This window comes from Domibacillus sp. F004, from assembly GCF_057814295.1.
In genome coordinates, this window is sequence record NZ_JBVATB010000013.1 from 1 (window position 1) to 41413 (window position 41413).

The following is a 41413-nucleotide window of genomic DNA, read 5'->3' on the forward strand; positions in this document are numbered from 1 at the left end:
ATTATATTTATTATTATAACTATAAACGTTTCCAAAAACGACTTAGCCACCGAGCTCCGATAGAATATCGAATCACAATGGCTGCATAGTCTTTTTAGAGCTGTCTACTTGACAGGGGTAAGTCCAAAATCGGTCTTTTTTGGATGTCTTCTTGAACTAACGCACCCGTTAGTTTAAGTATACTTCTTCACAACCTTTGTAGTTTCTAATATAGCTACCTATCTGAACTAAAGTTATATCACTTCTAACCCCGTGGGATTAGATAACATGTCTATAAATTGAATCAAAGAAGTAGACTTATATTTATCTTTACGGTAAATGAAGATTGTTTTAACTTTTCCAAAACGTTTTGGGATAGAATGCATTCTAAGTTGTCCTGATTGTATATGTTTCGTTATCACGCTGCGAGGAAGCAAACTTATACCTAGCCCTGCAGATACACAGCCGATGATTCCGTCAAGTGTTCCAAATTCCATTGTTTTTTCTGGAATCACTCCCTCATGATGTAACCAATCCTCTAATCTTGCTCGATACGAACAGCCTCTACGGAATACTAACACCGTTCGATTTTGTATTTCTTTTATAGAAGAAATAGGAGGATGGATTGAATTGGTTACAAGCACTAACTCCTCTTCTATTACTGTCTCATAAGCAAGGTCAGGATGTTCGATAGGACCAGCCACAAAGGCCCCATCAAGATTAAACTGCAAAACATCATGGACATTTTGTTCAGTGGGACCTGCTTTTATAGTGAGATCAACAGCAGGATTTTCTTGATGGTATTTTGAAAGCAGCGCTGGCAAACGAACAGCAATAGTTGTTTCCATAGATCCTATCGTTAAAGGACCTTTTGGTATTTGATCATCACACATCACTTTTCTTACCTCTTCTAACAATTGAAATATTTCGTCAGCATATGATAATAACACTTGTCCTTTGTCAGTTAGAGTCGTACCTCGATTATGGCGGTAGAATAACGTAGTTTGAAGATCAGTTTCCAATTGCTGAATTTTTGTCGTGATATTTGATTGTGCATAGTTTAGCTCTCTTGCTGCTTGAGAAATACTCCCTAATTCAGCTACTAATTGAAAAATTCTTAATGCTTGCAAATCCATGGTAGTCTCCTCTTTCTCCCTCTTGCCATCTGAATAACAGATGGTCCACATCTGTTTTGTGTATTATACCATATAGCAAAAAACTGCTAAGATAAATATATTAATAATTTTAGTCGAAGGAGGTGAAGGATTGAACAAATATCCTTATCTATTTTTGATAGGTGGAATCTTTTCATTAATGATAGCAATGGGGATCGGAAGATTTGCCTATACTCCAATTCTGCCACTTATGCAAAATGCTCTTTCTTTTTCAGATGTGGTTGCGGGATACCTAGCTTCAAGCAATTACGCAGGCTATTTCCTTGGAGCCATTTTAGCAGGAGTTCTTCCCTTGAAAAAACACAAAACCTTTTATTTGAGGATAAGTCTCATGGTTAGCGTTTTAACTACGTTGGGTATGGGTCTATCTCACTCTTACTTACTTATGCTTGTAATCCGTTTTATTTCAGGTATTTCAAGTGCCTTTATCTTTGTTTTAGCTTCGAGTATTGTCTTAGATAAACTTGCAGCCAATGGTAAAACACATTGGTCAGGTTTATTCTATGCAGGGGTGGGATTTGGAATCTTTTTGTCTAGTCTAATTATTCCGAGTTTGAACCATTTATTTTATTGGGAAGGAGCATGGCTAGGTCTAGCCATTGTTAGCGCAATCCTTGCTATCTTCGTATGGATGTGGCTCAAAGATTCCCAAAACAATATGACAAAAAAGGATACACAGGAAGTTCTTACATATTTACCTCCCGTCAAATGGCTTCCTTGGTTAATTGCAGCATATGGACTGGAAGGGTTAGGTTATATTGTCACAGGTACATTTATCGTATCGATTGCTGAAAAGACCTCAACCTTTAGTACAGATCCTGCCTTAGTTTGGATGGTGGCGGGGGTGGCTGCGATTCCATCTTGTATCATCTGGTCATCACTTGCTAAAAAATGGGGATTCGTTAAGTCACTAATGTTTGCAATGGCTTTGCAATCCCTCGGTATAGCGATGCCTGTCTTCTGGATGTCTCAAACAAGTTTATTTATAAGTGCAGGATTATTTGGAGCTACCTTTATGGGGATCACTACACTTGCTACAACACTGGCTCGCCAAATGAGTCCATCTAACAGCAGTCGAATAATTGGCTATCTTACGGCTACTTATGCTATTGGCCAAATGATTGGACCAACAATTGCTGGAGTCTTGTCTTCATTCACCCACGATTATAATGCTGCTTTGATAGGAGCAGCAAGCGTAGTAATAGTCGGCACATGCTTACTCGTAAATGGAATTAAATTTGAGAAGAAACTAAACCCAGATCATTTGCCAATTAATTATAAAAAACTATAAAAATGGAAAGAGGTTCATTATTATGCCATATGTAAATATAAAAATCACAAATGAAAATGTTACTCCAGAAAAAAAGGCGTTACTTATTAAAGGTGCAACACAGTTACTTGTGGATGTACTAGGTAAAAACCCTAATACAACCGTTGTGGTAATCGATGAGGTTAATACCGATAATTGGGGTATTGGGGGAGAAACAATAACAGTTCGTAGAAAAAATGGCCAGTAAAAATAATAACAAGTCTTTTTTGAATTGCAAAATAGAAACAAAAAAGCAGGAGAATTCATCAATGAATTCTCCTGCTTTAATTATCCTCTTCTTGTACTAACCTGCTCCGTTAGTTCAATAAAAAAATTAACACTATTCTCTACAGATCCTTAATCTAAAGTTTCAAATCTCCGCCAAAAATATTTACTTCCATTATAAAAAACCGTACCAGTATACTAACTGATACGGCTTTTATTCATTTGTTACGCTTGAGCAGCTGTTCTTTTATTGTTCTAGCTCTCTTTAATACTCTCCATTTCTTCTTTCACACCCTCTGAAAAGGATTCGATTCTGCTCAAGTTTTTCAACTAACATTAACTCCTGAATCAATTCGTTCTCACGTCAGAATAGCTTTGCTGGAGGAAATGCGGCAGATTTGGGAAGTATTGAAGCAGCACGGCTTAAAATAAAATAAACACGCAAATGCGTATATTATTTTTTACATATTAAACGGTATTATTTTCATGAGTTTTATGAACTAGGCACTAGTGAGAGGAGCATCTAAATGGTTAAGTATACAAAACTAAACAATCGATTTGCTGTAGTTGAGTTTCCTGCCACCTTAGAAAAAACGAAAGAAATATCATTTAGTTCTTTACACATTAGTTTCTTATCGATTGACGTTAATAACTTCGTAGTTATATTTATATTTCGAGACACTATCAATCAAGATACTCTGACTGGAGATTTGCCTTGGACTTCCTTCAGATTCCATTTCACGGTGTACACCTTTGTCTTATGGTTACTACTGCCTTTACCATTAGGGACCTTAAACTATAAAGATAGCTCCCATGCCGAACACCCTCAAAAAAGAACAGCGATTTTAAATTACTCGCTGTTCTTGATTAACTTTGAATTAACTTCTCACTATGCATTATTTTACGTAAGGTCACCACTTAAATGTACCGTCTTTATCATCGGCAAAGTTAGGAACGTGAATTTTCACTTCACGAATTTTTAAAAGTCCAGGATGAAAAGCCTGTCCGTCTTCATCGATAAAGCTTGTATATGGAATACTCTCACTCCCCCTGGGAATCAGTTCTGCATGATATGTATAACGATCATCAATAGTGATCGTCGCATTTTTCCATACGATAGGATCTCCATTTTGAATAATAAGATGCTGATTCGTTGTCGTAATCGAAGCAATTAATGGCAATTGGTTCGGTTCATTGGCATAGCTGCAGCCACTAAGCAGCAATATCATCGTCCATCTTGACAGACCGATTTTCCGCATGACTCGTTCACCTCATTTCTTCTCATCCTCATTATTTTTCATACGATAGGCTTAAATCAAATAGCAAATTAGGCGATTTGGGATGGCTGCGATGAACTTCAACAGCAATGACGTTTGTACCTTTAATAAGCTTGGGAATATGGTTCTTTAAATCTTTGCTTTGATAAATAGCAGGTTCGTTATGAAATGCTAACGATGAATGCATCAATAATCCCGTTCGAATCCCATCACGGGAAACCTCTTCTCCGTTGAGGTATACAACGTATCCATCCTCATATGTCATATGAAGAAGCAGTTTTGTAAATTGGTGCGGATCCTCGTTAATAACAAACGATTTACGAAAATAATATGTTGGCGACTCCGCAATAACCGGCAACGTTTTATGGATTACTCGTTTCATTTCATTGTCTTTCGTATGCCCTAACGGCGCTTGGCCTAAACTCCAACTGGAATCGTTATACTGAGAACTCCGCCAATCTTCCGGTGGTACAGTCAGCCTTTTGGTGATCGGATTCTCCCCTGTTATGTCATATCCTTCAGGAAGCGTGTTGTGTATATCATTCCCGCCGGGATGATAACGCCAAACGGATTTCATACCTACTAGTGTCGGCATATTTTCGTTTGCATTAAGTTCAAACGAAGTAACATCCTCCTCTAGCTGATCAAGTGGATGTCCCTGACGATCAACGGCTTTCACGCTCAATCGTTCCCCTTCTCCTTCCATCACAAGCATTTGTGTATCCGTAAATTGCACCGCCGGCTTCCATACCCTCCAATCCGGATGTTTTCCTAAACCCAATTCCGACGGCTCTTGAGCAATTAGGTGTACAGGGGCAAATACTTCATCCTCGGTTATGACGAGATTCACATTCAAATTACGCATCGTTTCCCAGAAAGACAGAAACGTCGGGGCTTTATTGATGAAGACGACAGAGTGCTGTTGTTTATTTGTTATGACCGTTTGTTGTACCCAGTTTAAGCCTGCATGGTTAGAATCTAAGATAGCTTTATCATGTAAAAACAAAAAACGGGTATTCGCATAATCTATCGTGTAAACAGACCTCCCGAAATTTTCAATGGCATCTGACGGAAGGTAAGGATAAACGGCATTAAATTGCTCCAGCGAAGAAGAACCGTCGAAAACAGGATAAAAGTTTGACAAGGGCACGGTTAAATTTTTGTCAAATAAACGATCCGCTCCTGCGATAAAAGGAACGCTCTTGTTTTTATCCAACCATTCCTTAATGTTTACCTGATCTGGCGAATCGAGCATATATCCGAATCGAAACGCCGTTTGTTCAGGGGTATTTTTACTTAATGAACCTTCCTTGGGAAGGTTAGTCAAAAATAAAGGGCTGGCAATAATGACTAACATCAATAGCATCATAGAAGACAGTTTATATTTTTTAAAAAAGGACACCGGCAAGACTCCTAACCTCTTTAATGTATCCCATCGTTTAAAATGGCAGCGTCGGAAGCCAACCCCAAATAGCATGATATACAGGCGGCCATGTAAAGATGATAATTATTGAAAACATAATAATAAAACCATATGTCCATCCTTTTAAAGATACGTTAGTACGTTTGAATATAAAATGAAGAACGAACCAGCTTGCAATCCAAAGCACGAGACCAACCGTTTCTTTCCCTGCGTAGGGCCCGATGCCCCACCATCCCGGCATCCAGGATCCGATTTTCAGCAGTATCAAATGAGAGTTGATTTGGTCAACCACACTCCATATATGACTTGCTATCATACTTATTAAACCAATGCATATAGCAAGAAGTGCGGCCGCAATTTCCCCTGTGTTTCTTTGTTTTTTATCCATGACCATTGTTCTCCTTTAATTAAACCATCCGTAATTTCGCTAAACCGATGCCAAGTACAAATCCGATCATTAAACAGATCCACATGAGCGTCACGAGTATGGCTATAACGGAGGCGAAGCCCCTATCTTCACTTAGCTGATCACGAAAACGGCGCAGTATCCAAGCAGAAGCAACGCCTAACGGAAGCGGGAATAAAGAGACGAATTCTTTAAACTCCATCATCACCGTATGCCCTAGCGGATTATGGTGTAAAAGCCACTGCTGCCCACTGTCCGGCGCGCGATAACCGATATAGAGCCAGTTCGCCGTAATAATTGTCGCAAGGACAAGAACATTAGTTAACCATAGCGTTAATTCTAGCTTAGCCGCCGACCCTTTTTTTCCCCGAAGGAGCGGATATACTTGATGGAGGCTGTAACAGCTGATTATAACCGTCATGGTTGCACCTAATCCGTGAAGAACGCTGGCTAGTGTGTAGGAACTGATTCCCATTAGATTAAATAAAGGAATCAAAAGAAAAAAAAAGGCGGCAACGCACGCCTGCGTTATCGCCAAATCACGCGAATTAAAAATAGGCTTCATAGGTTTTGTCATCGCCTTTATAAATTTTTGGATTTAATAATTTACTGTGAGCTTTGGTCGCTGACTTGTTGTCGACGCTTCGCTTGAAGAAAAGTCAAGTCCGTTAGAATTGGCACCATCCATCAAAATCATTCCGTTGTTAGCTGACGGATTATTGATCCAGGATTGAACAAGGGCAATACCTGCCGTGTTCAAATTGATCGTATAGGCTCCGTTTGCACTTGCTGTAATTGTACCGCGCACTGTCGTCCCTCTGTCAGTGGACCCATTCGCTCCTGCAGTAGCCCAATTGGATCCAGATGCATATTGATTCCATGTCGCAGAGCTTTCCGACCAGTTGCGTTTCATTTCATACAACTCGTATGTTTGGGTACTCGGGTCAACCACATTTAGCGTAATGTTGGCCGAAGTCACCGTGCTTCCTGCAGGAATGGCTGAAACATCCCATTTCAGAATGGACGATACATCCTTCGAGCTGGCGCTAGGCTCGTCTCCATCCACAAGAAGGGTTGTTGCATTTCCATAATTTGTAGTCGGCGCGTTTTGGGAAATATAAGTATCCAAGCTGCCTGCATAAGATGTTGTAGGCAACACTCCATTTTGGAACGATTTTGAATTCGATGCCGGAGGAGGTGTCGAACCGTTGCTATTTACCGTGAAAGAATCAATTTGGACATTATTAACATCATAAACTTTAAAGGTTGCTATCTCATCCGCGATATCCACAACCATATAACTATACTTTGCTACTGGTCCAACAACTACGTTTGTTGAATTGCTGTTCGTAGAAGAAAGCGGTGCGCCGCCTCCGCCGATAGTCACCTGATTAATTGAATTTTCAAATGTATAACCGTTGCCATTAAAAGTGCTGTCGATTGCACGGCGGTTATAGTTGTGTTCGTGCCCTACTAATACAGCTGTCACATTATATTTGTCGAAAATATCCCAAAGTGCATCGCGTTGAGCTGGATTTGCATCAAGGGAAGCTCCGTAGTGCGCTCCGATCGGATAAGCCGGAACGTGGAACTGTACAAAGGTATGAGTTTTACCGTTATTTTGCAGCACGCTCTCAAGCCAAGCGCGTTGGTTGGCATCAACGACGTACTTGCCGTTAGCATCTTTGCGGTTGGAGTTCAGTGTAATAAAACGAGCATTCCCATAGTCAAAATAATACGATGTTCTTTGATAGCCAGACAATTGTCCTGTCGGCAAATGAGTAAACGCATTACTAAAAATCGTTTCGTCATTTTCATGATTTCCTAAAGAAGGGTAGTACTGGTTGATTGGATAGTAATCGTCTACAATCGCTTTCCAATCCGTTAATTCTGTGCCGACATCGGAACCGCCCTGTACTTGGTCACCCGTAAACATAATGAAAGAAGGTTGTGTAGACAGTCCTTTTACCTTTTGCAGCAACGAATGCAATGTACTGCTGTTGATGCCGTCCGTTGATCCTCGGCTGTCACCCATAACTACAAAGCGGAACGATGTGGTTGCAGCTTTGGCGTTGTTGTTTTTCATGCTTGTGAATACCCAAAGCATGGATAACAACAAAGCGCAGATGATCAGGATGATCATCCATTTCTTTTTAAGTACCAGATTCATTATCTTTCCTCCTAAATAATATATTGGCTACACAGTAGTTACATTGACGCCAACGTTGACAGGAGATAACTAGTACCAATGTGTTTCCTTATTCATTATAAAATCTAAATGTAAACGGAATGTAATATAATTGTTTAAAAATTATAAATTTTCACACAATAACCATTCTACTTTAATAGCGAGTAACATTAGAATTCAAAAACAAGGACCACCAATTGTTGGCAGTCCTTGTTCATTGTCGTTTATGGAACAAACAGTCATCGCTAAAGTCCTATTTTTTCAAATACAGTAACCGAGCTCAATAATGAAATGCATTCAAATACAGGCAAATCAATGAAGGAATTTAGCGTATCGACAGTGTTAATAGATTAAATCAAAATACAGAAATAGATGAAAAAAGTCAGGATTGTCAGTATTTTTTGTCGGGATCCAAAAGAAAAAATCAGATCACAAGTTCTAAGTATTCAAAATAAGGCTGTCTCTAAACATCAAATAATTACAACCTTTAGGAACAGCCCATTTTTCTCTATCTAATACAAAAACCTCATTTACTTATGATACGGTTCACCGCACCAATCACTATATATAAGTGTAAATTTAAAAATAATTTGCACTCTTGATTTAAGTCAATGACCACCCATAATCTTATTATTAAAATGAAAACCAACAATGTATTGTAGGAGGTTTTCTTATGTCTACTACCTTAGTAAAAGAACAATCGTATCAACGGAAGTTTGCTCTGATTGCTGGCACATCACTTATCATCATGACACTTGCTGCATCTTTTTCCTATGGCTTTGTCCATGGAAGCCTCGTGGTGCAAGGGGATGCCAGCGCTACCTATAATAACATTCAATCATCACAGATACTTTTTAAAGCTGAAATCTTTGGTTGGATCATCATCCTGATCACTGATATAGTGGTCGCTTGGGCTTTCTATATCTTCCTGAAGCCAATTAATAAAAGCCTTTCATTGCTCGGTGCATGGCTCCGCCTTATCTATTCCACTATATTTGGAATTGCTATATTGAATTTGATCTTTGTATTGCTTCTCTCGAAAAGTACAGACTTTTTATCATCATTTCAAATCGATCAACTTCAGGTATATATGATGCTGTTTCTTGAAGCATTTGAATCTATTTGGTCTATAGGTTTGATCATTTTTGGCGGGCATCTCTTCATTGTGGGCTATTTGATTTTCAAATCAGATAGCATACCTAAAGTCTTTAGTATCTTATTATTGCTCGCTTCAGTAGGCTATATTTTCATTCACTTATTTAACACGCTTCTTTCACAATATGATACGATAATTTCAATTCTTAACAGTGTATTTAATGTGCCAATGATTGTAGGAGAATTAGGCTTTGGGATATGGCTACTGTTCAGAGGAGGAAAAGTCCCTAAAGATGTATAACAACTTCCTAAAATTTATCTTTATTGATTCGCTTCTTAATTCTACTTAATGACTCTGGGGTAATACCAAGATAACTCGCCAATTGATGTTGGGGTACACGATCGACTAAATGAGGTCGTTTCTGTAATAGTGCTTTATAGCGTTCTTCTGGTGTAGATGCAATAAATGAAGCCAATTCATCTTGTACTTCACCAAAGTTGTACTCAATCATCTTACGTGTCATTGTTTCTAATTGTGAGTATTTGTTATACATGTCCCTTTCGGTGCCAAGGTCACCAACGACCAAGGTACAGTCTTCTAAACAAGTTAAATAGTACACGGAAGACTTATCCTGTTTATGATGAGTGAAATTCGAAATCGCTTGTTCCTCTGTGTAAAAATTGGATGTGTTCTCTTTTCCCATTTCATCTATAGAGTACTGCCTAACACATCCCTTCAAAACGAAATAACATTTAGTTGGAACATCTCCTTGTCTAAGGAGTGTTGTTCCTTTTGTATATTCTTCAATTTGTATCTCTTCAACGATTGCTTGTTGTTCTTCCGCGCTTAGTGTTGTAAACCTAGTCATATACTTCATTAATATTTTTTCCATTTTGCTCTCCATTCAACTCCTTTGATTAGGTCATTATGATTAACATCATCTTTGTATTACAAAACTGGTTAGAACTTTCTATTTTCATTATAAACCTGCTTTAAGATATGGGTTGGAAAAATAATGGTTCTACGCTACGACTTATTATGAGTTATTTATAGCAAATGAGGATTGCAATTTGCATAGGTTGGGCAAAATTTTTTGCATTATTTGATTAGCAGAGTTTTATTATCTCTTTTACCAAACAGATAAAAAGCCGTACCAGTATAATAACTATAACTGATACGGCTTTTCCTTATTGGTTATGCTAGAGCGACTGCTCCCTTATTATTCTGACTCTCGCTTTAATATACTCCGTTGCTTCTTTTAAAAGATCAACTTCCACATCGTCTCTTACCCCTTTTCACAGTTCCATAATACCTTAATTAATTCCTCCTTAATTCCTTGTTAAACTAAACTGCTCCGTTAGTAAAAAAAGCGTCTCTACTTATTGTAGAAACGCACCCCGTTAGTGGAACATAAACGCATATCATAAACTAAGTATTGAACAAGACTACCCTGAATACATCTATCTCACGAATGTAATAAAGTCCATATTAACTGGTTCAATACCATCTGCTCGAAGTCGTGAGTTAATCTGTCCTCGATGATATTGACCATGCAATGCTACATGAGTTAAAACATCCCGTACAGAATTCTTAAACTCTGTTCCTTTATTATTTGTGTAGAATATTAATTTATCTAGGTCAGCATTTACTAAATTAGTAAGAAACGCTGTGAAGCTCTCTTCATTTTGCCTAACAAGTTCTGCACAGACTTCAATATCGACATTTGACCAGATGGGCAGTCGTGAGCTGTCCATTCCTTGTAATCTAGTTATCCATATTCTTTCTCCGAATAGTATATGGGAAAATAAACGATTCACCTCTTGATTTTCATCTTCAATACTTTGCAATGTTTCAAGAATACGTCGATTAGCCCAATTTAAATGGTCATACATCTTTTGGATAGTTTTCAATAGGATTTCCCCTTTTAAAAATCAATTTTTCCCCATCTTAAACTTACCATATAATCTCACTTATTCAAGAGAATTAAGGTGGGGTTATTGCATTGGGGCTGGGAAGCGGCAAAACGCCGCAACAGATTATGCACAATATGTATTTCTCTGCTCGTTCCATCGCCACGGATATACAAGACCCTTCAGCATTTAACAGACCGATGCATTTTAATAGAAACTTAAAGAAGAGACTTTGGGAACTATCCCCTGAAAATCCGCGTTTAAAATACTTGAAAAGGCGAGTTCTCATACCGTCCTTTGAGGTCATCGGATCAGAAGGTGGACGTTGGGGACCTGTTTTTTATCACAACTTTCCGGGTTCTCCAACGGGCAATACGAGAGTCATTGATGTCGCCCTTTATACCAGCGCAGCACCGATTTATTTCCCCTCCGTCCATCGACACATTGATGGCGGGGTATTCGCCAATAACCCCAGTATTACGGGTATCTCATTTGCGATAGACGAAAAACACGGAGGGAAAAAACTCGAAGATATTGCATTGCTGTCGTTTGGAACTGGACTACAGCCATACAAAATTAGCGGTGATACTCGCGAGTTCGGTATTAGGCAGTGGGGCAGTGTTAGACCCGATAGCGGAAATAAGTATGCCGCTAATCACAGTCTTTATGGATGGAGAAGTTTAGTCAAACACACACTTTAGCCGACAACTGCTCGGTTCGCGATTCCATCGTTTGAACCCACCGTTAGGACAGATTATCAATCACAATGAATACGATAAAATTCCTTTTTTAAGGCACCTGGCAACCCAGACACCGCTCGAACCGACTTTAGCTTTTATTCGACACAACTGGCAAGAAATCAGTTCATACTGGTCAAATTATTAAATTTTTAAAGAGTAGCGGGGGTTCCAAGAATTCCATTTTGCATTAGCCAACACATAAGGTGCTATCGCAGAAGTGGTGCCACCTTATTTTTTTATCAGTTTGGCGCTTGTAAGACTTAAAAGTCGAATAATATCCAAGTTTTGTACTTCAACTAAACTGCCCCGTTAGTTTAAGAATTTCAACAAAAATAGCGATAAACCCTCGTTGGATCAATGCTCTGGATAATTGAAGATCGTTTCGCGATGCGAGGAAAATTTAACATCTTACATACTTGCGTTTAAAACCAAGCTTTCCTTTATCAACTACTTTTTGAATACTTTCGTAAGCATTTAGGAAACTGCTTTTTTTCTTGTCCCGTTTGACTTCTACTGTACCTATTGCCTTTGCGGTCTCGACTGCCTTTTCATGGAGCGGCAAATATGAAATCCCCACGGTGTATAGAAAATTATTCATAGAGGATTTCGTTCGTTCTGGCGAGTCGTGAATCGTATTTTTCACAATATCAAGCAAATTGGAAATCTTGCTTTCTGAAAATTCAACGTCTAGTCGATTCCCTAAAAGCCAACAGTAGCAACTCCAGCCCGCTGACATTCTCAGCTCTTCACCGCTTGCGATCCATTTATCAGCAACTTCTTGTGCGATATCTGACTCTGATAAAGTTACGGCCACTACAAAATCGGACAGCATATAAAAATACGCCGCATCCATCCACCGATCATAATCCGACTCAGTCATGGCTTTTGGGTCTGCAATAATGCCTGCAAAGTACATTGCATCGTAGTTCCCTGTGGCATAAAGCTCTTCAGCTAAACGTTGACTTATTTTTATTTTCTTTGCGATTGGTTTCATAGCGCCTGTAGTCACGCCAAAAAGCGGCTCATGTGCACCATTGGATATGTATATTTTTTTAGTTCGTTCCTTGCCAAGGGCTTCAAGCTCCTGCATAACCATTTCTAAATTCATCGTTTAGCACTTCCTTCTTTTTGGAGTTTTTCCCCTAATATTTTGCCCATCAAATACATCACCATTATCCTATAACAAACTACCATTTGTCAGCAAAAATACCGTCTAAACACGTGAGTGTTATGCAGGAATCCACTTAATGCATGTTGGCACTATGTTCTCGAACTGGTGGTAAGAAAGAAATGTTTTACAATGCCTTCTGTTTTAGTTGCTTACAACGCTTAGAATCAAGGTATTACTCCATTAAATGGCCCTATTGTTAGTCACAAATAAAACACGACTCTTAAACTAATCTGCCCCGTTAGTACAATAAGAAAATCAATAAAATTTTTTATGTACATATGATCGTCCCTACTTTATAAACAGAGTGATCATCTGACGGCAGCTTTTGTCCTCTATAGGCGTTTTCCCATTTTTCATTTCTACACTACCTTCTTCATAAAATAGGCTACACGTGCTTCTGAAGGCTTGCCCGTCATGGTCTATCTGTTTCATTATCTTTATCGTAAAAATCAATCTATTTAAACTCTGGTTAAAATACGTTTAATTGTTTTTCAGTCCCATCATGAAATTTCACTAGAAATTCGCTTTTACTTAAATCTGCTCCTCTCTAGGCTTTAAGGATACCTGCTTTTGCATGCATTTATATGTAAATAAGCGTAGCAGCCATTTACATTAATATTTTTGCCTTGCTTGGCGACATTCGAAATTTCAATAAACATATAAAACGGTAATACCAATCATTCTTTCAATAAAAAGGGCATCAATCTCTAAAGCAGGTATAAACCTTCCCTATAGTTTGATGTCCCTCGGTTTTTCCGGTATGAATAAACCGTACAAATTCGGGTATAGACATATAAAAAGGAGAGATTCATATGAATCAGGCAACCCAATATCCTTATTCACATAGGGAATACCTATTCGGACTGAGCGAACAAACTAGACCCATTGAACTAGATCAATTCGAAACGACTCATCTCGACTTTTATGAATGGTCGCAAAAAGAACACGGCCCCTCACCAGAACAGGGACAACCTGAAATTGACGAATTCAATACAATTAGAAGAAGATGATTAAGCCTATATAGGCTTTTTTTTACTTCTCATAAATATATGTTCTATATGAGACAGTAAGAAAGGTGGGGTATTAGCCCCGCTTGTGACTGGAATTTATTTAAAGCTGAGAATTTGTATAAACTTATCTGAATTGGTTAAACTGTTAGTGCGTCAGACTTTTTCAAAGTAAACTCCTTCAGTACGTATAGCCCGGGCTTCTCTGGCTATTTTTTTGTTTTATTTGGTCGAACTGTTTAATAATCATCTTCCATTTCAAAAGTCGAAATTACCTCGCAAAAATCCGGTTCAATAAATCCAACTGTTACGGCATCATCTACATCATTGTAAGTGCTAAAGATGCCGTTGCTGTTCTTTCGACAAACAATCAACTCCCCACCTTTTCTTCTGTACCAACGGCGGAGCAAAGCGTCTTCTGTGTTGACTATTTTCACGACATATAATTTTTCATTCACTGACTTCACCCTCCTTATATTCGAACTGTGCATTAACTCATTATAATCATGAGAACTCTTCTTATCTTTCATCTAAAATTCGGAAAGTTTTTTTCTAGATTTACTAGATTTAATTGTTATATAATTATTAATAATTTTTTTCATACACCACAGCAGGAGGTCTATGTCCATGATATGTTCACTCGAAAAAATTAATATTTCTGGAAATAGAATAGCAGAAGTATTTTTACACAAAACGGAAGATGAAAGATTTATTGTTGCCATTCCGTTTATTCACTGGTCCGCAGAATTTAACGAAATTGATGAATTAAAGACCCAATTTGAACACCTGCAAAGTTCACTAAATTTCAGCCTATTTCAAGGTCACACTGATGATTTGGTAGCTTCGATAATTAAAATGGTATCGCGCTATGTTTAAAAGATAAAGGGGAATACTAATGGCAACTCTTTTTGAAAATTTAACAAACTCATTAATCGAGACGCGGCAGCGGTATGCAATGCTTAAGGATAATGGTATTGAATCAATGAGTACCATTTATCCTCATATCCCTTGGAATGCCGAACTATATTATCAACTTTTAGCGACATTACCCAAAGAGATTGACCGTCTGGAACAAAGGATTATGAAAATAGAAAGGAATTCCTAAAGTCTTCCAATGATGGCGGGCTTTTTTCTTTAGCTCTGTTAAACGATAATGTTGATATCTCGTAAAAAAGAACCTATTTATAGGTTCTTTTGGTTGGTGTGTTATTCAACATAACTGCCCCGTTAGCTCAATAAGAAAATCAACACCAGTTTTTATGTACATATGATCGTTCTTGCTTTATAAACCAAAGCGATCATCTAGCGGCAGCTTGTTTCCTCTATAGGCGTTTCCCCATTTTCTTCATCTTCCACGCTACCTTCTGCATAAAATAGGCTACACGTGCTTCTGAAGGCTTGCCCGTCATAGTCTATCTGTTTCAGTTCCATCATGAAATTTCATTAAAAAGTCACCGTTAATTGAATCCGCTCTCCGCTAGGCTTCTATGATACTTGTTTTTGTATGCGTTTATATGTAAATAAGCGGAACAGCCGTTTATATTAATATTTTTTCTTTACTTGGCGACATTCGGAATTTCATTAAACAATAGAATGGTAATACCAATCATTATTTCAGTAAAAAAGGGCATCATTCTCTAAAGTAGGTATAAACCTTCTCTATAGTTTGATGTCCCCCCGTTTTTCCGTGGGGATGCTAGTTTATTTATTCTTTTATGAATAAACCGTACAAAACCGGGTATACAATTATTAAAAGGAGAGATTCATATGAATGAGGTAACTCACTATCTCCATTTGCATAAAGAATTCCTTTTCGGATTGAGCGAACAAACTAGACCCGGTGAACTCAATCATTTTGAAACACTTCATCTTGATCTTCAAGAATGGTTGCAAAAAGAACAAGGGCTCTCTTCTAAACAAGCAAAAGCTGTGATTGACGATTCGGGTGTATTACAAGTAGATGACTAAGCCTACGGGCTTCTTTTTTTATCCTCAATAGAACATACATTCCAAAAAGAGATTTATGGTGAGTCCGCTCCCTTGTATGCTTTTACATTACCTGCTTTTGTACGCTACCATATGCACAAATGCATCAAAGCCTTTTGCATTAATGCTTTTTATTGCCACATTAGGGATGGCAATAAAAAGCAAGACCGTAATAATAAGCAGGACGATCATCATTTCAATAAATAAGGGTGATAACCCATGTACAACTTTTATATAGAAGGAAATAATAAAAAATGCCTCTTTCCTACCAATGAAGCATTTTTTCCTTTCTATATATCAACCTGCTCGCATGTGGGATTGCAGGGAAGCTAGGTACGCATACTATTCGGCACCATCGGTCACTTCAAAAAATTCTCTACTCGTTTAACATACAGGTTCTTATCATAGGAAAAATACAATTTACTCGAAAGTTGAATAGGATCGCCAAAGAAAAACCGTTCATAAAGCGTTTCGCGTGTACCAAATGAGCTCATTGTTAAATCCCATGCTAAACGGAAAATCTTAATGCGATCCTCTGCGTTTCTGGATTTAGCCTGTAAATATTGATCTAAATCTTTTCTAATACTGGATTGAAATGTATTTTCTGTTGGAATCGTCATCAATCCACTTGCACCTAACAGCTGAATGATTTCAGTAAACCTTGGGTAAGCTCGTGGGAATAAATTGATGGCGATTTGAAGTGTTATTTGGTCTGGTCGCATAAATCCCCATTCGTCGATTTTGGCTTCAGCTTCTGATTTAATTATCAAGGCTTTCATCGTTTCTAATACGACAATAATTTCAGAAGCTTTTTCCTGCACATGCTGGTATTCCACGATATTAATCGTGTCGATGATGGACTGGACAATCCCCAAAACAAATTCTATTTTAACAATCTGTCTAGAGAGAGCCTGATGCAATGTAAAAGGAAGAAACGAACTAGAATCTACGAAACTGTTCGATACTTCTACATTATCGTAATAAAATACTCGTTCCCATGGAACCAATACATTGTCGAAAATAACAATCGTATCCATTTCCTCAAACCGTGAACTTAATGGGTAGTTAAATGCAGAGTCGCCTCCAACAAATGAATCTCTACAAACAAACTTAAGGCCTTTACTATCACTAGGAATAGAGAAAGCAAACCCTTTCGCTTTTTCCGGAACGACACCTTGTGAAAAAACCACTATTTCATCTGTTATTCCCCCCTGTGTGGCCAGTAGTCGTGCACCCTTTACAATGATACCCTCATCGTTCTTTTTTATCACTCTAGCTGCAATAGGTTCATCGGTATCTTCAAAATAAAATTTTGCTCGATTTACCTGTGGATCAATAAATGTATGTGTCATGGATATATCATTTTCACGTGCATATTCATAGAACTTTATTATATTTTCAGGGAAACAATTTTCTTTTCCTTTCAAAAAATTCACAGATGAGGCATACGCCATTAATACTGTGTTCATATAGTCTGGACTTCTTCCCATCATTCCATTATTCGATATAGCCCATTGTTGAATCATTGCTCGTCTTTTTGCTAGATCATCTCTCGTTTTAGGCTGTAAATAAGACATCCCTACTTGGTCACCAGTTGATGGAGATTGATAGGTCATGGCATCTTTAATTGATTTATCATGCTGCAAGTCATATAACGCTGCTTGACTTTTCATTATCCCTTTGAATGCAAAATGCTCGGAAATTTTGCCCGTCACAGGGGCTCCATCTATCCATATGCTTGTTTTTAGCTGATTAATCCGTTCAATGTAATCATTGCCATTTATAGCCGGCATACGTACACCCCTTAAAGTTAGCTACTTGTTTTTTATAACGGACGTACAGAAACAGTTCATCCATTTCTTTAGTCATATCATATTCAGATGTTTTTTTGATTATTACTGTTGAGTGACCTTGTCCTGTCACATATATACTAATAAAAGATGTGTTGACCGATTACATATGGCAAATGAGTCTTTTTTGTTTTTCAAAAGGAGAAAAAAGATGGCGGTAAGCAAACTAGTATCCATTGAATAATTTAAGCAAATGATCAGTTATAGCGTGTACGAAGAGAATCACGAGCAGCAACAATTTCTAAAATTAAAACTCTTAAAGGCTGTAGAAGAAGCAGATGGCAAACGCTATTGGCTGCGGCCGGTCTTTTTTTAATGACTAATTATACAGAACTAGAATACCTGTAATTGTATGCAACCATATGTGTAAAACATCAACATCCTTTACCGATAATGTTTTCTCTTTGCTGCATTTAATGATATGTTCCGGAAAAATAACAAAACAGGAAGAGCCTAAGCCCCTCCTGTTTTCATTATTCATTAATTATTGCTGCATTTTCACGAATAGAATGTGGTTAATATCAGTAGAATTTAATTGTCTTGTTTCTTATCTTATACCTTCTTCATCATAATTCTTTTATATACCAAGCGTCACAAGCATTATGCTCAGATTCTTCTAGTGCTTTTTCAAGTTGTTGAAAACCTAATTTGATGTAAAGGAGATTAGCTGCTTGGAGTTTCTTGAATGTTTCTAAGTAACAGTATGTATAGTGTTCCTTGGCGAAGTCGAGTGCTACTTTCATCAGCTCCTTCGACAGCCCTATTCCTTGAGCTTCGAGTGCAATGTATAGCTTTTGCAGCTCGCAAATCCCCTTCTTCTGTCCAAATGGTGCAATACCCACACCGCCTACCACTTCATCTTGAGCATTCACTGCAACCCAATATTTTGCATTTGATTGTTGCTTGTAAAACTGTGCTAGCATGCTCAGTTGGGGGTCAAAATAGGCTGTTCCTGGAATGTTTAAGTCAAATGATTCCAATGAGCGTTTAATAATTTGCTCTATTGTTTGGTTGTCCTTTTCTTCAATTTCACGAATCTGCATTGTTTCATCCCCATATCCAAATAATTTAATTATTAGGCCCTATTCATTTTTAATAAATTTATTCTAATATTATCTTCTAATCAATTCAATTCTATTAGCTCTTTGTTCAAGTAACCTATCCGTTAGCTCAATAAGAAAATCAACACCAGCCTTTATGTACATATGATTGTCCCTGCTTTATAAAACAAAGTGATCATCTATTTAAACACACAAAACAAAAAGACAACGATTCACGTTGTCCTTTTAACCTAATTTTGTAAAGTTATATAAAAATCTCTTACTGATCTTTTGAAAACACCCTACCACCCTTGTAGGAAAATAACCCAATTTTAAAATAAACCTTTTCAATATCTGCATCACTAAATATTTAAAAAAGAAAAAAATAAGTGCAGATACTTTCAAATAAATTTAATCTGAGAATACATAATCCCCTTCTTTGATTTGATTCCTTTCAAACCACCCAAGATTCACTTCAATTGCATAATAATAAAAAAGTTCCGGATCATAAGTAGGGCATTCTTCCTCTTTACAAGGATTCATATCTAATATTTTGATAATTTTACCATCTGAATCAAGAAAAGCAATAGATAAAGGAATTATGGTGTTTTTCATCCAAAAACCGCCATATGTTTTTTCTGAAAGCACAAATAATATTCCCTCATTTTCGGGTAATTTTTCAACAAACATTAAGCCCTTTTCTCTTTTTTCTTGAGTATCTGCAACTTGAACGGTTAATCTGATTTCCCTTTCTCCACTGATTATTTTTATCCTTTTTTTCAATATATTCCCTCACCTTCGAGAATTATTATAAGCAGGAAGGAATTTTGGTATCTTTGTTTAAAAGAAGTTCATGATATTCAAATTTCCCTTTTTCGCAAAAAATGCCTTTTCCCCTTAACCTTGTTCAACTAACCTGCTCCGTTAGCTCAATAAGAAAATCAACACCAGTCTTTATATACATATGATCGATCTTGCTTTATAAACCAAAGCAATCATCTAGCGGCAGCTTTTGTCCTCTACAAGCGTTTCTCCTTTTTTCTCTACCTTCTTCATAAAATAGGCTACACGTGCTTCTGAAGGCTCTCTCATGATCTACCTATTTCATCATCTTTATCGTAAAAATCAATCCATATTTAAACTCTGGCTAAAATACGTTTAATCGTTTTTCAGTCCCATCATGGAATTTCACTAGAAATTCGCCGTTACGTGAATCTCCTCCCTCTAGGCTTCTATAATACCTGCTTTTGTATGCGTTTATATATGCAAAAGCGTCGCAGCCTTTTTCATTGATATTCTGGCTTTGTTTTGCTCCATTTGGAATCGCAATAAACAATAGAACGGTAATAACAAGCAAAAAAATCATCATTTCAATAATAGAGGGCGATAACCTCTAATTTAGAGGGATATCATGTCTTCTATAATAAATGTTGAGATATAAAAACCCGTCCTCTCGTTACGAGCAGACGGGTTTTTCGTTATCATTAATATAAAATTAAATTTACCTAGTCTTTAGAGTAGCTTACTGAAGGAAATTTATAATGAAAATAAAGGAGTTGATCAAGTTGATATTGCTCGAAGCAGTTAAATTTCATGGTTTATTTCGATTGTGGAATGTCGAAGAAAAAGAAGTGACTGAACCCCTTTTCTTTAGTGAGATTTTAAAATGCATTGGTGATAACGATAAAGATTGGAACCTTGGTGTTTTTAATTGGTTTCATGAAAATGAGATTAATTTTGAAGATTGGCAAGAAATGACGGTGGATGTTTTGCCGATAATGATGATTGAGCAAGGATGACTGGCTGTGGCTGGTCTTTTTGTATCGTTAGCTTTTTTCCAGTGAATATTATAACTAGAATTGGATTATGCATAGCCAACCACTTTCTTTCGCTTGGTTTGGCAACTGCTATAATGTTCTTGATTCGACGTAAGCAATAATCCCGTTCATTTTAACATCTCCCTTCGGTTCATCATAATGAACGTTCTTTTATAAACAAAAAAACCTTTCTCCATGGAAGGGAAAATAAAAAATAAGCTAATTGATCAATTTGATCCAATAAAAAAAGTCCCGCCATCAATCACAGATAGGGGGCTTAAAAGAATCAGATTAAAATAATTATTTATTTGTTTTATCTTTTGTGGGTGGTTCTATTGGCGTTTCTTCCGGTGGCTTTGCCGGTGTTTCCACTGGTGGCTCTATTGGCGTTTCTTCCGGTGGCTTTGCCGGTGTTTCCACTGGTGGCTCTATTGGCGTTTCTTCCGGTGGTTTTGCCGGTGTTTCCACTGGTGGCTCTATTGGCGTTTCTTCCGGTGGTTTTGCCGGTGTTTCCACTGGTGGCTCTATTGGCGTTTCTTCCGGTGGCTTTGCCGGTGTTTCCACTGGTGGTTCTATTGGCGTTTCTTCTGGTGGTTTTGCCGGTGTTTCTGCAAAATCGCTCATATCGATCCTCCTTAATTTTAGTAGTGTTTAGTATGATTAATTGACTCTATCCTTATGTTTTAAACTTATTTTCTAAAAAAACCCCAACCGCAAAAAGCGTAAGTGAATAGATATGATTTTGATTATTAAGGGACATTCAGGTTTATTTTAGAAAAATATCCGTTTATGCAGAAATTGTATTTAAAAAAGGCCGTCTACTCTTTATGAGCAGGCGGTTTTTTCGTTATCGTTAATATAAAACTAAATTTACCTATTCCTTACAGTAGTTTAATTGAAGGGGGGTAGAATGAAAGTAAAAGAGATGATCATTTGAAATTGCTCAAAGCAGTCAAACATCAGGGTTTATTTCGGTTATGGAATGTTAAAGGAAAAGAAGTGACTGAAGCGTTTTTTTCAATAAAATTTCAAAAAGCAATGTGGATAATTTTAAATTAGCTTAATTGAAGGATAATTATAATGAAGATAAAGGAGATTTCTAAGATGAAATTGCTCAAGGCAGTCAAGCACCCCGATTTATTTCGATTATGGAATGTCAAAGGTAAAGAAGTGACTGTAGCGCTTTCCTTCAGCGAGATTTTAAAAAGTATTGTCGATGATGATGACTGGGATCCTGGTATTTTCAATTGGGTTCATGAACAGAAGATTAATTTTGAAGACTGGCAAGAAATAACGGTTGATGTTTTGCTGATAATGATGAATGAGCAAGGATGACTGGCTGCGGCCGGTCTTTTTGTTCATTCATCATTATTTTCTAAACAACGCAAAATAGTTTTCCGTAAACTTTGTAGGGCCTTCCACTATTTCGCATCACCTTTTCAAATTTATTTATTTCGATCAACAATATTAAAGAGAACATATAGCTGAATTATTTGGCGTAATTGATCGTTTAACCGAGGAATGGAATTAAGGCAATTTAATGATTTACTAATACTTTCTCATGGATAGTTGTACAAATATTCTAATAATATTCTATCTATTAGTTAGAATTACTGCGTAAATCTTAATTTTACTGGGAATCTGTCCGAATCTTTTAAAGTCATACTATATTTGCATCGAAATGATATTTGATATGTTTAACAATTTTTGTTTCTTTAATAAACGAAGTGATTTACTTTAACTCTTCTAGGAATGAATTATCAACCGTACCTATACGTCGGATTTCTCCTTGTACCCTTATATTGACAGGCACGTCCTTAAAATGATCATCCCAATCTTGTTTCAGTTTTTTCCAAGCTTGAGGATCCGCTCGATGAATCGCCTCGCCAAATCTGAAAATGTCCATTCCATATTCTTCTTGAATTTGTTTTATTTCCTTTTCAAGCCATTTCGTTGATGTTTTTTCATAAATTCCCTCTAATTGGTCAATCGTTTCCGGTTTTGTCAAATCTATAGAACATTCTACTTCAGCTATATTACCTTCTATGTGAACATTTAGATCGATCTCAGGTTTTCCGTTCTTTATCTTCCCCTTCATTTTTGTGTTTGAACTCATCACTTCATACACAAATTCTCCCCCTTTTGGGCACGATAAATTTACCACTGTATGATTCTCTTTATTTGTAACGACAGTATACGCTTGGCTTTGTTTCTCAGTTAACCAGCCAATTAATTTATCTTTATTAAATATGGCTAATTCTTCAAATGACAATTGGGCAGGGGCATCAATCATTTCTACATTTTGTTTGCTTAAAGCAGTTTCTTCATTCCCTTCTATCTCTGCTTGTACTCCTGTTAACACCGGTTGTTTCCCCTCAGTTATCATATCCACGATCAGTTCATCTAATGAAATGACACTTGTACCTGACCATACTTCTGTTGAAATGTTAAGCGTATTAAACAATTTATTGGCCGGTAATCTTTCTAGCGTTGTGGGCACCTTTAAAATATTTTTTGCGTTCATTCCCTTCGCTATGACAACATAAAAGTCTGTTCGAATCTCCCATCCTCTTGAGAAAGAATCTAACGGTTTTCCAATTCCTTCTTTTGCTAATGACTCTCCAATTACGAGTATTCGAAGATGAGATGGATAAATTCTCCGCGGGGATTTTTTTGCCATTTTCCGGATAGCTTCAGAAACGGTTTTCCCTTTTGTTGAATAGAGGAGGACAGGTGAACCGCCTGATCCACGATCCCCAGCCACTTCCCTTGGATTTGCTACTTGGGCAGTTAGAAGATATTGACCGTCGCTTGTCTTATCCAGCCCCATGGCAAGCGTAATGGCAAGTTCATTTAATTCACGACGATTCCAACATCCCGAAGTGAACAATAAACATACAATTAAAATGATAAACATGGTAAAGCTCGGTTTCATGAATGACCCTCCTTTCGCTCTATTTTTTTATTATTTGGTGTATGGCAGCTTATTTTAAAGTGACGATGTCATTTTATGCATCCGTCTTCATTCTTCATGATTTTAAACATTGTTGGTCTGACGCATGAACGGGAACGGAACCGCCAACCTTATATACGATGATCTATAACCTAAATGATCACATGCCTATTTTTTGCCGTTCTAAGCATCTTTTTCCCTATCTCATGTTCACGTTAATAATTTCTCAACCATTTCGGAAATCGGTTTAAAAATGGCTTTAATCCAACCTAATGGATTGGAAATCTTAATATTCATGGATTGGGCAATACTTAACACGGTGCCGAATAATAGAAAGATGAAAAATATCCATAGTTCCTTTTTTAATTTTTTCTTCAACAGGGGAGGAACTTCAATGGCGATGATCACAGCGACACTGACCAAAATTCCTGCAACAGCCACCACTTTTGACTCCTCCTTTCTTTTGCTTGATTAAAGAACCGGATAACATATAAAAGTGTCAAATCTTTGGACATCACTTAAAATTTACATACGATACCCTATTTTTTAAATCCTTTTATCCCTTTTGAATCATACGATGAATAGCTTCATCAAATCCATATAGGGGCGGCTTTGTTTTTTATATTTGATCCTAAACGCCTCTTAGCCAATCTCACATTTGATTCCGAGACGATTTTGATGCCGAAGATTGTAGACGTGTATTGTTTTTCTGGCTAATGAGACGAGGGCGAGAAAACATCTTCCTTAACTGTCCCCGAACAAAGGTATCCTTAATATCTTCACGGATAAGCGGAGCAAAAGGACTCATATACGGAACCCCAAAGGAACGTAAACTGCACATGTGAAGCATTAGCGCAATAAACCCAACTAGCATCCCAAACAAGCCAAAAGAAGCCGCAAGCGCCATAAATGGGAAACGAAGCATTCTAAAGGACTGAGATACGGCGTAGGAAGGCAGGACAAAACTTGAAACCGCCGTGATCGCCACCACGATGACCATGGCTGCCGAGACAATTCCGGCCTCAACGGCCGCTGTACCAATCACAAGTGTCCCTACAATAGACATAGCTGACCCGATAGCCCTTGGCATTCGTAAACCAGCTTCCCGTAAGATTTCAAATCCGATTTCCATTAGGAGAGCTTCAATGAATGCAGGAAAGGGAACCCCTTCCCGTTGAGCGGCTAAACCAATCAGCAGTGGAGTTGGCAACATTTCCTGATGAAACGTAGTGAGAGCGATATATAGAGATGGTCCTAGCAAAGCAATAAAAATACAAAAAAAACGAAGCATACGATTAAGGGTGCTAAAGAACATACGCTGATAATAGTCTTCTGAAGATTGGATAAAGGAGACGAACAGTGCCGGGACGACTAGAACAATCGGCGTTCCATCCACTAGTATGGCAACTTTCCCTTCCAAAAGCTCCGCAGCAATCACATCAGGACGCTCCGAATAATATATAGTCGGAAATGGACTGTACGTTTCATCTTGAATCCATTCCTCAATATAACCACTTTCTAGGATTCCATCGATATCAATTCCATCTAGACGCCTGTGCACTTCTTCAACGACTTTGTCATTGGCAATTCCATTAATATACATGATCCCTACATCGGTTATGGTCAATTTTCCGATTTTTTTCGATTCCAACCAAAGTTGAGGGGTTTTAATTTTCCGGCGAATTAACGCTGTATTGGTACGCAAATTTTCCGTAAACCCTTCCTTTGGTCCCCGAATAATGGTTTCCGTGGTAGCTTCGGTTACACCACGGTCTTTTCCACCACGCATAGCGATTGTAAAACCTTGTGTATGTCCATCCACTAAGAGAATAACGTCCCCTGATAACAGGGAAGTTAATACAGAACTGAATGCCGTCACCTCCCGTATGTCTCCAACCGCAAGAATGCAATCCTTCAATTCTTGTAAAACGCTCTGGTGAGACGATAGCATTTTCTCCTGACTGGTATGAATATCTACCATGAGGGATTCCATGATAAAATTTTGAATGGAATTAGTGTCCACCAATCCATCTGTATAAAACAGACAAACTTTAACTAGTTGCTTTTTCCCAATATGTATTTCTCTAATTACGATATCACTGCTGTTCCCAAGCAGTTGCTTTATGTGTTCAATATTTTCTTGTAGGCTTGTTTTTAATAAGGCTTTGCTCGTTTCGTTCGTTTCCTTGTTTAGGTCATCTTGCTCGAATAGAGGATGTTTCATCCTGTTTTGGCTTCGTTTCTTAAAAAGACTCATGTCTTTTATCCCCTTTCGATACTTTGCTTCTTCAAAAGGCAAACTTATTAGGTTACTTTCAACATCTTTGAGAAAAGATTTGATAAGATATTTTTTTAAAAACACTTTAAACTTATAATGACGAATTCGGTATTCAATGTTTCCACTTTTATCATGCTTATTTATCCACTTTTTATACATTTAGGTAATCAATCATGCTCCACATACCCATTTAAAAAGCAACCATTTCCAGTCACCAGTTTGTGCTTCTGAAGCTGGCACTAAAATTTGATAAACGAAAGAGCGTAAAAAATAAGCCTTTCTTTTGTTAGATCATAAAGACATTTCAACAAAAACATTCACGAAAGCTTGTGACTACCCCGATTTCATCACCATGATCACATTGAAAAAACCACGCAATTGGCCCTGTAGTGACGGAATAATAGACAATTTCCCGTTCCTTTCATGCGGATGAAGAAGCCCGGCTTGTCTGCTCCAAATTAACTAACCATTTGCGGACGCAGTAAAAGCCGTGTACGGTACTTCTATCAAAATCAGTGGAGATCTTATTCCCGCTGATTCTTTATCATTTTAAAGTACGTGCCTCTGCCCCACTGCAAGAAAGTATTTCACAGGGTGCAGATTTCTTGAATATTTCTATGAACAAATGGGAATAAAAGATACGGAAAGAGGAGAGGACATGAATGATTAATAACAATCAAATAAACACCCGGCAATTTACTTTTTTAATCATTTTATTTGTCATTGGTGACAGCATATTATTCGTTCCTTCAAGTGTTACGTCTGTAGCGAATCAAGATGGTTGGCTTTCTGCTATATTCGCGACTGCTATTGCGATCTTGATAGTTACTATGTACGGCTTTCTTGGTAAACGATTTCCCTCCATGAATATAGTCGGTATCGGTGAAAAAGTCTTTAGTTTATGGATTGGAAAAATCGTTGGGGTTCTATTTGTTTTTTTCATTTTTATTGATGCAAGTCTCCTTCTTTGGGAAATGGGGGATTTCATGACAACTCAAGTCATGCCAGAAACCCCAACTAATGCCATCCTTATTCTTTTTTTAAGTATTGTTATCATGGGAATAAAAATCGGGGTAGAACCATTCACTCGTACGGCAGAAATTATTTTCCCCTGGGTTATAGTGCTTTTTTTGATTCTTTTTCTAGCGGTTTCCCCTAATATTAAGCCTGAGAACATTCAGCCTATATTGGAAAACGGGATAAAACCAGTACTGCTCGGCGCTCTCCCTCTTATAGGTTATCACTTTGAAAGTGTGATGCTTTTGATGCTATTACCACATGTCAATCAAGTAAAAAGCATCGTCAAAAGCTATATCGTTGGAATGATTATTGGAAATACGTTTCTGTTCTTGACTATATTTTTATGTATTTTAGTGCTAGGTAGTCATTTAACATCCGCCTACATTTACCCCTCTTATGCGTTAGCTAGAAAAATAAATATAGGAAATTTTCTTCAGCGATTAGAAGCGATATTAGCTTTTATATGGTTTTTCACTGTTTATTTCAAATTAACAATCACTTTTTTTGCGACACTCGTAGGTCTGACCCAGATTTTAAAAATAAAAGATTATAAAGTGCTAACGTTTCCATTAGCTTTAATTTTATATGCCCTTACTCTTGTAATAGGGCCGAATACAACATATGTTAGTGAATTTCTTTCATCCAGCTGGTGGCCGTTTAGTTTAATGTACGGTTTATTTTTACCATTATTATTGATCATAGTGGCTAAATTACGAAAAAAATATTAAAAATGCTTGTTGATTATCCGAAAAATGATTTTAGTTAGTGCTCTTATCTTGGTGACTATATTACTGTTTGTGAATTTAAACTCGGTCTCCAAAAAAGAAGATCAAATCGCTGCTTTACAACTTAAACTCAATGAAAGTGAAAAAACCATCAAAAATCAGAACATTGTGTTACGCATAAACTGGCCATCTGTGCCACTGATATTGTCCAGCTGCACAGCCACAACAACGGCAAAAATCATGGATGTTTTTTTCATTAGACCGAGAAAGCCGATCTCAGACGATACGGTTTTATTACTCCACGCAATCATGAGTCCTATCATATAGTCAATGATCATCATGATCACGAGCGCTTTAACCAAATGATCCATTTCCCCGACAAAATAAGCGACAGCTGATATGCTGCCGCCTAGGAGGGATGTGTATAACGTGTCTGTATTATGTTGCATCCCGCACCTCTTTCTATTTTTCACATATAAAAAGAGCACCCAACAGGGACGCCCTTTTTATTACTATTTACTGTTCTGTACTCAACAGTTTGTCCTACTGTTTATTCAGCTCCTTATAAGCTAAAACTTTTAATGCCATAATCTCTTCTTCGGTTAGCTTACTTTCAAGTGTACTTAGCAGCTCCCTTTTCTTTTCAGCTGTAAGGCCGCCTTGGACACTCGTTTGAATTTCTTTTAATTCACTGACATTGAACTTTTTAGCCAATTCCCTAGTTGCCTCTTCTTTCGTTTCAAAAGGCAAAGAGGAACTATCTACATTTGCCCCCTCCGAAACAAATTTTTGCAATTCGGGGTTACTATTGATTTGTTGTTTAATTTTTTCGATTTCACCACTGTTTTCAAGCTGTGTTGCTACTTGATCCATCACTTTATTAGATACCATTTTTGTTCCGAAATAATAAATTCCGAATCCTAAAAAAGCGAAAACAACCACTAATCCAATTAAGATTTTAAACACTTTTTTCAATTTTAATTCCTCCTGTAATAAAACATTATCCTTAAGAGGCTAACAAGATATTCACTATTTTCCTAGCTTTTTCATAAAAAAGCCAACGCATCGTTTAGCCTGTCAAAGTAAATATTCTATTTCAAATTCTGTAGAAAGTAATTCCATCCTTTCTAAATCAAATTCAAATGTTAGAATCGCTGATTGTTTTGATCTATGTGTTAAGATACGCTTACCATTTTTTATTACCAAACTTTCCGCGTTCCAAAAGCTAACAGACTCATCTTCTCCAGTACGATTGCACACGATTATTGGCAACCCTGTATCTATGGATCTTTGTTCCCATTCTCCTTCGGGGCCATGTAACCCCGGACCCCACGAAGACGGTGCTACTATAATGTCCGATCCCTTCTGATATAATTGATCGGCAACATTTTTTGTATAAGCATCCGCACAAATCATGACCCCCACATTTATTTGCCCTATTTTTATAGGTTCTATTTTTCCGTCGGTGGTAGACCACCCATCAGAAACAGTGTTAATTTTTCTTTGTTTGCCTATTATGTTACCGTTTCTGTCTATCACAAAAACAGTATTAAACAGACATCCATTCTCATCTTTTTCTGGGCATCCAAGAAATAAATTAATCTTTAAAACCTTTACCTGTTCACATAATTTTTTCATCCAACTATCAGGTTGTTGGGTAATCCAACTAGTTCCAATTTCACTCTTAAATTGTAACCCACTAACACAAAGTTCAGGTGTTATAACCCAGTCAACCTGTTTAATTGCGGCCAAATTTAAAGCCTTTTCAATAAGTCCTGTGTTGTATTCTATATTCCCTGCCATTGGTAATAAGTGTAATAATGCAATTTTTATTTTATTCAATATATCACCTCATTTTCTAACACTATAATTATTTCCTTTTAATAATTTAGTTCTAATATAACATATCATCTTATAAAAACGAGGCAACTAAATTACTGCACATGATGTTTCAATACACCTTATTCGGGTGAGGTTCCGGCGGGTGTTTAATCGCCATCGTGTCATCTTATTTAGTTTGCGTTATGTACTCTTTTACCAAAGCGTTGTTGATCTGCCATTCATCGGATGAGGCAGCCGCGTATTCCTTTACCGGTTGATGATATTCTGACGGCACACCGCCCTCGAATTTACGGTTTCCATAAATGTACACGTTTTGAGCATAGCTCTTTGTCATAAATGATAATATTACCATTATACTGTCCCTCTATCCGTCATTACGTACTCAATAAAATCAAGCAATGTTTTGGCAGCATCGGTTTCATCTTTTAGTTCTTCCACTTCACGCTCAAATTCTTCCTGTATTTTGCCGACCGCAACTAAAACCCGTTCCAATAATCCCTCCATTACATTCCACCCGCTTTCAATTTTTTTAATACGTTCTGATTATCAGAAATTTTTAAACCAAATAAAAAACACCGTTCTATTTTGAACGATGTTGAAGTACGCATTGATCCCATTTTCAACAAACATTTATTGGGCATTATCTTCTTGTTGCTCTGAAGGTTCCTCACTTGGATCTGGTTCATCTTCATCAGTACCATTACAGCCATACAAAAATCCTGTTGATAGAATCATCGACATAAGCGCAAAAATATATTTTTTATGTTTCACCTTAATCCTCCTTTCTGCATTTATTCTCATTCATGCTTTCCTGTTTTTTGAAATATATTCATAAAACATCGAAAACCTGTTTCTTGAACCATTGGTTTTCTATTTTCGCTTGATGACAATCTCATACCAACAGGTGCACCTTTCTTTTTGATTCCATCCTTTCTTACTTCAATTGCTACAAAGCCGTCCAGCAATAAATAAGAAAAAACCCTTAAAGCCAGGTCGGTTTCAAGGGGTTCAGCTGATTAGATGCTATAAGATATGGTTCACGTTCCCAACTTTAAGCGCTGCAGAGTCGTTGTATATAGTACAATAACAATGTTTCCAATGGTGCCTACTGCTAAATAGTCATTTTCCAACTTGATAACGCTAACCAGTTTTCTAGTTCCTTATAATCAGGTGTTATTTTTCCAACAAGGCGCCAAAAAGATCGATCGTGATTTAGATGGACCATATGGCACATTTCGTGAACGACTACGTAGTCGATCACTTTCATCGGTGCCATTGCCAGCTTCCAATTAAATGTTAACTGCAGATTTGAATCACAGGTTCCCCAAGTACGGCTACTGTCAGAAATACGGATAGAACGTGGTTTTATTTTAAAATTGCTTTGATAGGACTGAATGCTCCTTTCTACCAACACTTTACACTGCCGATAATAAAATCGTTTTAAAACTTGTTTTATTTTTTCATCCTCAAGTTGTTTCACATGTATATGTAACTTATCCCCTTCAAACACTACCTGGTCTTTCTTAATATTTATATCTTGAGAGATCTGTATAGGATATTCGTTCCCTAAATAAAGAAAGCTCTCACCATGATCATAGACTTTCTCCTTTGGTCCACGTATTCTATCCTTCATTTCTTTTGATTTTTGCTGAATCCAATCCCATTTTTCCTCTACTAATGGAAGCACGCTTTCAACAGGTGTTCCTTTAGGTGCTTGGATTTCAATATTTCCATAAAGATCTATATAAATGCCCATAGATGTCCGCTTTTTGTAATTTATATCAAAACTAATTGTCTCACCGGAGTGTATATGTATCACTTAATCACCTATCGTATCCGTTCATGTTATTTTCGTAACTGAAAATAGCATAACAGAAGATGTATTTTCATTATAACTTCTATCTAAAGAATTAGTTGATGATCCCTTATCCCCTATATTTTATGGCTAATCCTTTTAAGAAATTCCTTGCGTATTTATCGCCGCACTCTTTATAATTCTTATGGCCTTCTTTTCTTAATAATGCACTTAATTCTCCTTTTGTTATAATGACTCCTGCTGTTTCTAATATATTAAGCATATCTTCACTTGTTAATGCCAGTGCTATTTTCACTTTCTTTAGAATGAGATTATTCATACTTTCATTATTCTTTAAAGGCGTTGCTTGTCTATCAGGCTGCCCTGGTTTTAGATCTTGTTTTCCTCTTTTAAAAATAATAAAGCCATTTAAAAAAGACTCCAACATACTATTATTGCATTTTATTGCGCCGTCATGTTCAGCTAGATCACTATCATTGTTCGCTTCATTAGAGTAACTGTTTTTTGGTTTTGTGAGCATCTTTAACACTTCTTCTTTTGTTACTTCAATGCCTCCAAGTTTAAATATCTCTATCATATCTGTATTTTTTATATCCAGAGCATATCTTAATCTTATTAATATATCATCATTACTCATACTCATCGTTAACCCTCCTAAAATATTGACTATTTGCACAACAGTCAAAGCGTATTCTCTAAAACAATCCAAATTTCAACCCTTACCATGTTAAATAAAATAGTATCACCAAGAATGGTCCTTAAGATTGTATCTCCGACAGTACAAAAACCTACCACTTTTTAAGATAATGCCCATTAAATTAATACTTTAACACTTTAATGATATATTTTATAGTTTTACTTGCGTTAATACGTATAGAACTTATCAAAAAAAACCTTTAGTCTAAGAGAAGATTGAATGGACTTTTTTTATTGAAATCAAAGGTCTTATCAGAAGAGAAGGTATTGTGGACAATCCACACTCGTTAATTGATTGAAGTTAATTTTTAACCAAAGAAAAAAGACCGAAAAAATCGATCTTTTTTCTAGGCCTTATTGAACTAACGCACCCGTTAGTTCAATAAGTATAGACATTATCACATGTTCCAGCTTTTGGCTCATAATAACAATGATTTTTATATTGACCAGAAAAAGGCTGATCGTACCATGTTGGAGGGCATGGAGCATATGGATTAAAATACCAAAGAGCATATTTCCCTGGGTGTTGTCTCCAATAATCCAAATTCTGTTTTGCTAATCTTTTTTCAGCACTTCTCGCTCTTTGATAAAATAAATTACCTTTTTGAACAGCTTCAAAGGAATAATTTCCTCCTTGTACTTGAAAAATAACATCGGAAATTGTTCTTAAATCTTTAAAGTCTAAACAATCTGATTTAAGACGATTAACAATTACATTTCCAACATATAACATTCCCTGTTTTCCTTCGCCTTCGGCTTCTGCTCTCATCATCCTTGCCATTAAGTCAACGTCCGAACTTCGGTAAGGAACTCTCGGCATTTTTTCACCCCCAACATATAGTATTAAAAAAAACCTACATTGGTGTAGACTTTTTTCAAATAAAATCACCTTTCATCCTACGTCTGAATATATTTAGGATGATCCTCTTTTTTTATGAAATACGGGGCGTTAGTGAAACTTCACTAGATATTTAACATCAATTGAATCCGCTCCCCGCTAGTCTTCTATAATACCTGTTTTTGTATGCATTTATATGTATCAGTGGTACTGCAATTTAATGTATCAAAACGAGTACAGCCTCCTCAAAAGTAGGTTATGTCAGTATTGACAGTGGCACTCTAATTGTCCATATGTAATATTTTTAGATACTTTGTCGAATGTATGGTAATTCTTTCGAGATTATTTTATAATGTTTCCTGTTATGTTTAGTCAACAAACTCACATAGGAGAGATGCAATGTTATCTACTCAATTAAGTTTGGAGGACTTAGCTGCTCAAATTAATGATATTCGCGAGTTAATGATAGCCTCTGGTTTAACTAAAGGATTTACAGATAACGAAACCCTTAAATACAGCGAAGAATTAGACATGTTAATTCTGCAATTTCAATTGCAAAGCAGACTTTAATAATCTATCGAGAATACATATCATTTTTTGTATAAATTTCTCTGAAATGGTTAAACTGTTACTGTGTTACGTTTTCTCATGAGTAAGAACCTTCCAGTATTTTTAGCCGAGGATTCCCTCGGCTGTTTTTGTATAACGGTTTTCGTTATGTCCAAAACCAATCCAATATTATGCGACTGTACATAATAATACAGCCGCTTTTTTCATTCAATATTTGTAAACGTTTTACGCATCAGCCATCATCCTTTTTCTTAACTCAAAGAACCATTCCTTATCTGCGGTCATGATCGCTAAATCGATCATTGCCTGATAGTCTTCTTTTTCGAGCATATTATTCATGACAGATATCGATCTTAGTGAGACGATAGCCAGGGTGGGTTCCATCCATTCCGGCTCCCCGTCTATAACTCTGGCCACTTTTATTATGTAAGCGGCGATATTATTCTCTGTGAAATGATCAATATAGCTGATGTACCTATCCCGGCCAGACACTGCTAAAACCCAATCGCCAATGTTCATCACGCCATTCCTTTCTTAAAATAATCAGCGAGTCGGAAATTCTCAAACCAATACACGGGTAAGCTGCCAAGTAGTCCTTCTAATTTTGGATTAGGATAGTAATCAACATGACTCGCGGATCCTCGGACAATAAAGTAATATTCTTTATTCACCCGATCTTTAGATGCTTCCCAACACCATATGAGTTTTACAGTATATGCCTCGTTTAGTTCAATTTCTACCGCTCGTTTTGACGGTTCTAGCGGCGATGATACCGACTTTATTTCTTCCGTGATCTGAAAGTACTTTTTTTCAAAACAACCAGTATGCGCGCTTTTTCGCGGGAATCTTGAAACGTACACATAATCATCATTAGTCGGAAATAAGTAAAATGCTTCTCCTGCCGGTAAAATGTCAGTATTGATGCACCTGCCTTGCCGCATGACAATCACCTCTTATCGTTTTCTGTTCCATTCACCCTATTTTGTATTCTATGACTGTCACTTCCTGCCCGATCGCCTTTTCTAGGAATTGATAGGCCGTCGCTTGCCCGCTTGCCTGATCCGTTACAGCGATAGCATGTAACTGCGTATAAAGGAATCACATGGAATACTGGCTGCACTTCCACCTTTTCAACGTCTGGATCTGCCAAAAGAAGCATGTAATAATCCGTTTCAGCTTTGCTGTCAAAAAGAATACCGTATACAAATGTTTTCTTCGTGTTCCAATTACGCGCTCTCACTTAGAAACGTTCTCTTTTCATTCTATATATTTTTTAATTGAATTTTGCACATTGTTAATTAAGTTATTAATGTATCTGTTGTTTCTTCAATTCCACATTCCATCGCAGCATAATTCCACCATTTTCGTCTGTAAAATGTACCTCGACACAAGCGTCCTGCGCATTCCAATTTACTTTTGTAATGTTGCCGGTCCCGTATTTGTCACACTGACCTGGACTCATTGACGACAAATGCCTTCGTTGCACATGCCGGACATGCTTTTACAAAGCATCCGATTACTTCTTCATCTGTGATACGATGAGTGCACCGCATAATTTACACACTGCGTTTCACCCTCCAATCCTGCCCTTCTGCATCAAGTAGAAAGCGATGTTGTTCATCACTACATTGACCGATCAGCCGGCTGGCTGCATCATATCCGATCTTGTCCGCCAATTTAACCTTAATTAAAAAGAACATATATTTAAAAAGTAAAAAGCCGTCCCAGCATTATAACTGATACGGCTTTGTTCATTTGTTTTATTCACTTTGCTTGAGCAGTTGCTCGAGGAATTGTGGCAGTATGGGATGTTATTAAAAAAATGGGGACTAAATAATTAAACACGCTGCGTTGTGCAGTTATCTTAATTTCATACAGAAATTAGATCATCCGATAGGCAAACATGGACTTGTTTCCATTCATCAAAATCTGTTCATGATGCCTATCAACAGTCGTTTCCCTCTGCTTGACGGCCTTTATATATTCCTTAAGTAATCGTCTAAAAACAGAAAACAGATGATCCTGCACTTCCTCTCTCTGAATGATCAGGTAACGGCCCGCCTGCACCTAGTGGCATTTGAAGTAACAGTCATTCTGAGAACTTATCAATTATTTTTCTTTATTTATAGCTGTTTGTCCAAGCAGACACTAGAGTTTTTCATACACTGTATGAAAAGGAGGTGAATGTATTATGAGTTACTCAGGTGACAGCTACGGTTCTAGCTTTGTTTTAATTGTCGTATTGTTCATTCTCTTAATCATTGTGGGAGCTTCCTTTTACGGAGGAGGGTACTAAACCCTAATATCTAGTTTTGGGGACGCTTTTTTATTCGTCAATATTCAGTGACTCTGGTTTCTGCTCATGTTTTTTTATCCACCTCTTTGAACGGCTGTATGAACTACAGCCGTTTTTTCAGTTGTTTTCTTTGTTGCCTCCAAATAAAGGTTAAGCTTGATCACATTAATACCAATAACCTTGATAAGCGAACAAAAACAAAGAACCTGTTTTGAAAAAAAGGTGATCAAAACACGTTCTTAATAGATATATTAGGATCATTCGTTTATAAAAAAGGTCGATTGTTTTTTTCTTAATGCGCCGCCACATCCTCTGCCATAACGCGCCCTCTCTATCCCCATGAGATCCTTGATTTCTTGTTCAGATAATTTTTTCTGTTTCTTTGACGCTTTCTCCTTACTGCCGATCAGCATTTTACTCATTTCCGTCCAACTAGTTAATTAATCTTTAAAATGATTCATTTTTAAACATCCCCCTTCAAAAATAAAAAAGAGGTCACCGATCACACAGCAATAAAACTGCATAATCAGTGTCCTCAGGCTTTCCTACCTTGGACCTATTCAATTACACATATTATAACAAATCTTCAACAGGAAAAGTCACTAAATAATGCTGAATTATTATCGTCAAGCTAATGCATCTGATAGGGGACATATTGACCTCTTTCTAATATCAATCTCTCATTCATCATATTTCATATTTCAAAATATGGTACCATTGTTATTACTTATATCAACAACGACAGGATTATCATTACGTACAGACATACGAACCTGTGTCTCCACATGCATTAAAGGATCATGGAAATTAACCGACTGTGGAACCAACTAAAAATTGATCAAAACTGCTCTTAATATATTTAAGCAGATGATTCAAAGCCCCTGCTGCTGCCATACAATTAGGGGCTTTTCTACTGCTATTTTATCTATCAAAAATCTTTCACACAGTGATGACAACTTTTCCTTGAGCGTGTCCTTCTTCAAAATACCTGAAAGCTTCGGGCACTTCACTCAACTTATAACATCGATCAATAATAGGTTTTACTTTGCCGGCTTCAAGAAGTTCTTTCATAAAAACCAGATCTTTTTGGTTTTGCCTTTGTAACATGTTACCCATTTTCTTACTCCCAGTCAATGAAATCCAAGGCCCTAGAAGCATGGCTTGAGTTAATTGAGCTCCTGAACCTCCAACCATAACATAAATTCCATTGGAACTTAGTGCACGCTTATAAGCTGAAATCGGTTGATATCCATTAACAGCAAGAATTAGGTCATAACGCTGCGTTTTTTTAGTGAAATCTTCCCTCGTATAATCAATGGCAAAGTCTGCACCAATCGATCGCACAATGTTTAAATTTCTCGTACTGCACACCCCCGTTACTTCAGCCCCGAACGCTTTGGCAATCTGTACGGCGAAAGTCCCCACACCACCAGAGGCACCATTAATCAAAACCTTCTGCCCCGACTGAATCTTGCCTTTATCCCGTAGACCCTGAAGAGCCGTGACTGCCGCCATAGGTACCGCAGCAGCTTCCACGAAAGACGTATTAGCTGGTTTTAGTGCTAATACATTTTCGGGAACAGATACATATTCGGCAAAACCACCCCAGCCACACCCAGATAGGTCTCCGAACACCTCATCGCCTGGTTGAAATTGCTTAACATTTATGCCAACCGCTTCAACCCGCCCTGCTATGTCACCCCCGGGTATAGAGTATTTTGGTTTTAGAAGACCGAAAGCAAAGCGGGCTAAATAGGGTTCTCCTTTCAAAAGAACCAGGTTACCGTAATTTACGGATGCTGCATAAATTTTTACCAGTACTTGATTGTCGTCAGGAATGGGTTTTTCCACCTCTGTTAATTCAAGTACATCAGGTGAACCATATTTGTTATACACAATAGCTTTCATAAATATTCCTCCTAATTTACTTTGATTTGATCATTTATCTCCTTAATAAATATCGCTAAAAAACTATAATAGACCCTGGATTGTCAATACTAAATCAGACAACTTTTTTAGAGGACAGTCGTTTGTATTCAAAAGGTAAATAAAAACAGAATTCTTTTGAATTAGGTTCTCTTAAACTTTTTTGTGGATTTTTAACCAAAGAAAAAAGACCGAAAAAATCGGCCTTTTATGTATGTCTTCTTAAACTAATTCATCTGTTAACATAATAAGAGCAAAAGCTGTTTAAATTATTTCTGAGGTTGTTTTAAACTGTAGTCCAAATAGAGACTTTTTTAACTTCTCATTATTTGGAATATAACCCATTTGCTTTATTTACGATATCATCTTTATAGTCTATAAAGAGAGTACCATCTGATTGGACTTCTGCATAAAAAACATCTGAAACCGTTTTCACTCCTGCCTGTTGTAATTGTCGGTTCAGCCAGGCTGTATCTAGATTCAGCTTCAGTAAGTTTCGTGTGTTAATAATTCCATCTGACACAACTTCAGTTATTGTAGGGAGAATAGCTTTATGAAGACTTTCAATATTCAAATCACCTTTTGTTACAGGCACTTTTTGCTCTTTTTTCACAACTGAAAGTTTCCCGGTAATTTCAAAAATGGCATATTCCACATCTGTAATTGAAAATATATTTTTTGTTCTTAGCAAAGCATTTAGAGCGTCTATATCTAAACTAGCTTTACGAAGCGGTTTTTCCATAATCTTACCGTTTTTTATAATAATTAATGGCTCTCCATCAATGACTTTTCGTGCCTTTTTGGATTTGATCACAATCCATCCTGTAAAAACAGTAAGTAAGGCCCATCCAATTAGCGAAATAATACCATTTCGAACACTTAGTTGTGAATTGAATACAAAGTTTCCAGCAATAGAACCGATAGCTATAGCCGAAGCAAAGTTAAAAAAAGTCATTTGCGCAATCTCTTTTCTTTCCATAAGCCTAGTTAGACATAATAAGAGGAAGAATGATAATAAAATTCTAATGATTACTTCTATAATGCCCAATTCGTATCCCACCTTTCAATGAATAGCATTTCTATATTTAAGAAATGCTATTCATTGAAAAAGAGAGTTCTGCAAAACAAATGTTATTGGTTTTACAACCAAGGTTGCATCCTCTGAATAAAATTCCATTAAATCATCAAGAAATCGTCTAAAAACAGAAAACAGATGATGCTGCACTTCCTCTCTCTAAATGATCAGGTAACTGCCGGCTTGCACCTATTGGCCTTTCAAGTAACAGTCATTCTGAGAACTTATCAATTATTTTCTTTCTTTATTCATAGCTGTTTGTCCAAGCAGACACTAGAGTTTTTCATACACTGTATGAAAAGGAGGTGAATGTATTATGAGTGACTCAGGTGGCAGCTACGGTTCTAGCTTTGCTTTAATTGTCGTATTGTTCATTCTTTTAATCATTGTGGGAGCTTCCTTTTACGGAGGAGGGTACTAAACCCTAGTATCTAGTTTAGGGGACGCTTTTTTATTCGTCAATATTCAGTGACTCTGGTTTCTGCTGATGTTTTTTTATCCACCTCTCTTTGAACGGCTGTATGAACTACAGCCGTTTTTTCAGTTGTTTTCTTTGTTGCCTCCAAATAAAGTTTAAATTTGATCACATTAATACCAATAACCTTGATAAGCGAACAATTCTTATTTTAGGCCACGTAAAAACAAACCCCGTCCTAAAATTAGGACAGGGTTATACATAAAGTTACTTCTGTATTATCTGAATAAGGTTTCCGCATGTATCGTCGAAGACAGCTATTGTGACTTCGCCCATTTCTGTCGGCTCTATAGTAAACTTCACGCCGTGTTTCAATAACCTATCGTACTCTTTGCGAACATCCTCAACACCAAACATTGTTACAGGTATGCCTTCTTCAAATAGCTTCTTTTGATACTCTTTGGCTGCTGGATGATTATTTGGTTCGAGCAGAATCTCAGTACCTTCTTGCTCCTCGGGAGAAACAAGCGTAATCCACCTAAATTCTCCGCTGGGAACGTCGTGCTTTTTTACAAAGCCCAGCGTTTCTGAATAAAACTCTAGTGCCTTGTCTTGATCTTGTACGAATATACTGGTAACAATAATTTTCATATTGTTTTTACCTCCTTTGATATTTGCGATGTATGGTGCTGTGCTAACAATCTGGCTGTAAGCAAAAAAACCACACGTTCGTCCGAAATCCTGTTCCTATAATGCCATTTTTATTGAACCATTCAAAACACACTCAGTGACTTCATCCACTTTTTGTTCCCTTACTTACGTCTGCGGGATATTTTGTTTCTTGTTTTTTTACAAAATTACTCTATCCATCCTTTCAGCAAGTTTTTAAGTGGTTCGTTGTTGAACATAAGTACTCGATATTTTCCCTTTCGTTTTGATTTTACAAGCCCTGCATCTTCCAATACTGAAAGATGTTTAGCTATCCCTTGTCGCGAAATGGTAAGGTTGTGCTTCATAATGAGACGTACTGTTAATTCATACAACGTCAGCTCGTTGCGTTTGGATAGTTCGTCTAATATCAGTCGCCGAGTCGAGTCGCTGAGTGCTTTGAATATAGTGTCTTTGTCCCACATACATCAATTATAACCAACCATACGGTTGCTTGTCGAAAATAAGCAACTTTATGGTTGCTTATCAAAGGAACTGTATACATGCAATCTTTCTCTCCAATAACCTAAGTTCACTTCATCAGCTAGAAAGAAGTAAACTTAGGACGTTTAATAAAACTCTAAGTAACTCAAATCAAAACCACTTTTTACGTAAGCAACTAAACCTAAAAAGCACATATTCCAGAACTAATAAAGGGATAATTTCATATCTTTTCTATCATTAGATTCCCGTTGATATTTACTTATTAATGAACTCCCGTTACAAATTCATTTCTAATAATACAGGCAATTCAAGTAATGGTTTTATAGTTTTTCATCTTAAACTAAACTGCCCCATTAGTTTAAGTAGTAAACTTCACATTATCATAATTCACACCAGTTATGGCTCTCGGCGCAATTTGGGAAATAAATTTTAACCATATGCCGGAACTAGAATGGAAATATAATTATCTTTTCTCAAGTGTGTTAATTGGGTTGTGTACACCTGTAATTTTATTTTTCTAAAGAAAAAAGGCTGGATGGTTGATATTCTGGCTGTTCACAGTAAAAAATCTTTTTTTAAGTAATTCGTCTTTCCTAGCTATTATTCTGGAAAAATTCCCGGCTCCAAATATGTAAGCAGGGCGTATTTGTTTTAACACACCAAATTAAATTCATCTAACCTTTACAAGGTATCGTACCTTCTCTTTATACATATAGAAGAAAAGGAGATAACAATTGCAAAATAAAATTAAATTTACTTATTATTCACAATGATAAAAAGGGAAAAGAGCCTTCTCTCTTATCCCTTTTTATCAACAGCCTATACCACAGGTTAAAAGAACTGGATGAAGCGTCCTATATGTCCATCTCCCACCACTTTTGTTTTTCCTGCTTCATCTCTTTCTCCATTTTCTGAGGATAGGCGGTTCGGAATTTATGATGGTCAGCTGGGATGATTTCTACCATTTTTGCAATCATATCTTCCGGGTCAAACTGGTTCTTTAACTCTTCTTCCGCCTTAATTTCAAGTGTTTCCTCCGGTAGAAACTTCGCAAAGAAACCATGCTTTTGAGCGTTTGAGTTTCGTTTTGGAGGCGCTGCTGATTTGTTCCCTTTATTACCTATCCCATTAGAATTACCAACGGGTGCACCCTTCTTTTTGGTTGCAACCTTTTCAATTTTGGTTGCATCCTTTTTCGTCGGATCCCTTGAC

The 41413-nt window shown here is 37.1% G+C and carries 49 protein-coding genes and 1 pseudogene; 14 read left to right on the forward strand and 36 right to left on the reverse strand.

Going from position 1 to position 41413, the window contains the following annotated elements; genetic code table 11:
- Positions 1 to 233 precede the first annotated feature (233 nt).
- Positions 234 to 1115 carry a LysR family transcriptional regulator gene (locus tag ACZYRN_RS18490; RefSeq protein WP_488913073.1) on the reverse strand — a complete coding sequence of 294 codons (882 nt, stop codon included), beginning with the start codon at positions 1113 to 1115 and terminating at the stop codon, positions 234 to 236.
- Positions 1116 to 1245: 130 nt separating this feature from the next.
- Here ACZYRN_RS18490 and ACZYRN_RS18495 point away from each other — a divergent pair, with 130 nt between their 5' ends.
- Together ACZYRN_RS18495 and ACZYRN_RS18500 are read left to right on the forward strand one after the other, a co-directional pair.
- Positions 1246 to 2445 (forward strand): YbfB/YjiJ family MFS transporter, encoded by a 1200-nt coding sequence (locus ACZYRN_RS18495; RefSeq protein ID WP_488913074.1) that lies wholly within the window; start codon positions 1246 to 1248, stop codon positions 2443 to 2445.
- Positions 2446 to 2467: 22 nt separating this feature from the next.
- Complete coding sequence (locus tag ACZYRN_RS18500; RefSeq protein WP_034289349.1) at positions 2468 to 2671, forward strand: tautomerase family protein; 204 nt, start codon at positions 2468 to 2470, stop codon at positions 2669 to 2671.
- A 928-nt stretch (positions 2672 to 3599) separates the two neighbouring features.
- Here ACZYRN_RS18500 and ACZYRN_RS18505 read toward each other — a convergent pair.
- The 5 genes from ACZYRN_RS18505 to ACZYRN_RS18525 are packed head-to-tail and all read right to left on the reverse strand — an operon-like array spanning position 3600 to position 7829.
- On the reverse strand, positions 3600 to 3947 hold the full coding sequence (locus tag ACZYRN_RS18505) for a hypothetical protein (RefSeq protein WP_488913075.1): 348 nt from the start codon (positions 3945 to 3947) through the stop codon (positions 3600 to 3602).
- A 31-nt stretch (positions 3948 to 3978) separates the two neighbouring features.
- Positions 3979 to 5367, reverse strand: coding sequence for a hypothetical protein (locus tag ACZYRN_RS18510; RefSeq protein ID WP_488913076.1), 1389 nt, complete (start codon positions 5365 to 5367; stop codon positions 3979 to 3981).
- 37 nt (positions 5368 to 5404) lie between these two features.
- Entirely contained in the window at positions 5405 to 5776 is a 372-nt protein-coding gene (locus tag ACZYRN_RS18515; protein ID WP_063974386.1) for a hypothetical protein, read from the reverse strand.
- A 19-nt stretch (positions 5777 to 5795) separates the two neighbouring features.
- Entirely contained in the window at positions 5796 to 6359 is a 564-nt protein-coding gene (locus ACZYRN_RS18520; RefSeq protein WP_488913077.1) for a hypothetical protein, read from the reverse strand.
- Between the two features lie 33 nt (positions 6360 to 6392).
- A complete protein-coding gene (locus tag ACZYRN_RS18525; RefSeq protein ID WP_488913078.1) occupies positions 6393 to 7829 on the reverse strand; it encodes a DNRLRE domain-containing protein in 1437 nt (478 codons plus the stop codon).
- Positions 7830 to 8655: 826 nt separating this feature from the next.
- On the opposite strand from ACZYRN_RS18525, the gene ACZYRN_RS18530 reads away from it, so the two are divergent.
- Complete coding sequence (locus ACZYRN_RS18530; protein ID WP_488913079.1) at positions 8656 to 9378, forward strand: DUF4386 domain-containing protein; 723 nt, start codon at positions 8656 to 8658, stop codon at positions 9376 to 9378.
- 7 nt (positions 9379 to 9385) lie between these two features.
- On the opposite strand, the gene ACZYRN_RS18535 is transcribed toward ACZYRN_RS18530, so the two are convergent.
- Together ACZYRN_RS18535 and ACZYRN_RS18540 are read right to left on the reverse strand one after the other, a co-directional pair.
- Positions 9386 to 9970 carry a Crp/Fnr family transcriptional regulator gene (locus ACZYRN_RS18535; protein ID WP_488913080.1) on the reverse strand — a complete coding sequence of 195 codons (585 nt, stop codon included), beginning with the start codon at positions 9968 to 9970 and terminating at the stop codon, positions 9386 to 9388.
- Positions 9971 to 10538: 568 nt separating this feature from the next.
- On the reverse strand, positions 10539 to 10988 hold the full coding sequence (locus ACZYRN_RS18540) for a DinB family protein (RefSeq protein WP_488913081.1): 450 nt from the start codon (positions 10986 to 10988) through the stop codon (positions 10539 to 10541).
- An 86-nt stretch (positions 10989 to 11074) separates the two neighbouring features.
- On the opposite strand from ACZYRN_RS18540, the gene ACZYRN_RS18545 reads away from it, so the two are divergent.
- Positions 11075 to 11689 (forward strand): patatin-like phospholipase domain-containing protein, encoded by a 615-nt coding sequence (locus ACZYRN_RS18545; protein WP_488913117.1) that lies wholly within the window; start codon positions 11075 to 11077, stop codon positions 11687 to 11689.
- 439 nt (positions 11690 to 12128) lie between these two features.
- On the opposite strand, the gene ACZYRN_RS18550 is transcribed toward ACZYRN_RS18545, so the two are convergent.
- Positions 12129 to 12836 carry a DNA alkylation repair protein gene (locus ACZYRN_RS18550; protein ID WP_018392514.1) on the reverse strand — a complete coding sequence of 236 codons (708 nt, stop codon included), beginning with the start codon at positions 12834 to 12836 and terminating at the stop codon, positions 12129 to 12131.
- 875 nt (positions 12837 to 13711) lie between these two features.
- On the opposite strand from ACZYRN_RS18550, the gene ACZYRN_RS18555 reads away from it, so the two are divergent.
- Positions 13712 to 13909, forward strand: coding sequence for a hypothetical protein (locus tag ACZYRN_RS18555; RefSeq protein WP_488913082.1), 198 nt, complete (start codon positions 13712 to 13714; stop codon positions 13907 to 13909).
- A gap of 236 nt (positions 13910 to 14145) precedes the next feature.
- Here ACZYRN_RS18555 and ACZYRN_RS18560 read toward each other — a convergent pair whose 3' ends face one another.
- Positions 14146 to 14364 (reverse strand): hypothetical protein, encoded by a 219-nt coding sequence (locus ACZYRN_RS18560; RefSeq protein WP_488913083.1) that lies wholly within the window; start codon positions 14362 to 14364, stop codon positions 14146 to 14148.
- Positions 14365 to 14533: 169 nt separating this feature from the next.
- On the opposite strand from ACZYRN_RS18560, the gene ACZYRN_RS18565 reads away from it, so the two are divergent.
- The 3 genes from ACZYRN_RS18565 (at position 14534) to ACZYRN_RS18575 (ending at position 15874) form a co-directional block, all read left to right on the forward strand.
- Positions 14534 to 14782 carry a YueH family protein gene (locus ACZYRN_RS18565; protein ID WP_488913084.1) on the forward strand — a complete coding sequence of 83 codons (249 nt, stop codon included), beginning with the start codon at positions 14534 to 14536 and terminating at the stop codon, positions 14780 to 14782.
- Between the two features lie 19 nt (positions 14783 to 14801).
- The gene (locus tag ACZYRN_RS18570; protein WP_488913085.1) at positions 14802 to 15011 is read left to right on the forward strand and encodes a hypothetical protein; all 210 of its coding nucleotides are present in this window, start codon (positions 14802 to 14804) and stop codon (positions 15009 to 15011) included.
- 662 nt (positions 15012 to 15673) lie between these two features.
- Positions 15674 to 15874, forward strand: coding sequence for a hypothetical protein (locus ACZYRN_RS18575; RefSeq protein ID WP_488913086.1), 201 nt, complete (start codon positions 15674 to 15676; stop codon positions 15872 to 15874).
- Between the two features lie 377 nt (positions 15875 to 16251).
- Here ACZYRN_RS18575 and hpaB read toward each other — a convergent pair whose 3' ends face one another.
- The 3 genes from hpaB to ACZYRN_RS18590 form a co-directional block, all read right to left on the reverse strand.
- On the reverse strand, positions 16252 to 17685 hold the full coding sequence (gene hpaB, locus ACZYRN_RS18580; protein WP_488913087.1) for a 4-hydroxyphenylacetate 3-monooxygenase, oxygenase component: 1434 nt from the start codon (positions 17683 to 17685) through the stop codon (positions 16252 to 16254).
- Positions 17686 to 18308: 623 nt separating this feature from the next.
- Positions 18309 to 18785, reverse strand: coding sequence for a GNAT family N-acetyltransferase (locus ACZYRN_RS18585; protein ID WP_488913088.1), 477 nt, complete (start codon positions 18783 to 18785; stop codon positions 18309 to 18311).
- A gap of 408 nt (positions 18786 to 19193) precedes the next feature.
- Positions 19194 to 19565 (reverse strand): DUF192 domain-containing protein, encoded by a 372-nt coding sequence (locus ACZYRN_RS18590; protein WP_488913089.1) that lies wholly within the window; start codon positions 19563 to 19565, stop codon positions 19194 to 19196.
- 758 nt (positions 19566 to 20323) lie between these two features.
- On the opposite strand from ACZYRN_RS18590, the gene ACZYRN_RS18595 reads away from it, so the two are divergent.
- Positions 20324 to 20581 (forward strand): hypothetical protein, encoded by a 258-nt coding sequence (locus tag ACZYRN_RS18595; protein ID WP_488913090.1) that lies wholly within the window; start codon positions 20324 to 20326, stop codon positions 20579 to 20581.
- 318 nt (positions 20582 to 20899) lie between these two features.
- Here ACZYRN_RS18595 and ACZYRN_RS18600 read toward each other — a convergent pair whose 3' ends face one another.
- Complete coding sequence (locus tag ACZYRN_RS18600; RefSeq protein WP_488913091.1) at positions 20900 to 21223, reverse strand: hypothetical protein; 324 nt, start codon at positions 21221 to 21223, stop codon at positions 20900 to 20902.
- Positions 21224 to 21703: 480 nt separating this feature from the next.
- Here ACZYRN_RS18600 and ACZYRN_RS18605 point away from each other — a divergent pair, with 480 nt between their 5' ends.
- Positions 21704 to 21934, forward strand: coding sequence for a hypothetical protein (locus ACZYRN_RS18605; RefSeq protein ID WP_488913092.1), 231 nt, complete (start codon positions 21704 to 21706; stop codon positions 21932 to 21934).
- Positions 21935 to 22331: 397 nt separating this feature from the next.
- Here the strand turns inward: ACZYRN_RS18605 and ACZYRN_RS18610 are convergent, their stop codons facing one another.
- From ACZYRN_RS18610 to ACZYRN_RS18620, 3 genes are all read right to left on the reverse strand, one after another.
- Entirely contained in the window at positions 22332 to 23534 is a 1203-nt protein-coding gene (locus ACZYRN_RS18610; protein WP_488913093.1) for a Ger(x)C family spore germination protein, read from the reverse strand.
- 228 nt (positions 23535 to 23762) lie between these two features.
- Positions 23763 to 23996 (reverse strand): hypothetical protein, encoded by a 234-nt coding sequence (locus tag ACZYRN_RS18615; RefSeq protein WP_488913094.1) that lies wholly within the window; start codon positions 23994 to 23996, stop codon positions 23763 to 23765.
- A gap of 208 nt (positions 23997 to 24204) precedes the next feature.
- The gene (locus ACZYRN_RS18620) at positions 24205 to 25809 is read right to left on the reverse strand and encodes a spore germination protein (RefSeq protein ID WP_488913095.1); all 1605 of its coding nucleotides are present in this window, start codon (positions 25807 to 25809) and stop codon (positions 24205 to 24207) included.
- A 683-nt stretch (positions 25810 to 26492) separates the two neighbouring features.
- Here ACZYRN_RS18620 and ACZYRN_RS18625 point away from each other — a divergent pair.
- Complete coding sequence (locus ACZYRN_RS18625) at positions 26493 to 27578, forward strand: GerAB/ArcD/ProY family transporter (RefSeq protein ID WP_488913096.1); 1086 nt, start codon at positions 26493 to 26495, stop codon at positions 27576 to 27578.
- A gap of 155 nt (positions 27579 to 27733) precedes the next feature.
- Here the strand turns inward: ACZYRN_RS18625 and ACZYRN_RS18630 are convergent, their stop codons facing one another.
- The 9 genes from ACZYRN_RS18630 to ACZYRN_RS18670 form a co-directional block, all read right to left on the reverse strand.
- Positions 27734 to 28024 (reverse strand): phage holin family protein, encoded by a 291-nt coding sequence (locus ACZYRN_RS18630; protein WP_488913097.1) that lies wholly within the window; start codon positions 28022 to 28024, stop codon positions 27734 to 27736.
- Between the two features lie 94 nt (positions 28025 to 28118).
- The gene (locus ACZYRN_RS18635; protein ID WP_488913118.1) at positions 28119 to 28541 is read right to left on the reverse strand and encodes a hypothetical protein; all 423 of its coding nucleotides are present in this window, start codon (positions 28539 to 28541) and stop codon (positions 28119 to 28121) included.
- Positions 28542 to 28652: 111 nt separating this feature from the next.
- Positions 28653 to 29417, reverse strand: coding sequence for a carbon-nitrogen hydrolase family protein (locus ACZYRN_RS18640; RefSeq protein ID WP_488913098.1), 765 nt, complete (start codon positions 29415 to 29417; stop codon positions 28653 to 28655).
- Between the two features lie 166 nt (positions 29418 to 29583).
- Positions 29584 to 29769 (reverse strand): hypothetical protein, encoded by a 186-nt coding sequence (locus tag ACZYRN_RS18645; protein WP_488913099.1) that lies wholly within the window; start codon positions 29767 to 29769, stop codon positions 29584 to 29586.
- On the reverse strand, positions 29769 to 29921 hold the full coding sequence (locus ACZYRN_RS18650; RefSeq protein ID WP_488913100.1) for a hypothetical protein: 153 nt from the start codon (positions 29919 to 29921) through the stop codon (positions 29769 to 29771). The genes ACZYRN_RS18645 and ACZYRN_RS18650 overlap by 1 nt, the downstream gene beginning before the upstream one ends.
- Positions 29922 to 30047: 126 nt before the next feature.
- Positions 30048 to 30188 (reverse strand): hypothetical protein, encoded by a 141-nt coding sequence (locus tag ACZYRN_RS18655; protein WP_488913101.1) that lies wholly within the window; start codon positions 30186 to 30188, stop codon positions 30048 to 30050.
- A 340-nt stretch (positions 30189 to 30528) separates the two neighbouring features.
- Positions 30529 to 31236, reverse strand: a complete 708-nt coding sequence (locus ACZYRN_RS18660; protein WP_488913102.1) for a M48 family metallopeptidase — start codon at positions 31234 to 31236, stop codon at positions 30529 to 30531.
- A gap of 106 nt (positions 31237 to 31342) precedes the next feature.
- Positions 31343 to 31876 carry a YehS family protein gene (locus ACZYRN_RS18665; protein ID WP_488913103.1) on the reverse strand — a complete coding sequence of 178 codons (534 nt, stop codon included), beginning with the start codon at positions 31874 to 31876 and terminating at the stop codon, positions 31343 to 31345.
- A gap of 432 nt (positions 31877 to 32308) precedes the next feature.
- Positions 32309 to 32749 (reverse strand): cell wall hydrolase, encoded by a 441-nt coding sequence (locus ACZYRN_RS18670; protein WP_488913104.1) that lies wholly within the window; start codon positions 32747 to 32749, stop codon positions 32309 to 32311.
- A 417-nt stretch (positions 32750 to 33166) separates the two neighbouring features.
- Here ACZYRN_RS18670 and ACZYRN_RS18675 point away from each other — a divergent pair, with 417 nt between their 5' ends.
- Entirely contained in the window at positions 33167 to 33337 is a 171-nt protein-coding gene (locus tag ACZYRN_RS18675) for a Spo0E family sporulation regulatory protein-aspartic acid phosphatase (RefSeq protein ID WP_488913105.1), read from the forward strand.
- A 225-nt stretch (positions 33338 to 33562) separates the two neighbouring features.
- Here ACZYRN_RS18675 and ACZYRN_RS18680 read toward each other — a convergent pair whose 3' ends face one another.
- The 4 genes from ACZYRN_RS18680 to ACZYRN_RS18695 form a co-directional block, all read right to left on the reverse strand.
- A complete protein-coding gene (locus tag ACZYRN_RS18680) occupies positions 33563 to 33856 on the reverse strand; it encodes a hypothetical protein (RefSeq protein ID WP_488913106.1) in 294 nt (97 codons plus the stop codon).
- Positions 33856 to 34278, reverse strand: coding sequence for a hypothetical protein (locus ACZYRN_RS18685; RefSeq protein ID WP_488913107.1), 423 nt, complete (start codon positions 34276 to 34278; stop codon positions 33856 to 33858). The genes ACZYRN_RS18680 and ACZYRN_RS18685 overlap by 1 nt, the downstream gene beginning before the upstream one ends.
- Positions 34279 to 34283: 5 nt before the next feature.
- Positions 34284 to 34577 carry a DUF1064 domain-containing protein gene (locus ACZYRN_RS18690; RefSeq protein ID WP_488913108.1) on the reverse strand — a complete coding sequence of 98 codons (294 nt, stop codon included), beginning with the start codon at positions 34575 to 34577 and terminating at the stop codon, positions 34284 to 34286.
- Between the two features lie 66 nt (positions 34578 to 34643).
- Entirely contained in the window at positions 34644 to 34799 is a 156-nt protein-coding gene (locus ACZYRN_RS18695; RefSeq protein WP_488913109.1) for a hypothetical protein, read from the reverse strand.
- 729 nt (positions 34800 to 35528) lie between these two features.
- Here ACZYRN_RS18695 and ACZYRN_RS18700 point away from each other — a divergent pair.
- Positions 35529 to 35633: a YjcZ family sporulation protein gene (locus tag ACZYRN_RS18700; RefSeq protein ID WP_488913110.1), complete on the forward strand. Its 105-nt coding sequence runs from the start codon at positions 35529 to 35531 to the stop codon at positions 35631 to 35633.
- A gap of 257 nt (positions 35634 to 35890) precedes the next feature.
- Here ACZYRN_RS18700 and ACZYRN_RS18705 read toward each other — a convergent pair whose 3' ends face one another.
- The 3 genes from ACZYRN_RS18705 to ACZYRN_RS18715 form a co-directional block, all read right to left on the reverse strand.
- On the reverse strand, positions 35891 to 36055 hold the full coding sequence (locus ACZYRN_RS18705) for a hypothetical protein (RefSeq protein WP_488913111.1): 165 nt from the start codon (positions 36053 to 36055) through the stop codon (positions 35891 to 35893).
- Between the two features lie 517 nt (positions 36056 to 36572).
- Positions 36573 to 37541 (reverse strand): NAD(P)-dependent alcohol dehydrogenase, encoded by a 969-nt coding sequence (locus tag ACZYRN_RS18710; RefSeq protein ID WP_488913112.1) that lies wholly within the window; start codon positions 37539 to 37541, stop codon positions 36573 to 36575.
- A gap of 343 nt (positions 37542 to 37884) precedes the next feature.
- Positions 37885 to 38607: a DUF421 domain-containing protein gene (locus ACZYRN_RS18715; protein ID WP_488913113.1), complete on the reverse strand. Its 723-nt coding sequence runs from the start codon at positions 38605 to 38607 to the stop codon at positions 37885 to 37887.
- A gap of 343 nt (positions 38608 to 38950) precedes the next feature.
- On the opposite strand from ACZYRN_RS18715, the gene ACZYRN_RS18720 reads away from it, so the two are divergent.
- Entirely contained in the window at positions 38951 to 39055 is a 105-nt protein-coding gene (locus ACZYRN_RS18720; RefSeq protein WP_488913114.1) for a YjcZ family sporulation protein, read from the forward strand.
- A gap of 261 nt (positions 39056 to 39316) precedes the next feature.
- Here ACZYRN_RS18720 and ACZYRN_RS18725 read toward each other — a convergent pair whose 3' ends face one another.
- From ACZYRN_RS18725 to ACZYRN_RS18735, 3 genes and pseudogenes are all read right to left on the reverse strand, one after another.
- Positions 39317 to 39700: a VOC family protein gene (locus ACZYRN_RS18725; RefSeq protein ID WP_488913115.1), complete on the reverse strand. Its 384-nt coding sequence runs from the start codon at positions 39698 to 39700 to the stop codon at positions 39317 to 39319.
- 206 nt (positions 39701 to 39906) lie between these two features.
- Positions 39907 to 40182 carry an ArsR/SmtB family transcription factor gene (locus ACZYRN_RS18730; protein WP_488913116.1) on the reverse strand — a complete coding sequence of 92 codons (276 nt, stop codon included), beginning with the start codon at positions 40180 to 40182 and terminating at the stop codon, positions 39907 to 39909.
- Between the two features lie 873 nt (positions 40183 to 41055).
- Positions 41056 to 41413, reverse strand: a pseudogene (locus tag ACZYRN_RS18735) (hypothetical protein); the annotation flags it as partial.

What these genes read in the sequence shown, in the direction of transcription:
- ACZYRN_RS18490 (WP_488913073.1), bottom strand. Translation starts at nt 1,115, where the DNA reads ATGGATTTGCAAGCATTAAGAATTTTTCAATTAGTAGCTGAATTAGGG.
- ACZYRN_RS18500 (WP_034289349.1), top strand. Translation starts at nt 2,468, where the DNA reads ATGCCATATGTAAATATAAAAATCACAAATGAAAATGTTACTCCAGAA.
- ACZYRN_RS18505 (WP_488913075.1), bottom strand. Translation starts at nt 3,947, where the DNA reads ATGCGGAAAATCGGTCTGTCAAGATGGACGATGATATTGCTGCTTAGT.
- ACZYRN_RS18515 (WP_063974386.1), bottom strand. Translation starts at nt 5,776, where the DNA reads ATGGATAAAAAACAAAGAAACACAGGGGAAATTGCGGCCGCACTTCTT.
- ACZYRN_RS18520 (WP_488913077.1), bottom strand. Translation starts at nt 6,359, where the DNA reads ATGAAGCCTATTTTTAATTCGCGTGATTTGGCGATAACGCAGGCGTGC.
- ACZYRN_RS18525 (WP_488913078.1), bottom strand. Translation starts at nt 7,829, where the DNA reads ATGGGTGACAGCCGAGGATCAACGGACGGCATCAACAGCAGTACATTG.
- ACZYRN_RS18530 (WP_488913079.1), top strand. Translation starts at nt 8,656, where the DNA reads ATGTCTACTACCTTAGTAAAAGAACAATCGTATCAACGGAAGTTTGCT.
- ACZYRN_RS18535 (WP_488913080.1), bottom strand. Translation starts at nt 9,970, where the DNA reads ATGGAAAAAATATTAATGAAGTATATGACTAGGTTTACAACACTAAGC.
- ACZYRN_RS18550 (WP_018392514.1), bottom strand. Translation starts at nt 12,836, where the DNA reads ATGAATTTAGAAATGGTTATGCAGGAGCTTGAAGCCCTTGGCAAGGAA.
- ACZYRN_RS18555 (WP_488913082.1), top strand. Translation starts at nt 13,712, where the DNA reads ATGAATCAGGCAACCCAATATCCTTATTCACATAGGGAATACCTATTC.
- ACZYRN_RS18565 (WP_488913084.1), top strand. Translation starts at nt 14,534, where the DNA reads ATGATATGTTCACTCGAAAAAATTAATATTTCTGGAAATAGAATAGCA.
- ACZYRN_RS18570 (WP_488913085.1), top strand. Translation starts at nt 14,802, where the DNA reads ATGGCAACTCTTTTTGAAAATTTAACAAACTCATTAATCGAGACGCGG.
- ACZYRN_RS18575 (WP_488913086.1), top strand. Translation starts at nt 15,674, where the DNA reads ATGAATGAGGTAACTCACTATCTCCATTTGCATAAAGAATTCCTTTTC.
- hpaB (WP_488913087.1), bottom strand. Translation starts at nt 17,685, where the DNA reads ATGCCGGCTATAAATGGCAATGATTACATTGAACGGATTAATCAGCTA.
- ACZYRN_RS18585 (WP_488913088.1), bottom strand. Translation starts at nt 18,785, where the DNA reads ATGCAGATTCGTGAAATTGAAGAAAAGGACAACCAAACAATAGAGCAA.
- ACZYRN_RS18595 (WP_488913090.1), top strand. Translation starts at nt 20,324, where the DNA reads ATGAAAATAAAGGAGTTGATCAAGTTGATATTGCTCGAAGCAGTTAAA.
- ACZYRN_RS18600 (WP_488913091.1), bottom strand. Translation starts at nt 21,223, where the DNA reads ATGAGCGATTTTGCAGAAACACCGGCAAAACCACCAGAAGAAACGCCA.
- ACZYRN_RS18605 (WP_488913092.1), top strand. Translation starts at nt 21,704, where the DNA reads ATGAAATTGCTCAAGGCAGTCAAGCACCCCGATTTATTTCGATTATGG.
- ACZYRN_RS18610 (WP_488913093.1), bottom strand. Translation starts at nt 23,534, where the DNA reads ATGAAACCGAGCTTTACCATGTTTATCATTTTAATTGTATGTTTATTG.
- ACZYRN_RS18620 (WP_488913095.1), bottom strand. Translation starts at nt 25,809, where the DNA reads ATGAGTCTTTTTAAGAAACGAAGCCAAAACAGGATGAAACATCCTCTA.
- ACZYRN_RS18625 (WP_488913096.1), top strand. Translation starts at nt 26,493, where the DNA reads ATGATTAATAACAATCAAATAAACACCCGGCAATTTACTTTTTTAATC.
- ACZYRN_RS18630 (WP_488913097.1), bottom strand. Translation starts at nt 28,024, where the DNA reads ATGCAACATAATACAGACACGTTATACACATCCCTCCTAGGCGGCAGC.
- ACZYRN_RS18645 (WP_488913099.1), bottom strand. Translation starts at nt 29,769, where the DNA reads ATGGTAATATTATCATTTATGACAAAGAGCTATGCTCAAAACGTGTAC.
- ACZYRN_RS18650 (WP_488913100.1), bottom strand. Translation starts at nt 29,921, where the DNA reads ATGGAGGGATTATTGGAACGGGTTTTAGTTGCGGTCGGCAAAATACAG.
- ACZYRN_RS18665 (WP_488913103.1), bottom strand. Translation starts at nt 31,876, where the DNA reads ATGAGTATGAGTAATGATGATATATTAATAAGATTAAGATATGCTCTG.
- ACZYRN_RS18670 (WP_488913104.1), bottom strand. Translation starts at nt 32,749, where the DNA reads ATGCCGAGAGTTCCTTACCGAAGTTCGGACGTTGACTTAATGGCAAGG.
- ACZYRN_RS18675 (WP_488913105.1), top strand. Translation starts at nt 33,167, where the DNA reads ATGTTATCTACTCAATTAAGTTTGGAGGACTTAGCTGCTCAAATTAAT.
- ACZYRN_RS18680 (WP_488913106.1), bottom strand. Translation starts at nt 33,856, where the DNA reads ATGAACATTGGCGATTGGGTTTTAGCAGTGTCTGGCCGGGATAGGTAC.
- ACZYRN_RS18685 (WP_488913107.1), bottom strand. Translation starts at nt 34,278, where the DNA reads ATGCGGCAAGGCAGGTGCATCAATACTGACATTTTACCGGCAGGAGAA.
- ACZYRN_RS18695 (WP_488913109.1), bottom strand. Translation starts at nt 34,799, where the DNA reads ATGAGTCCAGGTCAGTGTGACAAATACGGGACCGGCAACATTACAAAA.
- ACZYRN_RS18700 (WP_488913110.1), top strand. Translation starts at nt 35,529, where the DNA reads ATGAGTTACTCAGGTGACAGCTACGGTTCTAGCTTTGTTTTAATTGTC.
- ACZYRN_RS18705 (WP_488913111.1), bottom strand. Translation starts at nt 36,055, where the DNA reads ATGAGTAAAATGCTGATCGGCAGTAAGGAGAAAGCGTCAAAGAAACAG.
- ACZYRN_RS18710 (WP_488913112.1), bottom strand. Translation starts at nt 37,541, where the DNA reads ATGAAAGCTATTGTGTATAACAAATATGGTTCACCTGATGTACTTGAA.
- ACZYRN_RS18720 (WP_488913114.1), top strand. Translation starts at nt 38,951, where the DNA reads ATGAGTGACTCAGGTGGCAGCTACGGTTCTAGCTTTGCTTTAATTGTC.
- ACZYRN_RS18725 (WP_488913115.1), bottom strand. Translation starts at nt 39,700, where the DNA reads ATGAAAATTATTGTTACCAGTATATTCGTACAAGATCAAGACAAGGCA.
- ACZYRN_RS18730 (WP_488913116.1), bottom strand. Translation starts at nt 40,182, where the DNA reads ATGTGGGACAAAGACACTATATTCAAAGCACTCAGCGACTCGACTCGG.